Source organism: Streptomyces sp. NPDC049627 (assembly GCF_044465645.1).
Lineage (GTDB): Bacteria > Actinomycetota > Actinomycetes > Streptomycetales > Streptomycetaceae > Streptomyces.
On record NZ_JBITLW010000001.1, the window covers coordinates 773,799 to 830,703 of the forward strand.

At 70.2% G+C, this 56,905-nt stretch carries 48 protein-coding genes and 2 tRNA genes (2 of these 50 only partly in view); 27 read left to right on the plus strand and 23 right to left on the minus strand.

From position 1 onward, the window contains the following. Nucleotides 1–268, plus strand: the 3' end of a protein-coding gene (locus tag ACIBU0_RS03385; protein WP_398810906.1) for a ribonuclease J. It extends 1,418 nt beyond the left edge of the window; 268 of the gene's 1,686 nt are visible here — the last part of the coding sequence; its start codon lies beyond the left edge, outside the window; it ends in the stop codon at nucleotides 266–268. A gap of 993 nt (nucleotides 269–1,261) precedes the next feature. Here the strand turns inward: ACIBU0_RS03385 and ACIBU0_RS03390 are convergent. Then, nucleotides 1,262–1,335, minus strand: a tRNA-Pro gene (locus ACIBU0_RS03390). A gap of 165 nt (nucleotides 1,336–1,500) precedes the next feature. Here ACIBU0_RS03390 and ACIBU0_RS03395 point away from each other — a divergent pair. After that, entirely contained in the window at nucleotides 1,501–2,454 is a 954-nt protein-coding gene (locus ACIBU0_RS03395; protein ID WP_398810909.1) for an alpha/beta hydrolase, read from the plus strand. A gap of 489 nt (nucleotides 2,455–2,943) precedes the next feature. On the opposite strand, the gene ACIBU0_RS03400 is transcribed toward ACIBU0_RS03395, so the two are convergent. From ACIBU0_RS03400 to ACIBU0_RS03420, 5 genes are all read right to left on the minus strand, one after another. Next, entirely contained in the window at nucleotides 2,944–3,918 is a 975-nt protein-coding gene (locus tag ACIBU0_RS03400; RefSeq protein WP_398810912.1) for a catechol 2,3-dioxygenase, read from the minus strand. Continuing rightward, entirely contained in the window at nucleotides 3,915–5,027 is a 1,113-nt protein-coding gene (locus ACIBU0_RS03405; protein ID WP_398810915.1) for a 4-oxalomesaconate tautomerase, read from the minus strand. The genes ACIBU0_RS03400 and ACIBU0_RS03405 overlap by 4 nt, the downstream gene beginning before the upstream one ends. Then, nucleotides 5,024–5,728, minus strand: coding sequence for a 4-carboxy-4-hydroxy-2-oxoadipate aldolase/oxaloacetate decarboxylase (locus ACIBU0_RS03410; protein ID WP_398810918.1), 705 nt, complete (start codon nucleotides 5,726–5,728; stop codon nucleotides 5,024–5,026). The genes ACIBU0_RS03405 and ACIBU0_RS03410 overlap by 4 nt, the downstream gene beginning before the upstream one ends. Beyond that, nucleotides 5,725–6,474 (minus strand): PIG-L deacetylase family protein, encoded by a 750-nt coding sequence (locus ACIBU0_RS03415; protein ID WP_398810921.1) that lies wholly within the window; start codon nucleotides 6,472–6,474, stop codon nucleotides 5,725–5,727. Before ACIBU0_RS03415 ends, ACIBU0_RS03410 begins: the two co-directional genes overlap by 4 nt. Before the next feature lie 64 nt (nucleotides 6,475–6,538). After that, entirely contained in the window at nucleotides 6,539–7,189 is a 651-nt protein-coding gene (locus ACIBU0_RS03420; RefSeq protein WP_398810923.1) for a GntR family transcriptional regulator, read from the minus strand. A gap of 183 nt (nucleotides 7,190–7,372) precedes the next feature. On the opposite strand from ACIBU0_RS03420, the gene ACIBU0_RS03425 reads away from it, so the two are divergent. After that, on the plus strand, nucleotides 7,373–7,735 hold the full coding sequence (locus tag ACIBU0_RS03425) for a cupin domain-containing protein (protein WP_398810926.1): 363 nt from the start codon (nucleotides 7,373–7,375) through the stop codon (nucleotides 7,733–7,735). Here the strand turns inward: ACIBU0_RS03425 and ACIBU0_RS03430 are convergent. Beyond that, nucleotides 7,725–8,729, minus strand: coding sequence for a LacI family DNA-binding transcriptional regulator (locus ACIBU0_RS03430; protein WP_398810929.1), 1,005 nt, complete (start codon nucleotides 8,727–8,729; stop codon nucleotides 7,725–7,727). The genes ACIBU0_RS03425 and ACIBU0_RS03430 overlap by 11 nt on opposite strands. Nucleotides 8,730–8,840: 111 nt before the next feature. Here ACIBU0_RS03430 and ACIBU0_RS03435 point away from each other — a divergent pair, with 111 nt between their 5' ends. After that, entirely contained in the window at nucleotides 8,841–10,004 is a 1,164-nt protein-coding gene (locus ACIBU0_RS03435) for a Gfo/Idh/MocA family protein (RefSeq protein WP_398810932.1), read from the plus strand. Between the two features lie 9 nt (nucleotides 10,005–10,013). Here the strand turns inward: ACIBU0_RS03435 and ACIBU0_RS03440 are convergent, their stop codons facing one another. After that, a complete protein-coding gene (locus ACIBU0_RS03440) occupies nucleotides 10,014–10,625 on the minus strand; it encodes a TMEM175 family protein (protein ID WP_398810935.1) in 612 nt (203 codons plus the stop codon). Nucleotides 10,626–10,691: 66 nt separating this feature from the next. Continuing rightward, nucleotides 10,692–11,720, minus strand: a complete 1,029-nt coding sequence (locus ACIBU0_RS03445) for a LacI family DNA-binding transcriptional regulator (RefSeq protein WP_398810938.1) — start codon at nucleotides 11,718–11,720, stop codon at nucleotides 10,692–10,694. Between the two features lie 118 nt (nucleotides 11,721–11,838). Here ACIBU0_RS03445 and ACIBU0_RS03450 point away from each other — a divergent pair, with 118 nt between their 5' ends. From ACIBU0_RS03450 to ACIBU0_RS03470, 5 genes are all read left to right on the plus strand, one after another. Next, nucleotides 11,839–13,005 carry a phytanoyl-CoA dioxygenase family protein gene (locus ACIBU0_RS03450; protein ID WP_398810940.1) on the plus strand — a complete coding sequence of 389 codons (1,167 nt, stop codon included), beginning with the start codon at nucleotides 11,839–11,841 and terminating at the stop codon, nucleotides 13,003–13,005. A 16-nt stretch (nucleotides 13,006–13,021) separates the two neighbouring features. Then, on the plus strand, nucleotides 13,022–13,798 hold the full coding sequence (locus ACIBU0_RS03455) for an SDR family oxidoreductase (protein ID WP_398810943.1): 777 nt from the start codon (nucleotides 13,022–13,024) through the stop codon (nucleotides 13,796–13,798). Nucleotides 13,799–13,933: 135 nt separating this feature from the next. Then, complete coding sequence (locus ACIBU0_RS03460; RefSeq protein WP_398810946.1) at nucleotides 13,934–14,938, plus strand: Gfo/Idh/MocA family oxidoreductase; 1,005 nt, start codon at nucleotides 13,934–13,936, stop codon at nucleotides 14,936–14,938. Between the two features lie 144 nt (nucleotides 14,939–15,082). Then, nucleotides 15,083–16,360 (plus strand): protoporphyrinogen/coproporphyrinogen oxidase, encoded by a 1,278-nt coding sequence (locus ACIBU0_RS03465; protein ID WP_398810949.1) that lies wholly within the window; start codon nucleotides 15,083–15,085, stop codon nucleotides 16,358–16,360. A 46-nt stretch (nucleotides 16,361–16,406) separates the two neighbouring features. Continuing rightward, a complete protein-coding gene (locus ACIBU0_RS03470; RefSeq protein ID WP_398810952.1) occupies nucleotides 16,407–17,423 on the plus strand; it encodes a Gfo/Idh/MocA family protein in 1,017 nt (338 codons plus the stop codon). A gap of 51 nt (nucleotides 17,424–17,474) precedes the next feature. Here the strand turns inward: ACIBU0_RS03470 and ACIBU0_RS03475 are convergent, their stop codons facing one another. The 5 genes from ACIBU0_RS03475 to ACIBU0_RS03495 are packed head-to-tail and all read right to left on the minus strand — an operon-like array spanning nucleotide 17,475 to nucleotide 22,435. Further along, nucleotides 17,475–18,497: a Gfo/Idh/MocA family protein gene (locus ACIBU0_RS03475; protein WP_398810955.1), complete on the minus strand. Its 1,023-nt coding sequence runs from the start codon at nucleotides 18,495–18,497 to the stop codon at nucleotides 17,475–17,477. An 18-nt stretch (nucleotides 18,498–18,515) separates the two neighbouring features. Then, nucleotides 18,516–19,418: a sugar phosphate isomerase/epimerase family protein gene (locus ACIBU0_RS03480; RefSeq protein WP_398810958.1), complete on the minus strand. Its 903-nt coding sequence runs from the start codon at nucleotides 19,416–19,418 to the stop codon at nucleotides 18,516–18,518. Nucleotide 19,419: 1 nt separating this feature from the next. Beyond that, nucleotides 19,420–20,334 carry an ATP-binding cassette domain-containing protein gene (locus tag ACIBU0_RS03485; RefSeq protein ID WP_398810961.1) on the minus strand — a complete coding sequence of 305 codons (915 nt, stop codon included), beginning with the start codon at nucleotides 20,332–20,334 and terminating at the stop codon, nucleotides 19,420–19,422. Nucleotides 20,335–20,339: 5 nt separating this feature from the next. Further along, nucleotides 20,340–21,413 (minus strand): ABC transporter permease, encoded by a 1,074-nt coding sequence (locus ACIBU0_RS03490; RefSeq protein ID WP_398810964.1) that lies wholly within the window; start codon nucleotides 21,411–21,413, stop codon nucleotides 20,340–20,342. A gap of 5 nt (nucleotides 21,414–21,418) precedes the next feature. Continuing rightward, a complete protein-coding gene (locus ACIBU0_RS03495) occupies nucleotides 21,419–22,435 on the minus strand; it encodes a sugar ABC transporter substrate-binding protein (RefSeq protein ID WP_398810967.1) in 1,017 nt (338 codons plus the stop codon). 301 nt (nucleotides 22,436–22,736) lie between these two features. Here ACIBU0_RS03495 and iolC point away from each other — a divergent pair, with 301 nt between their 5' ends. From iolC to ACIBU0_RS03525, 6 genes are all read left to right on the plus strand, one after another. Next, a complete protein-coding gene (gene iolC / locus ACIBU0_RS03500; protein WP_398810969.1) occupies nucleotides 22,737–23,696 on the plus strand; it encodes a 5-dehydro-2-deoxygluconokinase in 960 nt (319 codons plus the stop codon). Nucleotides 23,697–23,762: 66 nt separating this feature from the next. Further along, nucleotides 23,763–24,650, plus strand: coding sequence for a deoxyribose-phosphate aldolase (locus ACIBU0_RS03505; RefSeq protein WP_398810972.1), 888 nt, complete (start codon nucleotides 23,763–23,765; stop codon nucleotides 24,648–24,650). A 26-nt stretch (nucleotides 24,651–24,676) separates the two neighbouring features. Further along, nucleotides 24,677–25,567 (plus strand): 5-deoxy-glucuronate isomerase, encoded by an 891-nt coding sequence (gene iolB / locus ACIBU0_RS03510; RefSeq protein ID WP_398810975.1) that lies wholly within the window; start codon nucleotides 24,677–24,679, stop codon nucleotides 25,565–25,567. A gap of 8 nt (nucleotides 25,568–25,575) precedes the next feature. Beyond that, nucleotides 25,576–27,453 (plus strand): 3D-(3,5/4)-trihydroxycyclohexane-1,2-dione acylhydrolase (decyclizing), encoded by a 1,878-nt coding sequence (gene iolD / locus ACIBU0_RS03515; protein WP_398810978.1) that lies wholly within the window; start codon nucleotides 25,576–25,578, stop codon nucleotides 27,451–27,453. 30 nt (nucleotides 27,454–27,483) lie between these two features. Further along, nucleotides 27,484–28,977 (plus strand): CoA-acylating methylmalonate-semialdehyde dehydrogenase, encoded by a 1,494-nt coding sequence (locus tag ACIBU0_RS03520; protein ID WP_398810981.1) that lies wholly within the window; start codon nucleotides 27,484–27,486, stop codon nucleotides 28,975–28,977. Between the two features lie 47 nt (nucleotides 28,978–29,024). Beyond that, nucleotides 29,025–29,810 carry a GntR family transcriptional regulator gene (locus tag ACIBU0_RS03525; protein WP_398810984.1) on the plus strand — a complete coding sequence of 262 codons (786 nt, stop codon included), beginning with the start codon at nucleotides 29,025–29,027 and terminating at the stop codon, nucleotides 29,808–29,810. Here ACIBU0_RS03525 and ACIBU0_RS03530 read toward each other — a convergent pair. From ACIBU0_RS03530 to ACIBU0_RS03545, 4 genes are all read right to left on the minus strand, one after another. Then, nucleotides 29,800–30,603, minus strand: coding sequence for a DUF427 domain-containing protein (locus ACIBU0_RS03530; protein WP_398810987.1), 804 nt, complete (start codon nucleotides 30,601–30,603; stop codon nucleotides 29,800–29,802). The two genes, ACIBU0_RS03525 and ACIBU0_RS03530, sit on opposite strands and share 11 nt — an antisense overlap. A gap of 62 nt (nucleotides 30,604–30,665) precedes the next feature. Beyond that, nucleotides 30,666–31,652, minus strand: coding sequence for an aldo/keto reductase (locus ACIBU0_RS03535; RefSeq protein ID WP_398810990.1), 987 nt, complete (start codon nucleotides 31,650–31,652; stop codon nucleotides 30,666–30,668). 110 nt (nucleotides 31,653–31,762) lie between these two features. Beyond that, on the minus strand, nucleotides 31,763–32,425 hold the full coding sequence (locus ACIBU0_RS03540) for an NUDIX domain-containing protein (protein ID WP_398810993.1): 663 nt from the start codon (nucleotides 32,423–32,425) through the stop codon (nucleotides 31,763–31,765). Between the two features lie 508 nt (nucleotides 32,426–32,933). Continuing rightward, a complete protein-coding gene (locus tag ACIBU0_RS03545) occupies nucleotides 32,934–33,077 on the minus strand; it encodes a hypothetical protein (RefSeq protein ID WP_398810995.1) in 144 nt (47 codons plus the stop codon). Nucleotides 33,078–33,443: 366 nt separating this feature from the next. On the opposite strand from ACIBU0_RS03545, the gene ACIBU0_RS03550 reads away from it, so the two are divergent. Both ACIBU0_RS03550 and ACIBU0_RS03555 read left to right on the plus strand, forming a co-directional pair. Beyond that, nucleotides 33,444–34,007: a hypothetical protein gene (locus ACIBU0_RS03550; protein ID WP_398810998.1), complete on the plus strand. Its 564-nt coding sequence runs from the start codon at nucleotides 33,444–33,446 to the stop codon at nucleotides 34,005–34,007. Between the two features lie 623 nt (nucleotides 34,008–34,630). Further along, a complete protein-coding gene (locus ACIBU0_RS03555) occupies nucleotides 34,631–38,377 on the plus strand; it encodes a hypothetical protein (protein WP_398811001.1) in 3,747 nt (1,248 codons plus the stop codon). Between the two features lie 79 nt (nucleotides 38,378–38,456). Here the strand turns inward: ACIBU0_RS03555 and ACIBU0_RS03560 are convergent. Next, nucleotides 38,457–38,533, minus strand: a tRNA-Pro gene (locus ACIBU0_RS03560). A 101-nt stretch (nucleotides 38,534–38,634) separates the two neighbouring features. Here ACIBU0_RS03560 and ACIBU0_RS03565 point away from each other — a divergent pair. The 3 genes from ACIBU0_RS03565 (at nucleotide 38,635) to ACIBU0_RS03575 (ending at nucleotide 40,986) form a co-directional block, all read left to right on the plus strand. After that, entirely contained in the window at nucleotides 38,635–39,156 is a 522-nt protein-coding gene (locus ACIBU0_RS03565; protein WP_398811003.1) for a DUF309 domain-containing protein, read from the plus strand. A 396-nt stretch (nucleotides 39,157–39,552) separates the two neighbouring features. Continuing rightward, complete coding sequence (gene cobF, locus ACIBU0_RS03570) at nucleotides 39,553–40,326, plus strand: precorrin-6A synthase (deacetylating) (protein ID WP_398811006.1); 774 nt, start codon at nucleotides 39,553–39,555, stop codon at nucleotides 40,324–40,326. A gap of 192 nt (nucleotides 40,327–40,518) precedes the next feature. Further along, on the plus strand, nucleotides 40,519–40,986 hold the full coding sequence (locus ACIBU0_RS03575; RefSeq protein ID WP_398811009.1) for a hypothetical protein: 468 nt from the start codon (nucleotides 40,519–40,521) through the stop codon (nucleotides 40,984–40,986). 4 nt (nucleotides 40,987–40,990) lie between these two features. On the opposite strand, the gene ACIBU0_RS03580 is transcribed toward ACIBU0_RS03575, so the two are convergent. Beyond that, on the minus strand, nucleotides 40,991–41,740 hold the full coding sequence (locus ACIBU0_RS03580; RefSeq protein ID WP_398811010.1) for a cobalt-precorrin-6A reductase: 750 nt from the start codon (nucleotides 41,738–41,740) through the stop codon (nucleotides 40,991–40,993). Nucleotides 41,741–42,071: 331 nt separating this feature from the next. Here ACIBU0_RS03580 and ACIBU0_RS03585 point away from each other — a divergent pair, with 331 nt between their 5' ends. From ACIBU0_RS03585 to ACIBU0_RS03605, 5 genes are all read left to right on the plus strand, one after another. Continuing rightward, a complete protein-coding gene (locus ACIBU0_RS03585; RefSeq protein WP_398811013.1) occupies nucleotides 42,072–43,538 on the plus strand; it encodes a hypothetical protein in 1,467 nt (488 codons plus the stop codon). A 36-nt stretch (nucleotides 43,539–43,574) separates the two neighbouring features. Then, entirely contained in the window at nucleotides 43,575–44,387 is an 813-nt protein-coding gene (locus ACIBU0_RS03590; protein WP_398811016.1) for an HAD-IIA family hydrolase, read from the plus strand. A 170-nt stretch (nucleotides 44,388–44,557) separates the two neighbouring features. Beyond that, the gene (locus ACIBU0_RS03595; protein WP_398811019.1) at nucleotides 44,558–47,041 is read left to right on the plus strand and encodes a glycosyltransferase; all 2,484 of its coding nucleotides are present in this window, start codon (nucleotides 44,558–44,560) and stop codon (nucleotides 47,039–47,041) included. Nucleotides 47,042–47,243: 202 nt separating this feature from the next. Then, entirely contained in the window at nucleotides 47,244–49,484 is a 2,241-nt protein-coding gene (locus tag ACIBU0_RS03600; RefSeq protein ID WP_398811022.1) for an ArnT family glycosyltransferase, read from the plus strand. Continuing rightward, nucleotides 49,481–50,374 (plus strand): hypothetical protein, encoded by an 894-nt coding sequence (locus tag ACIBU0_RS03605; protein ID WP_398811812.1) that lies wholly within the window; start codon nucleotides 49,481–49,483, stop codon nucleotides 50,372–50,374. The genes ACIBU0_RS03600 and ACIBU0_RS03605 overlap by 4 nt, the downstream gene beginning before the upstream one ends. A 93-nt stretch (nucleotides 50,375–50,467) precedes the next feature. Here ACIBU0_RS03605 and ACIBU0_RS03610 read toward each other — a convergent pair whose 3' ends face one another. Further along, nucleotides 50,468–52,204, minus strand: a complete 1,737-nt coding sequence (locus tag ACIBU0_RS03610; RefSeq protein ID WP_398811025.1) for a fibronectin type III domain-containing protein — start codon at nucleotides 52,202–52,204, stop codon at nucleotides 50,468–50,470. A 723-nt stretch (nucleotides 52,205–52,927) separates the two neighbouring features. On the opposite strand from ACIBU0_RS03610, the gene ACIBU0_RS03615 reads away from it, so the two are divergent. Then, nucleotides 52,928–53,935, plus strand: a complete 1,008-nt coding sequence (locus tag ACIBU0_RS03615) for a cytochrome D1 domain-containing protein (protein ID WP_398811028.1) — start codon at nucleotides 52,928–52,930, stop codon at nucleotides 53,933–53,935. Between the two features lie 366 nt (nucleotides 53,936–54,301). Here the strand turns inward: ACIBU0_RS03615 and ACIBU0_RS03620 are convergent, their stop codons facing one another. Then, nucleotides 54,302–55,075: a sulfite exporter TauE/SafE family protein gene (locus tag ACIBU0_RS03620; RefSeq protein ID WP_398811031.1), complete on the minus strand. Its 774-nt coding sequence runs from the start codon at nucleotides 55,073–55,075 to the stop codon at nucleotides 54,302–54,304. Between the two features lie 84 nt (nucleotides 55,076–55,159). Continuing rightward, nucleotides 55,160–56,347 (minus strand): thiolase family protein, encoded by a 1,188-nt coding sequence (locus ACIBU0_RS03625; protein ID WP_398811033.1) that lies wholly within the window; start codon nucleotides 56,345–56,347, stop codon nucleotides 55,160–55,162. Between the two features lie 181 nt (nucleotides 56,348–56,528). Here ACIBU0_RS03625 and ACIBU0_RS03630 point away from each other — a divergent pair, with 181 nt between their 5' ends. Further along, on the plus strand, nucleotides 56,529–56,905 hold the 5' end (the start) of the coding sequence (locus ACIBU0_RS03630; RefSeq protein WP_398811035.1) for a lysophospholipase. 433 nt of this gene lie beyond the right edge of the window; 377 of the gene's 810 nt are visible here — the first part of the coding sequence; its start codon is at nucleotides 56,529–56,531; the stop codon falls past the right edge of the window.

Here is a 56,905-nt window from a genome sequence, read left to right on the forward strand (position 1 = left end):
AGGCGTGGTCACGGTGGTGGCGATCGTCGACGCAGACACCGGCGCCCTCGCCGAGGCCCCCGACTTCCTGGCCCGCGGCTTCGTCCACGACGACGCCACCTTCGAGCCGGTCATCCCCGTCATCGAGAAGACCCTGGCCACCGCGGCCGAGGAAGGCGTCGGGGACGCGCGTCAACTCGAACAACTCGTCGCCCGCGCCGTGGCGAACTGGGCGTTCCGCACCCACCGCCGCAAGCCCCTCGTCATCCCCGTCATCATCGACGCCTGAGCCATGGCCCGGCAGCACGGCCCCCGTTCCGGCCGCGGCCCCGCCAACACCGAGGTCGGGCACGGGAGTCAGCAGCCACCCCAGAAGGCCGGGGTGGCAACGCACTCCACATGATGAGTCATCAAAATCATGTCAGGGTCGACCCAGTCCGGAGAAACCACAGGTCAGACCTCATTTCTCGGCCCACTGAACGGGCCTTCCGGGGACCCAGAGCGTCAAACGAGCGTCATGGCCGATCAGTCCCAGCCTCACGAAGTGGTCGGCCGCTCGACCACAGACATGTCGAGAGCGCACTTCGTTATGGCCACCGCAGGCGTGACACCCAATTACATTCCCCCGCCCATGACCATCGTCTTCGGAGGGCCGAGGAGTGAGGGACCAAGCCCTCCTCGTGCCCGGCGGTAAGCAACACCCGCCTGGCCGGCGCCGTCCTGGCCAAGCAGAACGACGAGTGGGTCGAGGCGAGGCCGCCGCTACATGGGGCTCGACCTGCTCGCCAAGGCCCGCCTCCACCCGAACGAGTCAGAAACCGGCCAGACCGCCCTGCCCACCGAGCTCACCGCATAGCCTCAAAACGAGATCACCCAGTGGCAGATCAGGGCGGTCGGAGAAGATTCCGACCACGTCCGTGCGGCGGCGGATCTATTCTGCGCGCCTTGGGCGACCTGACCGGCACCGCCCACTACTACATACAGGCCGCCGCGCTAACGGACGGCACACCCGCGGGGCGGTGAACCGGCGCTCGTCACGCCCTCGCAGCGGGCCCCTGCCACTCCACGAAGCGCCCCGCCGCGTGCTCGAACCGGTGAGGCAGCTCTCGCAGCCTGAACCGACACAGAAAGTGCAAAACAGGGCTGCATGGTGCACCTTGACTGAGTCAAGGTGAGCTTTGGCCGCGTTCAAGCGGACTGGTCCCCAACGGGCCCCCAAAAATGATCAAAAGGCCATTTCAGATCGTCTCTGAAATGACCCCTGACCTGCGACTTCGTAAAGTCGGGACGACAGGATTTGAACCTGCGACCCCTTGACCCCCAGTCAAGTGCGCTACCAAGCTGCGCCACGTCCCGATGCGTATCGCGCGGCGAACCGCGCGATCATGCAGGTCAACCCTACCTCATATGCACCCGCACCCACGCCCTGCCTCTTGACCAATAGTTGTCGCCACCCATAATTGCTTCCATAAGCGATTCCCTCATCGGGCAGGCCTCCGGGCCGCAACCGAACGGAGCCATATGTCCCTCCTGGCCCGGCCCACGGTGGCCGCCCTCGTCGCCAAGGCCATGCAGCGGGTGACCGTCATGGCCGACCGCCGCTCCGGCGGCCGGGGCTCCGCCGCCGCCTCGCACGCACGCCTGCCCGAATACCCCCGCAGGGTCCGCGAGTTGACGATCCCCACCTCGATCGCCCCGGCCCGGGCCACCGTGTATCTGCCTGCGGGCGCGCCTGCCGACGACGCGCCCGCTCCCCCGGTACACGTCAACTTCCACGGCGGCGGTTACGTCATGACGCTGACCGAGCTGGACGACCCGCTGTGCCGGTTCCTCGCGGCGGAGGCGGGGATCGTCGTGATCAACGTGGATTACGTCGTCGCCCCGCAGCATCCGTTCCCGGCGCCGCCCCGGCAGGCGTACGAGGTCGTGCGGTGGGTCGCGGAGCACGGCGGTGAGCAGGGCTGGGACGGTGGGCGGCTCACCGTGGGCGGGCAGAGCGCCGGGGGCGGTCTGGCGGCGGCCGTGGCGCGGCAGGCACTGGAGGAGGGCGGTCCCTCGATCGCCCTTCAGGTGCTGCACTATCCGCCGCTCGATCTGGCGACCGGGGCGCGGGAGAAGCGGGCCGCAGTGGCGAAGCCGGTGCTGCGGCCCTGGATGGCGGACGTGTTCGACACGTCGTACACGCCTGATCCAGTGCTGCGCCGCGACCGGCTGGTGTCCCCCGCGCACCCCTCGGACACGGCCGACCTGAAGGGCATCGCGCCCGCCCTGGTCGTCACGGCGGAGTACGACCTGCTGCGGGCCGAGGGTGAGCGGTACGCGGAGCGGCTGCGGGGCGTCGGCGCGCTCGTCGGCCATCACGAGGTGGCCGGGGCCGATCACGGGTACGACGGCGACGACGATGCGAAGGCGCGAGAGGTGTACGCCGTCATCGCCCGCCATGTCCGCGAGGCCACCGGGAGCCGGCCCGCCTGAGCGCACCGCACCGCGACGCGACGCGACGCCGGGCGCCTCACCTGTTCCGCAACACCGGCTCCCGCCCCCCGGGCACGCTCTCGGCGTACTCGTCGGGACACGTGGGCCGGACAGGCACGGGCACCGGCACGGCGGTCGGGTACTTGTCGGCCGAGGACCGGACGGGCTGACTTGTCGCAGCCTTCCGCATCCCGGTCCGGCCCGCGAGTCCCGCCGTCAACACGACCACGGCCACCACCGCCCACCACGGCAGACCCGCCGTGGCCATGTACCCGACAACAGCCATCACCGCGAGAAGCGCCGGCACTCTGGACCCCCTTTGTCTCCCCTGCCCCGGCAGCATCACGGAAACCCCCGCTACGCACTGGGCATATGCCGTCACAATACGTGAGACCGTCGTACGTAGCACCTCAGCTCATCAGCCGATATGTGTGATGCCGTCATCAGTCCATATGCCTGATGCCGCCCCCGATCAGCTCCCGGTTGACGTCACTGCGCGTCACCTGCCGCGAGTCCGGCAACCGGTGGCGTCCCGTGCGTGTGGAACGACTCGATGGTCTTCAGCCCCCAGGCCTGCCCCTTGGCCCGCTCCGCCTCGGTCCAGGTGATCAGCGGCCAGTCCGGGGCCAGCACCAGTCGGGTGAGCGGGTTGCACAGCTCGATGCGGTTGCCGCCGGGCTCGTAGACGTACAGGAAGAACGTCTGCTGGATGGCGTGCTTGTGCGGGCCGGTCTCGATGAACACGCCCGTGTCGATGGCGAGGTCGGCGGCGCGCAGGATCTCCTCGCGGGTGTCGGTCGCGAAGGCGATGTGGTGAAGCCGGCCGGTGGAGCCGGTCCAGTCCGAGGTGTAGACGACGTCGTACGACTTGTTCGTGTACGTCAGCCAGCGCGCCGCGATCTTCCCGCTGTCGAGCCTGATCTGCTCGGTGGGCCGCGCCCCCAGCACCCGCTCCTGGAACCGGGCGTTGGCGAGCACGTCGGCGGCGAGGAAGTTGATGTGGTCCAGGCGCCGCACTCCGACGCCCCGGTTGGGTTTGGCCTGCGGCTGGTTCTTCAGCGCGGGCCTCAGCTCCTCGGGGGCCTGGTAGTACTCGCTCTCCCAGTACAGGGCGTGCTCGTGGCCGTCGGGGTCGGTGGTGACGTACAGCTTGCCGAGGCCGGGCTCGTCCTCGGCCCATGTGCCCGAGCCGCCCGCCTCCTCGACGGCCTTGATACGGCGGTGCAGTGCCTCCTCGCCGGCGGTGCGCAGGGCGAGGCGGCCGAGGCCCGGCTGTGCGCGGGCGGTGAGGACCAGGCTGTGGTGCTCGTAGTCGTCGTAGGTCCGCAGGTAGACCGTGTCGCCGTCCTGGCCGTTGACGGTGAGGCCCAGGTAGTCGGTGAAGAAGGCGACGCTGGCGTCGAGGTCGGGGGTGAACAGCTGGGCGTGGCCGATGTGGGCGATGTCGCCGAGCGGCGGGGTCATCGGTGACCTCCATGGGGTGGCGCGGGGAAGGGGGCCGTCCCGGCGGACCGGGGGAAGACGGTGCCGTCGAAGAGCTTGCGGGCCGTACGGACCACGGCGGTGCGGTGGGCGGAGGGCAGGCCGTCGGGGCCGGTGCCGAGGGTGCTCTCGATGTCCAGGAATCCGGTGGGGTGTTCGATGCGGACCCGGTCGCCCTGGGCGGGCAGGTGCGCGAGGTCCGTGCCGACGCCGCCCCCGACACGCAGGCCGGCGGCCACACCGGCCGCGCCGAGCACGCCGATGGACGTATGGCAGCGCACGGGTATGAAGGTGCGGGTGGTGATCGCGCCGCCGTCACGGGGAGGGGCGAGCAGGGTGAGCTTGGGCACCGTGGCGTCCGACACGTCACCCAGGCCCATCAACTCGCCCGCCCGCAGGCGGATTGCGCGGAGCCGGTCGGCGAGCGCCAGGTCCTGCTCCAGGTCCTTGGGTGTCTCGTAGCCGGTGACCTTCAGCGAGGCCGCGGCGATCAGCACCGTCGGCATGCCGTTGTCCACGCAGGTCACCGGTACGCCGTCGACGGTGTCGCGGACATTGCCGGTGGGCAGCAACCTGCCCGCGCCCGGCGGGAATTCGATGACCACGGGAGCCGCCGTGCCGGGCACGCCCGAGATCCCGGCGTCGCCCGTGTAGTCGACCCGGCCGCCCGGGGTGGGAAAGGTGGCCGTGGCGAAGTCGCCGGTGTTGGCCATGCGGATCCGGACAGAGGTCCGCTCCTCGCCCGCCGGGACCAGTCCGCGCTCGACGGCGAACGGGCCGACGCCGGCGAGGATGTTGCCGCAGTTCTGACGGGCATTGACAGCGGGTCGGTCCACGGAGACTTGGAGGAAGAGGTAGTCGACGTCGGTCCTGGGGTCGGTCGACCGTGACACCACCGCCACCTTGCTGGTGAGGGGGTGTGCGCCGCCCAGTCCGTCGATCTGCCGTTCGTCGGGGCTGCCCATGATGCGCAGCAGCAGATCGTCGCGGTCGGCGGTGTCGGCGGGCAGGTCGTCGGCGAGGAAGTAGGCGCCCTTGGAGGTGCCGCCGCGCATCAGCAGGCAGCGCACCTCCTCGGGTCCGCCGGTCACCTGCCTTCCCCCGCGTACTCCTCGTAGGTCTTGTACTCGACGCCCAGGCGCTTCAGCGTCTCCCGCAACCCGTAGCGGTCCAGGCCGAGTTGGCCGTCGAGGAAGGCGGCGCGGGCGGCGGCCTCCTTGGCCTCGCGGGCCCCGGCCTTCTCGGCCGTCTCGCGGGCGCGCTCGCGCGGGACGACCACCACGCCGTCGTCGTCGGCGAGGATCACGTCGCCCGGGCGGATCACCTGGCCGTCGATCGCGACCGGCACGTTGACCGAGCCTCCGGTCGCCTTGACGGTGCCCTGCGCGGACACGGCCCGGGACCAGGCGGCGAAGCCCGTCTCCCGCAGCTCCTGGGTGTCGCGGACACCGGCGTTGATGACCAGTCCGCGCACGCCGCGTCGCCGCAGCGCGGTGGCGAACAGTTCGCCGAACATGCCGTCGGTGGACGGGGACGTGGTGGTGACGACCAGGATGTCGCCCTCGCCGCACTGCTCCACGGCGGCGTGGATCATGAGGTTGTCGCCGGGCCAGCTGAGCACGGTGACCGCAGTGCCCGCGACGCGTACGCCCTGCTGGATGGGGCGGATCTGCGGGCCCAGCAGGCCGGTTCGGCCCATGGCCTCGCTGACGGTGGCCACTCCGAAGCCGGCCAGTGCCTCGACGTCCTTCGTGTCCGCCTTCGGTGGGCCGGTGACGATCACGCCGCTCATGCCAGCTCCTTCGCGATCTGCGGGTAGGGGCGCATATAGGCCTCGGCCATGGTCTTGTGGGCCAGGCCCAGGTTCGGTCCGGCGTTGCGCTTGAGCTGGACTCCGCGGCGTACGGCGAGGTCGGTGTAGTAGTCCCACAGGTGCTGCTGGGCGCCGAGGCACTCCATGGCCCCCCGCTTGGTCTCCCAGACCTCGGTGATGTCGAGGAGCACCTCGGGCCTGAAGCCGCTCATCTCGGGCTGGTGGGGCTCGAAGTAGAAGACGGGCGGGGCACCGATGATCTCGCCGGGGCCCGGGTAGCCGATGGCCTGGGCGAGGACGCGGGCCTGGAGGGCCATGCGGTTGGCGGCCGGGTGGTCGCCGTTGTACGGGTCCTCGGTGGGGTGGGTGAGGACGACGTCCGGCTGGGTCTCGCGGTAGACCTCCACCAGCTTGTCGGTCAGCTCGGCGGTGGCGGTCAGCGGGTAGTCGCCGGCGTCGAAGAAGCGGACCTCGGCGCCGAGGGTGGCGGCGGCGCGCTCGGCCTCGCCCCGCCGTATCGCCTTGATCTCCTCCAGCTGCTTGCCCTCGCGCCAGGCCTTGGCGGACTCGCCGCGCTCGCCGAAGGTCAGGCAGGCGATGGTGACCTTCTCGCCCCGGGAGGCGGCCAGAGCGACGGCGCCGCCCGCCCGCCACACGAAGTCCCCGGCGTGCGCGGTGATGACGAGGGTGGAACGGGGAGGGGCGGGCGCATTGGCGTGGGTCATCGCTGCGATCTCCTTGGTGACAGGTTGACGCCCGCCCTGTCAGCGGCTCTGGGCCGCGCGGCCGTCAGTCGCGCAGCGCCTCGATCACGCTGGTGAGGTGGGCGCGGACGGCCGCCTCGGCCGCCTGCGGGTCCCTGGCCGTGATCGCCTCGATCATGGCCAGATGCTCGTTCAGGGAGCGCTGCGGACGCCCCGGTCGCAGCGCCAACTGGAAGCGGTGGCGCACCAGTTGGGCGTTGAGCCGCTCCAGCAGTTCTACGGCCGTCCGCTGGCCCGAGATGTCCCGGATCCGGGCGTGCAGTTCCTGGTTCAGCTCGGAGTACGTCATCGGCTCGCCGTCGGTCACGGCCTTGGTCATCGCCGCGCCCAGGTCCGCCAGTTCGGTGAGCTGCTCATCGTCGGCCACGACGGCCGCCTTCGCCGCGCACAGTGCTTCCAGGACCATGCGGCACTCGGTGATGGCGACCGCTTCCTCCAGGCCGACCACCCGCACCCGCGAGCCGCGGTTGCGGATCCGCTCGACGAGCCCCTGTGCCTCCAGATCGATGAGCGCCGCGCGGATGCTCGCCCGTGTCACACCGAACTGCTCGGCGAGTTCGTTCTCCACCAGCCGCTGCGCCGGTGCCATCTCACCGTGCAGGATCGCCTGCCGCAGCTGCGCGAGCGCATGCTGTTTGGCCTGCTCCCCGGTGCCCGGACGGGCTTCGTTCGGCATGCGCCCTCCCTGGATGAGTGCCTGTCGAACGTAAGTCTGACCCAGCAGAATTGTCAACAATTTTGTGCGCCATATTGTCTGCGCAGTGACGGCGGCAAGCGCGGCGAAGTGTCCGCCCGGCCCCGCCGACGCCCCACACTCTGTCCAGCCCGCGCACCGGCACCCGCTGGCTAGGGTCGCCGCATGACCCACAGCCCCGCGCCCGGCCAGAGCTTCGCCCTCCACATCCCCGACGTCGAGCTCGAACCCGAGCCCTTCGCCCCCGGGCAGATCGTCTCGGGGACGCCCGAGGTGAGCGGAAAGGTCGTCTGGGAGTCGGCGGACGGGCGTCAGGTCCGCGGGATCTGGCAGATCACACCGGGCGTGGTGACCGACACGGAGGCGGACGAGCTGTTCGTCGTGATCAGCGGGTCGGCGACCGTCGAGGTGGAGGGCGGGCCCACGCTGAAGGTGGGGCCGGGCGACATGGCCGTACTGCGTGAAGGCGACCGTACGACGTGGACGGTGCACGAGACGCTGCGGAAGGCGTACGCGATCAACCTGTGAGGGGTGGCGCGGTCGAACCGCGGATCTCCAAGGCGGGCGTGGCGAGTTGGACCCGGCTCGCTCCCCCGCTCCCGGTGAAGCGGTCGAGCAGACAGCGGGCCGCGCGGCGGCCGACCTCGTGGCTGGTGTTGTCGACCGTGGTGAGCCAGACGTGGCGCAGGCGGGCGATGCTCGTGTTGTCGTAGCCGACGACGGACAGGTCGCGCGGGACGCGCAGCCCCAGCTCCTCGGCCGCGGACAGCGCGCCGATCGCGGCGATGTCGTTGACGGCGAAGACGGCCGTCGGCCGCTCGGGGCGGTTGAGCAGGCGGACGGTGGCGCGGTAGCCGCCCTCCTCGGTCATGTCGCTGGGCTCGACCACCGCCTCGTCCGCGAGGCCCTGCTCCCGCATCGTCGCCTCGAAGCTGCGCCGGCGCAGCTCGCCCACCGCCCCGTACCCCGCGATGTGCGCGATGCGGCGATGTCCCAGACCGATGAGGTGCTCGGCGACCAGGCGGGCGCCCCGTTCGTCGTCGCCCGCCACGACGTCGACGCCCTCCGGCACCGGCTCACGGGCACCGGCCACCACCACCGGCATCCGCGCGGCCACCGCTTCCAGCGCGGCCGGGTCGGGCAGGGTGCCGACCACCACCAGGCCGTCGACGCGCAGGTCCAGCAGCGGGCCCGTCGGGTCCTGGCCGGCCCGGCGGTTGAGGCGGGCGTCGGCCAGCAGCATGTGCAGGCCGTTGTCGTGGAGCAGGGAGTTGAGGCCGTCCAGCATGTCCACGAACCACGGGTTGCGCAGGTCGTTCAGGAGGACGCCGACCGTGCGGGTGCGCTGCTCACTGAGGCTGCGGGCGGCGGCGTTGGGGCGGTAGCCGAGTTCCCGCACGGCGCGCAGGACGGCCTCCCGTTTCTCCGGACGCACCTGGTCGGAGCCGCGCAGCACCAGCGAGACCAGCGACTTGGAGACGCCGGCCCGGTCGGCCACGTCACGGATCGTCGGCGGTCTCATGGCATGGACCGTTCCATGACCGGGTCGGGCTTGTCAAAGGGTTGACAGCGCGCGGAAACGGCACCCAAGGTGGCCTGGACAGAAAATGGACCGGTCCAAAGAAGGGCTGTCATGGTGGAATCGCTCGGTGTCGCCGTCGTCGGATTCGGCTGGATGGGCCGGGTGCACACCCAGGCGTACGCCCGTGTCCCGCACCACTATCCGCGGCTGGCGCTGCGGCCGGAGCTCGTGGCCGTCGCCGAGGACGTACCGGGCCGGGCCGAGGAGGCCGCCGCGCAGTTCGGGTTCGCCTCCACCACCCGCGACTGGCGCGAGATCGCGGCCGACCCACGGGTGCGGGCCGTCAGCATCACCGCCCCGAACTTCCTGCACCGCGAGATCGGTGTCGCGATGGCCGAGGCCGGCAAGCACATCTGGATCGAGAAGCCGGTGGGCCTGACGGTGGCCGACGCCCAGGCCGTCGCCGACGCCGTCGCCAAGGCCGGCGTCCAGAGCACCGTCGGCTTCAACTACCGCAACGCGCCCGCCGTCGAGGCCGCCCGCGAGCTCATCGCCGCCGGCGAGATCGGCAGCGTCACGCACGTCCGCATCCGCCTCTTCAGTGACTACGCCGCGCACCCAGACGGCGCCCTGACCTGGCGGTACGAGAAGGAACGCGGCGGCAGCGGCGTCCTCGGCGACCTCGCCTCCCACGGCGCCGACCTCGCCCGTCACCTCCTCGGCGACATCGCCTCCCTGACCGCCGACACCGCCGTCTTCATCCCCGAGCGCGCCCGCCCCACCGGCGCCACCGCCGGCCACAGCCTGGCCACCGGCGGGGAGCTCGGTCCCGTGGAGAACGAGGACTACGTGAGTTGCCTGCTCCGCTTCGCCTCCGGCGCCCGAGGGGTCCTGGAGGCCTGCCGGGTCTCGGTCGGCGAGCAGAACAACTACGGCTTCGAGGTGCACGGCACCAAGGGCGCGGTCTTCTGGGACTTCCGCCGCATGAACGAGCTCGGCGTCAGCCGTGGCACGACCTATCAGGACCAGCCCGTCAGCACGGTCTACGTCGGCCCCGGCGCCGGCGAGTTCGGCGCCTTCCAGCCGGGCGCCGCGAACGCCATGGGCTACGACGACCTCAAGGTCATCGAGGCGTACCGCTTCCTGCGCTCGATCGCCGAGGGCACACCGCACGGCGCCACCCTCCAGGACGCCGTGCACAGCGCCGCCGTTCTGGAGGCGATGGTGCGGTCGGCGGAGAGCGGCGCGTGGGTGGACGTGGCCGGCGCGGCATGACGGCCCACGTCACCGCGCCCGGTCGGCCCGCCGGCCGATGGCCACTTTGACCGGAGCCAGGGCGAGCCAGAGCCACATCGCGGCGGGGCCGACGGCCAGGGCGAGCGGGATGCTGAGAGCGAACGCCAGCACTGTCACCCCGAGGTCGAGCGCGAAGAGCCGGAAGCCCTCCGGTGGCGCCGCCTCCTCGCGCAGCCAGGGGCGTCCGGCCAGGAGGAGGAGCAGTGCGAGGTGGGCGGCACCGAGGGCGGCGACCGCCGCCGCGTAGGCGGCGATCGACGTGGGCTCGCTGCCGTACTCGGCGATGAGCTTGGTGGGGAAGGGCAGGAGGGCCGCGATGCCGAGTCCCAGGACGGTCAGTGCGATCACCTGTCCGTCGATCTGCCGGACGAGGCCGACGATCCGGCGGTGCTCACGCCAGAAGGCGCCGAGCACCAGCACGGTGAGCGCGTAGGCGCCGAGGTTCGGGATCAGTTCGTGCAGGGCGTCGTGGTAGTGCGCGTCGTCGAGTCCCCGGGGCACATAGAAGTCCAGGACCAGCAGGGTGATGGCGATGGCGAACACTCCGTCGGCGAGCGCCACCAGCCGCTCGGGCCCGCCGTCCGGGTTCGATTTCCACATGCGCACGACGGTAGGGAGCCATGGGCCGTCGAGCGGGCGTACACGCCAGACGTCGGCCCCCGATCGTCACCCGATGGGCGTGGGCATGTTGTACGGCGTGACCACCTGGATCGCCGACGGCAGGGTCGGCCCCGCGGGCGGCAGCGCGCCATGGGCCCGCATGACGATGTGGCAGGCCTCGCGCAGGTCGTGGCGCAGGTCGTGGTGGAGTACGGCGGACAGGCGCTGCTCGCGCAGCAGACGGGTGTTGTCGTGGTCGAGGTCGTGGGCGACGAACACCGCGCACTGCCGGCCCAGGTCCTCGAAGGCCCGCAGGGTCGCGATGTTGCCGCCGCCGATCGAATAGACCGCGCGGATCTCCGGGTCGCGCTCCAGGGCGGCTCGCACGAGGTCGTACTGGGTGGCGTCCAGGCCCTGGCCCTCGGTCAGTTCGACCAGCGTGCGCTGGGGGTGCCGGGCGCGCATGGCGCTGCGGAAGCCCATCTCGCGCTCCTCCTCGTTGCGGAAGAAGCCGCTGCTGAGGCTGGTGAGGACATGGCCGGGGCGGTCGCCGAGCCACTGGCCCATCAGATACGCCGCGGTCGCCCCCGCGGCCCGGTTGTCGATGCCGACGTAGGCGAGGCGGGGTGTCGAGGGCAGGTCGGTCACGAGGGTCACCACGGGTATGCCCGCCTCCGCGAGCCGCGCGACGGCGGCGGTGACCTCGGGCACGTCCGGGGCCTTGAGGATCACGCCCTGCGAACCGCGCCGGGCGATCCGGTCCAGCGTCCGCGTCAGCTCCGCCACCGGACCCGTCTCCCGGAAATGGAACCGCGAGCGCACCACGGCCGGGTGCAGGCCCGGCAGCTCGGCCTCCAGGGCGGCCCGTACGGCGGTGGAGAACCGCTCCGGCGCCTGCATCACGATGTCGATCATGAAGGTACGGCCCACCAGCCGGACCTGGGTGCGCTGCCGGTCGAGGTCGGCGATGGCCTGCTGAACCTCCCGCGCGGTGCTCTCGCGCACCCCTCCCCTGCCGTTCAGGACCCGGTCGACGGTGGCCTCGCTGAGGCCTGCCTGACGTGCGATCTCCCGGATCGGGAAGGGGTGGCCCATGCGGATGCTCCCGTAACTGGTCCTGAGGGGTTTTTGATGGCTGCCTGCTGGTTGTTCGACGGGTTTGTACTGACAAGAATGACAGCGCTGAGTCGCCCCTGTCACCGAGAGGACGCCGATGTCCTACACCTCCGTACATCGCCGTGCGTGGCTGTCCGAGCAGGACTGCGATCTCGCCTCCTTCCGTGAGCTCGTCGAGCGGACCACCGACCTCGCCGACCACCCGTACGCCTCCGCCGTGGAGCGGGGCGTCCTCGTCTACGACAGCGACCGTGTGCGCCGGGCCGACGACCCGCGTGCGGTGGGCGCCGAACTGGTCCGTGCCCTCACCGACGGTCCGGGCATCGTGGTCTTCCGAAGGGCCTTTCCCGACCCGGGGATCGTCGACGGGCTCAGCGCCGTGTTCGACGCCTTGATCGCCGAGCAGCGCGCCTCGGGAGCAAGCGCCGGGGACCACTTCGCCAAGCCGGGCGCCAACGACCGGGTGTGGAACGCGCTGGAGAAGGCGGCGCTCCACGACCCCGAAGTCTTCGCCGACTATTACGCCAACGACATCCTGGCGCTCGTCTCGACCGCCTGGCTCGGCCCCGGCTACCAGGTGACCTCACAGGTGAACGTGGTCAACCCCGGCGGCGCGGCGCAGACCGTGCACCGCGACTACCACCTGGGCTTCCTGTCCGACGAGGCCGCGGCCGCCTATCCGGCCCATGTCCACGTCCTCTCCCCCGTGCTCACCCTGCAGGGCGCCGTCGCGCACTGCGACATGCCGGTGGAGTCCGGGCCGACGATGTACCTGCCGTACTCGCAGACGTACGAGCCGGGCTACCTGGCGTGGCGACGGCCCGAGTTCCAGGCCTACTTCGAGGAACACCACGTCCAGCTGCCCCTCGCCAAGGGCGACGCGGCCTTCTTCAACCCGGCCCTGTTCCACGCGGCCGGCACCAACCGGTCCGCGGACATCCGGCGCATGGCGAACCTCCTCCAGGTGTCCTCCGCGTTCGGACGGGCCATGGAGACGGTGGACCGCGAGGCGGTCGCGGGCGCGGTCTTCCCGGTGCTGCTCAAGCGGCGGAGCGAGGGCGCGGACGAGGCGTGGGCGGCGAACGTGATCGCCGCGAGCGCCGAGGGCTACCCCTTCCCCACCAATCTCGACAGCGATCCGCCGGTGGCCGGGCTGGCCCCGCCCTCGCAGGCGGACGTCGTACGCCGCGCTCTGCGCGAGGCATGGACTCCCGAGGCTCTGCGGGACGAGCTGCGGGCCGGCGCCGAGCGGCGCCAGAGCTGAAAGGACCATCGAAGACATGGGACTTCTCGACGACAAGGTCGTCCTCGTCAACGGCGGCAGCCAGGGCGTGGGCGCCGCCATCGCGCGGGCGGCCGTCCGTGAGGGCGCGGTCGTGGCCGTCACCGGGCGGCGCGCCGAACCCGGTGAGGCACTGGTGGCCGAGCTCGCCGCCGAGGGCGGCAAGGCCATGTTCGTACGGGCCGACCTGTCGGACGCCGAGCAGGCGAAGGCCTCCGTCGCCGAGGTCGTCGACGCGTACGGCCGGATCGACTGCCTGGTCAACTCCGCGGGGCTGACGTCCCGGGGCACGCTGCTCGACACCACGCCCGAGCTGTTCGACCAGCACATCGCGATCAACCTCAAGGCGCCGTTCTTCGCGATGCAGGGCGCCGTCGCGGACATGGTCGCCCGCAAGGCGCCCGGCACGATCGTCAACATCATCACGTCCTCGGCGCACGGCGGGCAGCCGTTCCTCGCGCCGTACGTCTCCGCCAAGGCCGGGCTCATCGGGCTGACCCGCAATGCCGCGCACGCGCACCGGTGGGACCGGGTCCGGATCAACGGGCTGAACATCGGGTGGACGGCGACGGAGGGGGAGGACGCGACGCAGAAGGCGTTCCACGGGGCCGGGGACGACTGGCGTGAAGAGGCCGCCGCCAAGCTGCCCATGGGCAAGCTGGGGCAACCCGATGAGATCGCCGACTTCGTGGTGTTCCTGCTGTCGGACCGGTCCGGGGTGGTGACGGGATCGGTGATCGACTGGGACCAGAACGTACTTGGAGGGCTCGACTAAGGATTTGCCGCGCTTTGTCGTCGGTCGCGTGCGGCTACGTCGTGGCTGGTCGCGCCCACGCGGCGGAGCCGCATATCGATACTGACCCGCGCCCCTGAGGGCGCTGCAGCACCCCACCTCAAGGAGCAACACCCCATGCGTATCGGAATCCTCGGCCTCGGCCGCATCGGCGCCTTCCACGCCGAGACCCTCTCCGGACTCGACGCCGTCGAGTCGCTCGTCGTCACCGACCCGTTCGCGGACGCAGCCAAGGCCGCCGCGGAGCGGTTCGGCGCCGAGGTCGTGGACTCGCCGGAGGCCCTGCTGGCGGCCGGCGTGGACGGCATCGTCGTCGCCGCGGCGACCGACGCCCACCCCGCGCTGATCCTGGCCGGTGTCGAGGCCGGCATCCCCGTCTTCTGCGAGAAGCCCGTCGCCAGGACGATGGCCGAGGGCGTCGAGGTGCTCAAGGCCGTCCAGGGCAAGGACGTGCCGATCCAGATCGGCTACAACCGCCGCTTCGACACCGGGTTTGTCAACGCCCGCGCCGCCGTGCAGAGCGGCGAGCTCGGCCAGTTGCACACGGTCCGCTCGACCACCCTGGACCCGGCGCCGCCGCCCGCCGCGTACATCGCCGCCTCCGGCGGCATCTTCCGGGACTGCTCGGTGCACGACTTCGACATCATCCGCTGGGTGACCGGCCGCGAGGTGACCGAGGTGTACGCCGTCGGCGGCAACAAGGGCGCCGACTACATCAAGGAGGCGGGCGACGCGGACACCACGGGCGCGATCCTCACCCTGGACGACGGCACGATCGCGGTGGTCTCCAACTCCCGCCACAACGCCCGGGGTTACGACGTCCGCATGGAGATCCACGGCTTCAAGGACTCCATCGCGGTCGGCCTGGAGGACAAGCTGCCGCTGCGCTCGGTCGAGCCGGGCGTGACGTTCCCGGCGGGCACCCCGCACGACTTCTTCATGGACCGCTTCACCGCGGCCTACCGCGCCGAACTCACCGCGTTCACCGAGGTCGTGGCGGGCACCCGGCCGTCCCCGTGCACGATCGAGGACGCCCTGGAGGCCGGCTGGATCGCCGACGCGTGCACCCTGTCGCTGAACGAGCACCGGCCGGTGACGATCGCCGAGGTCCGCACCGCCTGAGGCCTCTGCCGTGTCCCGGGTGCCCAGGCGCCCGGGACACCGGTGTGAACGCCGCGCCCCCGCACCCCGTTTACGGTCATGTGATCTCTCCGTACGACCATGAGAGCGACCCGACCCGACCCGACCGACCGAGGAGCGACGACCGTGCAGGAATTACCCGACACCGCGGTCCCGAGAGCCGTGGTCGTCGTCGGAGCCGGACCGAGCGGCCTGACGATCGCCCGTGAACTGGAACGGGCCGGACACCTGGTGACCGTCCTGGAGGAGCAGGACACGGTGGCCGGGAAGTGCCAGAGCGTGACGGTGGACGGTCACGCCTTCGACCTCGGCGGCCACATCTGCACCCGCCGGTACGAGCGCGTCGCCCGGTTGGTGGCCGAGCTGGACGTGGAGACGGAGCGCACCACCCGCTACCGCGTCCTCGACGTCGAGCGGCGTGTCGCGCTCCGGCAGTCCATGGCGTTCCTCCGCGACGGCGCCCTCCAGCGCTACCAGGCGCTGCGTGAAAGGGAGTTCCCGCGTATCGGCGAACCCGGCCTCGCCCACTCCGCGCGTGCGCTGGCCGCTCCGGTCGGCCGGTGGCTGGCCGAGCACGGCCTGGAGCCCATGGCGGAGTCCTTCGGCACCGGGTACACGGCGGCCGGGTACGGCTACCTCGACGACGACGTGCCCGCCCTGTACTTCGTGAAGTACGCCGAGATGACCGGGCTGTTGTCCGACGGCCGCCGCGAACTCCTCGGGCACACGGGTGACTTCACCCTCATCGGCGGGTTCGCCACGCTGTGGCGCCGGATCGCCGGCGAGCTGAAGGACGTCCGGTGCGCGGTGCGCGTGACGTCGGTCGAACGGCACCCGGGCGGCGTGCGGGTGCACACCGACTCCGGTCCGGTGGAGGCGGACGACCTCGTGCTCGCCGCGCCCCTGGACCGGGTCCTGCCCGTCCTGGACGCCACCGACGGGGAACGCGACCTCGCCGCGCGGATCCGCAGCAACGCCTACCACACCACCCTCGCCACCGCGTCCGGCCTGCCCGAGGACGCCTTCTACTTCCTCGACCGGCACACCGCGACCCGCGAGGCGACGGGCCACTGCGTCTCGTACCACCATCGCTACCCGGACAGCGAGGTGCGCACCTTCTACTCCTACGGCCGTCCCGAGGACGTCACCGCACTGCTGCGGGAGGACGTCGAGCGGCTCGGCGGGCGGCTCGACGAGGTGCATCTGCGTCGTCAGTGGGCCTTCATGCCGCACTTCGGCAGCGCCGACCTCGCCGACGGCGTGCTGGACCGGTTCGAGGCACTGCAGGGGCAGGACCGCACCTACTACGTGGGCGGGCTGCCCGCCTTCGAACTGATCGAGTGCACCGTGGCCCACGCCCAGGATCTCGCCCGCCGCCACTTCCAGGCGTGGACGGCACCCTGACGCTGCGGGACGGCCGTCCCGCCACGACCGAGGAGGAGCACCACAGATGAGCGAACCGGGCCGGGAGCCACTGCGCATCGGAATACTGGGGGCGGCACGGATCACCGAACGCGCGCTCGTCGAACCGGCCCGCGCCGGGGGTCACCGGGTGGTCGCGGTGGCCGCCCGCGAGCGCGGGCGGGCGGAGTCCTTCGCCGCGCGGCACGGGGTGGAGCGGGTGCACGACTCCTACGCCGGTCTGCTCGCCGACCCCGAGGTCGAGGTGGTCTACAACCCGCTCGCCAACGGTCTGCACGGGCCGTGGAACCTCGCCGCGCTGGCGGCGGGCAAGCACGTCCTGACGGAGAAGCCGTCGGCGAGCAACGCCGAGGAGGCCGCCGAGGTGCGGGAGGCGGTGGCGAAGGCCGGGGCGGTCTTCATGGAGGGCTTCCACTACCTCTTCCACCCGGTCACCCGGCGCCTGCACGAGCTCCTCGACAGCGGCGAACTGGGCGAGCTGCGGCGGGTGGAGACGCTGGTCGCGATCCCCGCCCCGGCCGACGCCGACCCGCGCTGGTCGCTGCCGCTCGCGGGCGGGGCGGTGATGGACCTGGGCTGCTACAGCCTGCACGCGGTGCGGATGCTCGCGCCCTGGGCGGGTGGGGCGCCGCGTCTGGTGTCCGCGCGGGGCGGGGAGCGGGCGGGCGCGCCGGGCGTCGACGAGTGGCTGGACGCCGAGCTGGCGTTCCCCGGCGGGGCGAGCGCGTCGGCGCGCTGCCACATGGCGTACGGGGAGCTGGAGATGAGCTGCCGGCTGGTCGGCTCCCGGGGCGAGGCGCTCGCACCGAACTTCGTGCTGCCGCACCTGGACGACCGCGTCGTCGTACGCACACCGGACGGCGAGCGCACCGAACACCTGGGCACGCGCTCGTCGTACACCTACCAACTGGACGCGCTCGCCGCGCGCATCCGCCGCGACGCCGCGCTCCCGCTGGACGCGGACGACGCGCTGGCGACCATGCAGCTGATCGACGAGGCCTACCGCGCGGCAGGGTTCGAGCCGCGGCCGCGTACGACGCTCTGAAGGAAGACCGGTGGGGCGCCGGGGTTCTGCCCGGCGCCCCACCGTCTTCTGTCAGTCCTGGTACAGCGCGGGCCTGGCGACGAGGTCCACCGCGACCCGGCCGCCGTCCTGCAGCGACCGTACGCCCGCCTCGCAGACCGCGGCGACCGCGTAGCCGTCCCAGACGCTCGGTCCGGTGACCTCGCCGCGCCGGGTGGCGTCGACCCAGGCCTGCACCTCACGGTCGTAGGCGTCCGCGAACCGTTCGATGTAGTCCTGGGCGATGGTGCCGCCCCAGCGGCCGGCGGCATGGGTGACCATGGCGTGGCCTTCGCCGACGCGGGCGGTGCCGCGTTCGCAGACGACCTCGGCCTGGACCTGGTAGCCGAAGCCGCAGTTGACGAAGATCTCGACGTCGACGATCGCGCCGCCGTCGGTCTCGAAGAGCACGAGCTGCGGGTCCCGGATGCCGTCCGGCGCGTTCTGGGAGGGCGTCGGGGCCAGCACGGTGACGGCCGTGATCTCGTGGCCGAGGAGCCAGCGGGTCACGTCCATCTCGTGCGTCACCGAGTCGTTGATGAGCATCTCGCTGGTCCAGCCGGGCGGGCTGGCGACGTTGCGGTGCCGGTTGTGCAGCATGAGGGGGCGGCCCAGCTGGCCCGTCTCCAGCAGGGCCTTGAGCTTCCTGTACTCGGCGTCGTAACGCCGCATGAAGCCGACCTGGACGCGGCGCCGGCCCAGCTTCCGCTCGGCCTCCACGACGCGCAGCGCGGACGCCGCGTCGGGGGTGAGGGGTTTCTCGCACAGCACGGGCAGATCGTGCTCGAAGGCTGTGAGCAGCGCCGCCTCGTGGGCGGGGCCGGGGGAAGCGATGATCACCGCGTCGACGTCGGCCGACGCCATCGCGGCGGCGGCGTCGGTGTGGGCGGTGCAGCCGTCGACGCGGGCGGCGACCGATTTGGCGCGCTCCGCGTCGACGTCCACGACGGCGGTCACCCGTGCCCCGCTGGTGACCTCCTGGATGCGGCGCACATGGTCCGCACCCATCTTTCCGGTACCGATGACTGCGACTCCGAGTGTGGCGCGCTCAGCCATGGCTGTCCTTTCGGGTCGTCAGGCGCCGCAGGACCTCAGGAACTTCCGGGTACGCACCGCGATGGGCAGCGGCTTGTCCGGCTCGCACGGATACATGTCCTGCTCGACGATCGCGAACAGGTCCACGTTCAGCTTCTGCGCGGCCTGAAGGACCGGCCCCAGCTCCGGTACGCCGGACGGGGGTTCGCACATCACGCCGCGCTGGACGGCGGGGCCGAACGGGATCTCGTTCTTCACCACGTCGGCGAGGATCTCCGGGTCCACCTGCTTGAGGTGCAGATAGCCGATGCGCTCGCCGTAGGTCTCGATCAGCTTGACGCTGTCGCCGCCGCAGTAGGCGTAGTGACCGGTGTCGAGGCAGAGGTTGACCAGCTCGGAGTCGGTCGAGTCGAGGAAGCGCTCGACATGGGCCTCGGTGTCGATGTGGGTGTCGGCGTGCGGGTGCACGACGATGTCGAGGCCGTACGCCTCCTTCACCTCATGACCGAGCCGCTCCATGCCCTTGGTCAGGTACGCCCACTGCTCGCCGGTGAGCTCCGGCGGCTCAAGGATCTCGGCGGTCTTGTCGTCCCGCCAGAAGGACGGGATGACGACCAGGTGCTTCGCCCCCATGGCCTGGGTGAGCGAGGCGACCCGGCTGACCTGCTCCCAGGTGGAGTCCCACTCGGACGGGCCGCGGTGCAGGCCGCAGAAGATCGTGCCCGCCGAGACCTTCAGGTTCCGCTTGTTCACCTCGTCGGTGAGGCGGGCCGGGTCGGTCGGCAGATAGCCGTACGGGCCCAGCTCGATCCACGAGTAGCCGGCCTCGGCGACCTCGTCCAGGAAGCGTTCCCAGGGCACCTGCACGGGGTCGTCGGGGAACCAGACGCCCCAGGAGTCCGGGGCGGAGCCGACCCGGATGCGGTCCAGCACAGGGGGCATGTCAGGACTTCCCTTCGGGCGTGCTCGCCACGGGTGCGGTCAGGTCGCCCTCTTCGGGGAGCTCCTCGACGTCCACACCGCGCACCTGACTCAACTCGTGCTTGAGTGCGGCGAGTTCGGTGCCGCCGGCCATGTGGTTGGTGAGCTCTTCGAGGCTGACCTCGTCACGGGAGGCGTTCAGCTCCATGGTGCCGAGGCGCAGGACGCTGAAGTGGTCGCCGACCATGTAGGCGTGGTGCGGGTTGTGGGTGATGAAGATGACGCCGAGGCCGCGGTCGCGGGCGGCGGCGATGTACTTCAGGACCACTCCGGACTGCTTCACGCCGAGGGCGGCGGTGGGCTCGTCCAGGATCAGCACGCGGGCACCGAAGTAGACGGCGCGGGCGATGGCCACGCACTGGCGCTGGCCGCCGGAGAGGGTCCCGATGGGCTGCTCCAGGTCGTCCAGGACGATGCCCATGTTGCGCAGCTCTTCGTCGGCCGTCTTCTTCATCTTCTCGATGTCGAGGCGGCGGATCGGCCAGGGGCCCTTGGTCATCTCGGAGCCGAGGAAGAAGTTGCGCCACACCGGCATCAGCGGCACCACGGCGAGGTCCTGGTACACCGTGGCGATGCCCTTGTCGAGCGCCTCGCGCGGAGTGGAGAACCGCACCGGTTCGCCGTCGACGAGGAACTCGCCCTCGGTGTGCTGGTGCAGACCCGAGATGATCTTGATGAGGGTGGATTTGCCCGCGCCGTTGTCGCCGAGCACGCAGGTGACCTGACTGGGGAACACCTTCAGGTCGACGCCGTGCAGGGCGCGGATGTTGCCGTAGGACTTGCCGGCGCTGCGCAGTTCGACGACCGGGCCGTCCTTCTCGGCGGCCTTGTCGACGAGGACGGCGCCGTGGGTGCCGGTTCCGTTGCTGGATGTCATGTCGGTCACCTCCGGGTCGCCGTGCGCTGCACGTACAGATTGATCAGGACGGCGCCGAGGAGCATCACGCCGAGGAACGCCTTGAACCAGTCGGGGTTCCAGCCGGCGTAGACGATGCCCTGCTGCACCATGCCGAACATGAACGCGCCGAAGACCGGGCCGATCGCCGAACCGGCACCGCCGGTCAGCAGACAGCCGCCGATCACGGCCGCGGCGATGTAGATCAGCTCCTGGCCGACGCCCTCACCGGACTGCACGGTGTTGAACGAGAACAGCTGGTGCATGCCGACGAACCAGGCACCGAACCCGACCAGCATGAACAGCGAGATCTTGGTGAAGGTGACCGGGACACCGACCGCGCGGGCGGACTGCTGGTTGCCGCCGACCGCGAAGATCCAGTTGCCGTACTTGGTGCGCAGCAGGACCCAGGTGGCGATGGCCGCGAAGACGAGCCACCACACGATGGTGATCTTCACGTTGACGCCGCCGACCTCGAAGGACGAGGCGAAGAGCGCCTTGGCCTGGTCGAAGCCGTCCATGTCGCTGATGTCGTCGGTGGCGACGTTGCCGGTGATCAGCTTGGTCACCGCGAGGTTGACGCCCTGCAGGATCAGGAAGGTGCCGAGCGTGACCAGGAAGCTCGGCAGACCGGTCTTGACCAGCATCCAGCCGTTGAACAGGCCGATGGCGAGCGACACGATCAGCGCGACGATCACGCCGACCCAGACGTTCATGCTCAGCTGGTAGGCGGTCATGCTGGCGGTCAGCGCCGAGGTGATCACCGCGACACCGGCGGAGAGGTCGAACTCGCCGCCGATCATCAGCAGGGCGACCGGCAGCGCCATGATCCCGATCGTCGACGACTGGTAGAGGATGTTGGCCATCGAGCTGCCGTCGCGCACCGGCGGCGCCGTGATCAGGAAGAAGATCAGCACCGCCACGGCGCCCAGGAAGACACCGACCTCGGGGCGGGCCAACAGCCGCAGCGCCAGGGGGCGTTCAGCCGTGCGCCCGTCCTTTTCCTTGCCGGGGCCGGGGGCCGGCGGTGTGGTCACCGCCGGCTCAGCCTGTTGGGTCATGCTCGTCACCGGGTTCCCTTCGCGGCGAACTTGTCGATCGTCTCGACGTTCGTCTTGTCGACGAAGGCAGGACCGGTCAGCACCGGCTGCTCGCCGCCGCCCATGTAGTTGCCGTTGTTCTTGTAGAGCCACAGGGAGTCGATCGCCAGGTAGCCCTGGAGGTAGGGCTGCTGGTCGACGGCGAACTCGATGTCGCCCTTGCTGATCGCCCCGGTCAGCTCCTTGTTGAGGTCGAAGGTGGCGACCTTCGCCTTGGCGCCCGCGTCACCGATCGACTGGACCGCGGTCAGCGCGAACGGGGCACCGAGGGCCACGACGTAGTCGATGCCGCTGTCCTGCTTGAGCTTGGCCGTGATCGTCGACTTCACCGACGGCATGTCGGTGCCGTTGACGTTCAGGTTCTCGACGTCGCCCTCGAAGGTCTTCTTCACGCCCGCGCAGCGCTGCTCCAGGCCGATGTTGCCCTGCTCCTGGATGACACAGACGGCCTTCTTGGCGCCGGCCTCGTTCAGCCGCTTGCCGAGCGCCTCGCCCGCCACGGTCTCGTCCTGGCCGAAGAACTCCATCAGGCCGAGCTTCTGCCACTCGCTCACACCGGAGTTGAGGCCGACCACCGGTATGCCGGCGGTCTTCGCCTTCTTCACGACGTCCTTCATCGCGTCCGGCTTGGCGAGGGTGATCGCGATGCCGTCGACCTTCTGGTCGATCGCGTTCTGGACCAGGTTGGCCTGGTTGCCCGCGTTCGGGTCGTTGGAGTAGATCAGCTTGATGTTGTCCTTGGCCGCGGCGGCCTCGGCACCCTTGCGGACGATGTCCCAGAAGGTGTCACCGGCCGACTGGTGCGTGACCAGGGCGACCGTCATGCGGGGCGTGCTTGCCTTGCCGGCGGAGGCGCCCTCCGCGCTCTCCTCAGCCTTCTTGCCCCCGGAGCTGCTGGAGCAGCCTGCGAGGGTGAGCGCTGCCGCTGCGGCCACGGCCACCACGGGGGCCAGTCTGCGGGAGCGAGAGTAAGAGCGGTCCATCTTTCCAGCACCTCACTGTGCGACGGGGTGTTGCGACGGGGGAAAGGGGATGATCACTGGGATCGATGGCCCGGGCAGCGGGAGAAGCCCGGGTCGTGTGCCGTGGAACACGGCGGTTTCGCTGGGACGGGATCCAATCGCTGGATCCGGCCGCTGTCAATACTTTGTTAAGACATCATTTCACAAGCAGGTCCGAATGTAAGTACAAAGTATTGACAGCGTCGGCCTCCACGTCCTACACCTGGGAGGCGACAGGCCCCCTGGGGGCCCCACCCCCAGCCCAGCTCTAGGAGCGTTGCGCATGGCCGAGTCAGCCAAGCCCTTCGACTTGATCACGATGGGAAGGATAGGAGTCGATCTCTACCCCCTGCAGTCTGGCCTACCTCTGACGCAGGTGGAGACGTTCGGCAAATTCCTCGGAGGCTCGGCCGCGAACGTCGCCGTGGCCGCCGCCCGGCTCGGCCGGACCACCGCTGTGATCACCCGCACCGGCGACGACCCCTTCGGCGCCTACCTGCACGAAGCCCTGAAGGACTTCGGTGTCGACGACCGCTGGGTGACGCCCGTCGCGGCGTACCCGACGCCGGTGACGTTCTGCGAGATCTTCCCGCCGGACGACTTCCCGCTGTATTTCTACCGGCAGCCTAAGGCGCCTGACCTGGAGATACACTCCGACGAGCTGGACTACTGGGCCATCCGCTCGGCCCGCGTCTTCTGGATCACCGGCACCGGCCTGAGCGAGGAGCCGAGCCGCTCCGCCACCCTCGCCGCGCTCAAGGCGCGCGACAAGGCGGGCACCACGGTCTTCGACCTCGACTGGCGGCCGATGTTCTGGCGGGACCCCGAGGAGGCCCGCCCGTACTACGCGGAGGCGCTGCGGCACGTGACCGTCGCCGTCGGCAACCTCGACGAGTGCGAGGTCGCCACCGGAGTCCGGGAACCGCGCGCCTGCGCCGAGGCACTGCTGGCGGCCGGCGTGGAGCTCGCGGTCGTCAAGCAGGGCCCCAAGGGCGTGCTGGCGGTGCACCGCGACGGCACGGAGGCCGAGGTGCCGCCGGTGCCGGTCGAGGTGGCCAACGGCCTCGGCGCGGGCGACGCCTTCGGCGGCTCTCTGGTCCACGGGCTGCTGTCCGGCTGGGATCTGGCCGAAACCATGCGGTACGCCAACGCCGCCGGCGCCCTCGTGGCGTCCCGCCTCGCCTGCTCCTCGGCGATGCCCACCGAGTCCGAGGTCCGAGACCTCCTCGCGCGGGCGTCGTAGCCGAGTCCCCCGGCCGACCGAGCCACCCATGAGCGGCTCACCGAGCCACCCTGAACGGAGCCTTCCTTGAGCATCAGCATCCCCGACCTCACCGCGGTCAGAGCCCGGCACCCCGAGGCGATCGCCGAGGCCGCCGCCCGCCGGGTGCGCCGCCCGCTGATCGGCGACAGCGGCCGCCTGATGATCGTGGCCGCCGACCATCCGGCCCGCGGCGCCCTCGGCGTCGGCGACCGGCGCCTGGCCATGGCCAACCGGGCCGATCTGCTGGAGCGTCTGTGCGTCGCGCTGTCGCGGCCCGGCGTCGACGGGGTGCTGGCCACCGCCGACATCCTGGAGGACCTGCTGCTGCTCGGCGTCCTCGACGACAAGGTTGTCATGGGCTCCATGAACCGCGGAGGCCTGGCCGGCGCGTCCTTCGAGATGGACGACCGCTTCACCGGCCACCGCGCCGAGGACATCGCCCGGCTGCGCTTCGACGCGGGCAAGCTGCTGGTGCGCATCGACTACGACGACCCGGGCTCGCTGACCACCCTGGAGTCCACGGCCCGCGCCATCGACGCCATGGCCGCGCTCCGGCTGCCGTTGTTCGTCGAGCCGTTCATCTCCCGGCGGACCGACGGCCAGGTCCGCAACGACCTGTCCGCCGAGGCCGTCACCAAGTCGATCGCCATCGCGTCGGGGCTGGGCGGCACCTCGGCGTACACCTGGCTGAAACTGCCCGTCACCCATGACCCCGACGACATGGCCGAGGTTCTTGAGACGTCCACGCTGCCCGTCGTCCTGCTCGGCGGTGAGGTCGGGGGCTCCGCCGAGGAGCAGGCGGGGGCGTACGAGCGCTGGCGCAAGGCACTCGCGCTCCCCACCGTGCAGGGCATGGTCGTCGGCCGCTCGCTGCTCTACCCGGCCGAGGGCAGCGTGGAGACGGCGGTCGACACGGCCGTCGGCCTGTTGTGACACGGATTGTGACGCGGAGGAACACGATGACGTATCACCTTCCCGCGGGAAAGGCGCTCGGCGGCCCGTACGTCGTGGACGTCACGCCCGAGAAGGCGGGCTGGGGCTACTCCAGCCTGCGGATCCTGGAGCTGCCTCCCGGCGGCTCGCACACCTTCGACACCGGCGACAGCGAGTGGATCGTGCTGTCGCTGACCGGCGGCTGCACGGTCGCGACGACCGACGACTTCGGCCACGACACGTTCCGGCTCACCGGTCGTGACAGTGTGTTCACTGGGGTCAGCGACTTCGCGTACGTGCCGCGGGACGCCCGTACGACGGTCTCGTCCACCGGCGGCGGACGGTTCGCGCTGACCGGCGCACGCTGCTCCCGGCGGCTGCCCGCCCGGTACGGGCCGGCGTCGTCGGTGCCGGTGGAGCTGCGCGGCACCGGCAACAGCAGCCGCCAGGTGAACAACTTCGGCGCGGCCGGGGTCTTCGAGTGCGACAAGCTCATCGCGGTCGAGGTCATCACACCGGGCGGCAACTGGTCGTCCTTCCCGCCGCACAAGCACGACGAGCACCGGCCCGGCGAGGAGTCGGTGCTGGAAGAGATCTACTACTTCGAGTTCGCCGACCACGACGGCATCCCCGGCCTCGGCTACCAGCGGGTCTCCCCGTCCGGCCACGGCCGGAACACCGACGTCCTGGCCGAGGTGCGCGGCGGTGACGTCGTGCTGATCCCCGACGGCTGGCACGGGCCCTCCATGGCCGTGCCGGGCCACCACATGTACTACCTCAACGTCATGGCCGGTCCGGAGGCCGAGCGCGCCTGGCTGATCTGCGACCACCCCGATCACGCCTGGGTCCGCGGCACCTGGCCGGACCAGCCCGTCGACCCCCGCCTGCCCCTCTACACCGCTCCGACGTCCCAGTGAGGTCCCCGATGAGCCAATCCACCGTCCGCCTGACCGTCGCCCAGGCGCTGGTGCGGTTCCTGTCCGCCCAGTACACCGAGCGCGACGGCGTACGGCACCGGCTGATCGCCGGCACCTGGGGCATCTTCGGCCACGGCAATGTGGCCGGCCTCGGCCAGGCCCTGCTCGAAGCGGGCGAGGACACGATGCCGTACCACCAGGGCCGCAACGAGCAGTCCATGGTGCACGCGGCCGTCGGCCACGCCCGCCAGCTCAACCGGCTCTCCGCGCAGGCGGTGACGACGTCGATCGGTCCGGGCGCCACCAACCTGGTCACCGGCGCGGCCCTGGCGACGATCAACCGCCTGCCGGTCCTGCTCCTGCCGGGCGACTACTTCGCCTCGCACGCCCCCGACCCGCTGCTGCAGCAGCTGGAGCACCCGACCGAGGCGGACGTGTCGGTCAACGACACGCTGCGCCCGGTGTCGAGGTACTTCGACCGGATCACCCGCCCCGAGGCGCTGATCCCGTCCGCGCTCAACGCCATGCGCGTGCTCGCCGACCCGGCCGAGACCGGCGCGGTGACGCTGGCCCTCCCGCAGGACGTACAGGCGGAGGCGTACGACTGGCCCGAGGAGTTCTTCGCCGAGCGCGTCTGGTACGTACGGCGCCCCGCGCCCGACCCGGTCGAGCTGGCGGCGGCCGTCGAGGCGGTCCGGGCGGCCGAGCGCCCCCTGATCGTCGCGGGCGGCGGCGTCCACCACAGCGAGGCCGAGGCGGCACTCAAGGCCTTCGTCGAGGCGACCGGCATTCCGGTCTCCTCCACCCAGGCGGGCAAGGGCTCGCTCCGCTACGACCACCCCGCCGACCTGGGCGGCATCGGCCACACCGGCACGTCGGTCAGCGACGACATCGCCCGCGCCGCCGACCTGGTGATCGGCGTCGGCACCCGGTACACGGACTTCACGACCGCCTCCGGCACCCTCTTCCAGAACCCGGACGTGCGCTTCCTGAACCTCAACATCACCGGGTTCGACGCGCACAAGCTGGCGGCGCGGACGCTGGTCTGCGATGCGCGGGCAGGACTCACGGCCTTGACGGAAGCACTGTCCGGCCACCGGGTGGCTGCCGCGTACGAAGCCGAGTACCGCGCCGGCAAGGAGCGCTGGGACGCGGTCGTCGAGGCCGCCTACCGGGCCGACGACGAGAGCGCCGTACCGACGCAGACCCAGGTCCTGGGCGCGCTGGACGCGGTCGTCGGCGACGACGACGTGGTGATCAACGCGGCCGGTTCGCTCCCGGGCGACCTGCACAAGCTGTGGCGGTCCCGCAGCCCGCGCCAGTACCACCTGGAGTACGGCTACTCCTGCATGGGCTACGAGATCCCGGCCGGCATCGGCATCCAGCAGGCCGCCCCGGACACCCCGGTGTGGTCGCTGGTCGGCGACGGCACCTACCTGATGATGCCGACGGAGATCGTCACCGCGGTCCAGGAAGGCCTGCCGGTCAACATCGTGCTGATCCAGAACCACGGCTACGCCTCCATCGGCGGGCTGTCGTCCGAGACCGGCGGCGAGCGCTTCGGCACCGACTACCGCTACCGGGCCGCCGACGGCACCTTCACCGGCGCCCCGCTCCCCGTCGACCTCGCCGCCAACGCGGCCAGCCTCGGCATGGACGTCCTGCGCGCCAAGACGGTGCGCGAGCTGCGCGAGGCGCTGGCCGCGGCCCGCGCCTCCGACCGGCCGACGTGCGTGTACGTCGAGACGGACATCACGAACCCCACCTCCCCCGGCGCCGAGGCCTGGTGGGACGTGCCCGTCGCCGAGGTCGCCTCCCGCGAGGCCGCCGTCCAGGCCCGCGAGCGCTACGACCGGAACGTCGCCGGACGCCGCCACCACCTCTGAACTCCCCCTTACGAAAGGCCCTTTCGCACCATGAAGACCATCACCCACTGGATCGACGGCAAGCCCGTCGAGGGCACCTCCGGCCGCTTCGGCGCCGTCTACAACCCGGCGACCGGCGCCCAGGAGAAGCAGGTCGCGTTCGCGACCGTCGACGAGGTGGACGCAGCCGTCGCCTCGGCCAAGGCCGCGTTCGAGAGCTGGGGCCAGTCCTCCCTGGCCAAGCGCACCGCGATCCTGTTCAAGTACCGCGAGCTCCTTGACGCCCACCGCGACGAGATCGCCGAGCTGATCACCGCCGAGCACGGCAAGGTGCACTCCGACGCGCTCGGCGAGGTCGCGCGCGGCATGGAGATCGTGGAGCTGGCCTGCGGGATCAGCGTGCAGCTGAAGGGCGAGCTGTCGACGCAGGTCTCCACCCGGGTGGACGTGGCCTCGATCCGGCAGCCGCTGGGCGTCGTCGCGGGCATCACGCCGTTCAATTTCCCGGCCATGGTGCCGATGTGGATGTTCCCGCTGGCGATCGCGTGCGGCAACACCTTCGTGCTGAAGCCGAGCGAGAAGGACCCGTCGGCGTCCTTCCGCCTCGCCGAGCTGGCCGCCGAGGCGGGCCTGCCGGAGGGCGTCCTGAACATCGTCCAGGGCGACAAGGTGGCCGTCGACCGCCTCCTCGAACACCCGGACATCGAGGCGGTCTCCTTCGTCGGATCCACCCCGATCGCGAAGTACATCCAGCTCAAGGCGGTCGAGCACGGCAAGCGCGTCCAGGCGCTCGGCGGTGCCAAGAACCACATGCTGGTCCTGCCCGACGCCGACCTGGACTTCGCCGCCGACCAGGCGATCAACGCGGCGTACGGCTCGGCGGGCGAGCGCTGCATGGCCGTGTCGGTCGTGGTCGCGGTCGGCGACACCGGTGACGACCTGGTCGCCAAGATCGCCGAGCGGGCGAAGAACCTGAAGATCGGCCCCGGCAACGACCCGGCGAGCGACATGGGTCCGCTGATCACGCGCGAGCACCGCGACAAGGTGGCGTCCTATGTGTCCTCGGCCGCCGAGCAGGGCGCGGAGGTCGTGGTCGACGGCACCGGCTACACCGTGGAGGGCCACGAGGACGGCTTCTTCATCGGCGTATCCCTCCTCGACAAGGTGCCGCTCACGGCGGACGCGTACCGGGACGAGATCTTCGGTCCCGTGCTGGCCGTGGTCCGTGCGGAGACGTACGACGAAGCCATCAAGCTGATCAACGACTCCCGCTGGGGCAACGGCACCGCGATCTTCACGCGGGACGGCGGCGCCGCCCGCCGCTTCCAGCTGGAGGTCAAGGCGGGCATGGTCGGCGTGAACGTGCCGATCCCGGTGCCGGTCGGCTACCACTCCTTCGGTGGCTGGAAGGACTCCCTCTTCGGCGATCTGCACATCTACGGCAACGACGGCATCGCCTTCTACACCCAGGGCAAGGTGATCACGACGCGCTGGCCGGACCCGGCCGACGCGGGCATCAACCTCGGTTTCCCCAGCAACTCCTGACACACGCTCAGCGAAAGATCCAGAGGCAGAACCAAAGGGAGGGACCCATGGCGAAGACCCGCGGCTCCGCACGTGCCGTATCAGCCTCCGCGCTGGACTCGCTGGACTTCGCCCTGGACCGGGGCAGTCCCGTGCCGCTGTACTACCAGCTCGCCCAGCAGCTGGAGTCGGCGATCGAGCGCGGGATCCTCGCCCCGGGCAACCTCCTGGGCAACGAGGTCGACCTGTCGGTGCGGCTGGGCCTGTCCCGGCCCACCGTCCGGCAGGCCATCCAGTCCCTCGTCGACAAGGGGCTGCTGGTCCGGCGGCGCGGGGTGGGCACCCAGGTGGTGCACAGCCAGGTGAAGCGCGGGCTGGAGCTCAGCAGTCTCTACGACGACCTGGAGGCGGCCGGGCAGGGCCCGACCACGGAGGTCGTCCGCAATGAGCGCGTCCCGGCGACCGCCGACGTCGCGGCCGCGCTCGGCCTCGCGGAGGGCGCGGAGGTCACGGTCCTGGAGCGGCTGCGCTGCACCCACGGCCAGCCGGTGGCCATCCTCTGCAACTACCTGCCCGCGAGCCTGCTCGACCTCGACACGGCCCGCCTGCAGTCGACCGGCCTGTACCGGATGATGCGCGCCGCCGGCATCACCCTGCACAGCGCCCGCCAGACCATCGGCGCCCGCTGCGCCACCGCCGAGGAGGCCGAGCGCCTCGACGAGAAGGAGGGCGCCGCGCTGCTGACCATGCAGCGCACGGCGTACGACGACACGGGGCGGCCGGTGGAGTACGGAACGCACATCTACCGGGCGTCGCGGTACGCGTTCGACTTCCAGTTGCTGGTCAGGCCTTGAGCGTTGCTGTGAACGGGGTGACGGGCCGCTCCAGGGGCTCACCGTCCACGATGAGGTCGACGGCCTCGTTGTAGAAGGCCAGCAGCCCCTTGACCGCGCCCACCGCGGGCAGCGGCTCGGCGTAGCTCCAGACGATGTTGCGCGGGACCTCGCCCTCACCGCGCCAGGTCCAGTATTGGGCCGTGCCCTTGTACGGGCACCCGGTGCGATGGTCGGTGGGCTCGAACAGGTCGAGCCGGACGTCCTCGCCGGGGATGTAGTACCGCGTCGGCAGCCCCGTCTCGAACAGCAGCACCGGGCGATGGGTGTCCGCGACGACCGTTCCGGCGAGCTCGACCTGGACGTGGCGGCTGCTGGGCATGGCGTCCACCCGTTTGTGCGGGTCGCGGGGGTGGATGAAGATCTCTTCCTCCTCCTCGTACCAATGGTCGAGGCCGGTCCCCCGGCGCCGGAACCACTCGAAGGAGATGTGTCCGGCCAGGTCGGCGGCGGGGAAGGTCCACGCCGCGCTCTCCATGAGCTCTCCGTCGACGCGAAGGTCGTAGAAGATCCGCGACCCCGTGTGCGCTCCCGTCGGCGGGTTCTCGGCCGGGCGGAGGAGGTCGGTGCGGACCTCCTCACGCGGAAACGCGTAGCACGGCACGGGCAGCTCGGGTTCCCAGACGAGGACGGGGTGCCGGCTGTCGACGACGGTTACGTCGCCCTTGCGGCCGCGCACCCAGCGCTCGCTGGGCTCCCAGAGGAGGCCTTCGGGGGTCGTACGGACGGACCGCTCGGTGGGGAACAGAGGCATGGTCCACTCTCCTTCGGCGCCTCTTCGGAGCGTACCCCCGGTGTGTTGAGTGGGCCGTGTGATCAGTGGGCCGCGTCGAGCCGGGCCCGCTGCTCCTCGGTCAGCTCCAGATCCACGGCGGCCAGGCTCTCCTCCAGCTGAGCCACGGACGACGCCCCGACCAGAGGAATGATCGGCAACGCGCCGCCCATCTGCCAGGCCAGGACGACCTGGTTGACGGTGGCACCGGTCTCCTGGGCGATCTCGCGGAGCACCTTCCGACGGGCCGGGGTGCCCGGGTGGTCGAAGTCGGCGGGCAGCCGGTCCGGGTGGGTGTAGGCGCCCTTGAGCAGCGGCGAGTAGGCGACCAGGGTCAGGCCGGGCTCGGCCCGCAGATAGCTCAGCAGATCCGGGCCGGCGTGGCCGAGGCTGCCGTAGGGGAAGAGAGGCGCCTCGGGTACGTCGAGGCGGGGCCGCAGATGGGTGTGGGCGTACTGGAGTACCTCGTAGCCGGGGAGGCCCGCAGCGGCGGCGATGGCGCGGGCCCTCTCGACGCGCCAGGTCGCGTGGTTGCTGACGCCGAGGAGACCGACGGTGCCCTCGGCGACCAGCTCGGCGAACCCCTCGACGGTCTCCGCCAGCGGGACCTTCTGATCCTCGATGTGGGCGTAGAGCAGGTCCAGCTTCCCGACGCCGAGCCGGTTACGGCTGCGCTCGGCGGACTCGCGGATCACCTTCGCCGACAGGCCCTCGGCGTTGTCGACGTAGCCGGTGCCGGGGGCCAGGGGGCGGGCGCCGAGCTTGGTCGCGAGGACGATCTCGTCGCCGATGCCGCGGCTGCGACGCCAGCGGCCGAGCAGTTCCTCGCTCTGGCCGCCCTGGCCGCCGTCGATCCAGAAGGCGTAGTTGTCGGACGTGTCGATGAAGTTCCCGCCGGCCTCGACATAGCGGTCGAGAACGGCGAAGGAGGTCGCCTCGTCGGTGCGCGAGCCGAACAGCATCGCGCCGAGCGCGAGGACGCTGACGTCGCGGCGATTCTTGGGGTCGGTGCCGATGGTGCGGTACTTCATGGATGAGTCCCTCCCGTTCGTGCGCCCGCCTTTGGGGGCACGAACGGGAGTCTTCATCTTGAAGCGCACTTCAAGGCAAGGGGTTTCGAGCGCTCACCTGGGTCACTTGGTCACTTGGCGAACGGCCCTTCCAGCGCGGCCCATTGCAGCAGCATGATGGTCTTCGCGTCGGCGATCTCACCGGTGCGGATCATCTCCAGGGCCCTGCGGAAGGGCAGTTCGAGGATCTCGATGTCCTCGCCCTCCTCGTCCAGGCCGCCGCCCTCGTGGGTGCGGGTCGAAGGCCCGTACTCGGCGGCGTAGAAGCTGACGCGCTCGGTCACGGACCCCGGGCTCATGTAGACGTCGAAGACGTGCTGGACCTCGCCGATGGTGTGCCCGGTCTCCTCCACCACCTCGCGCCGTACGGCGATCTCCGGGTGCTCGTCATCGTCGTCGAGCAGCCCGCCCGGCGTCTCGACGAGCATGCCGTCGGGGTGGCCGTTGACGTACACCGGAAAGCGGAACTGGCGGGTGAGCAGGACGGTTTCCCGGTCGGCGTCGTACAGCAGCATGGTGGCCCCGTTGCCGCGGTCGTGCGTCTCGCGCTGCTGCGTGCTCCAGGTGCCGTCGGCGTGCTGGAGGTCGAAGGTGGTGGCGCGTTCGACGTACCAGTGACTGGAGAGCAGTTTCACGTCCCGCACCTTGACGCGGGGATTGCCGGTCAGGTTCCGGCCGGCCTGGTCGAGTCCGGTGCGGCCGCGGCGGTCGGGGGTGTCGATGCCGGCGGTCATCGGGCGGTCGCCGGGTGGATGAGCGAGTTGGTCATGGGGTGCTTCTACCACCCCGGGCCGGACTGCGCCGTGCGGGCGCGGGTGACGAGTGGCCTCACATCAGGCGAAGAACAGCTGATCCCCTCAGCGGGTTGAGCCGATCCACTGCGCTCCACTCATGACGGCATCACCTCGGGGTCGGGATCCGAGCGCAACCTTCATCGTATGTCTGAAGCGCTCTCTCCGGCAGCTGCCGCTGACCGGGTCGAGGTAGGCACACAGCCGCCGCTGGAGCGGGGCGAAAGCGTGCTCCGACCGGATGGGCACCGGTGGTGCGGGCTGGGGGGCCGTGCCCAGTAGCCGTCGAACTGGGGCGGGCGGTGTGCACGGCTGCTGCATGCCGAACGCCCGATCGCCGTACGGCGTGTCCAGTACCAGCATCGCCAGGCGTAGTCCCAGTCCGAGGGGATGAGGCCGGGCAGGACTGTGACGAGCCACTCCACGACCTGCTTGAGGAACAACACCATGTTCATTGATCACCATTGGATGATCGGGCGGTGACCTGGGAGGCGAAGTGGTTCTCGACCAGGTGGTGCCGCTGCCAGTGGAGCCGGAACGGGCCGCCCGACTTGGCGTTGGCGTTGGCGTTGGCGTTGGTGAAGGCGTGCCCCACGACGTCGGTGGCGCAGTGGCTCGCCCAGCCGACGCGAGGGCCTCCACGGCCTCCGCGTCGGCGCGCTCGGAGTTCGAGTCGGCGATGAGCTCAGCCTCCCGACGTCGACGGAGCATCACCCGTGGAATGTCGTATGTACATCGGTAGTGGACCATGCCGGATCAGTAGAAAGTCGACTCCTTCACCCGGGAGTTCGGGCGGAACATCCGCTGCTTCCAGGCATTCCGAGCAAAGAGCTCCGCTTCGGCCCACCCGCTCCGGCCGATGTCGAGCGAGTCGGTGTCCGGACTGTACATATCGGGGCGTTGACGCCAGGTTTGGGGGGCAGCATGCTGCTGCAACAACAGAGCGTCAGGGGGATGGGCCATGGCAGAGCCGTTCACGTTGGCCGCGTTGGGAGCCACGGCAGCGTTGGAGGGGATCAAGTTCCTCTATGGCCAGGCCACCGAGGTACTGGACCGCTGGCGTGCCAGAAAGGATCACAGGGACGCCGTGGCCGAGGCGCCCGTCCCGGTGGACCAGGCAACGGCCGAGGTGCTCCTCTCGGGGAGGCTGGAGACTCCGACAGTCGACTTCGACATTCTGGAACGCCTCCGCGAAACCCTCAGGGAGTCTGCCGCCGCACTCGGCAACTACGCCGGCGGCCTGGACGAGCCCGACCTCCACGATGCCGAACTCTCCGCCACAGTGGACAACCTGCGTCGCGCTCTCGAAGCGGTGTACGGCCAGCGCATCACGTTCAAGGGGGAGGAACGTGCGTCCTCCGGGCCTGCGGTGATCAGCCGCATCGAGGTCGAGGACATCGCGGGCACGGTCACCGGAGTTCGCGCCCGACGCATCGCCGGCAGCAGCGTGGAGACCACGATCGCAGCCGGGAAAGTGGAAGAGCACGGCAATGTGACTGGCGTGGATGCCGACACGATCGGATGAGCTCGCCACTGTCTCCCGGCTTCGCGTCGCCCCCCGCACTACGACTGCTCCGGGCAGTGCCCTGGGCGATGCGGCGGCAGTGGCTGGAAGAGCGGATCTCGTCCGCCGTCGAAACCTTGGAAACGCAGCCCGTCGGATCCGGGGCAGTTGTCGTCGTCGGCGAACCGGGGTGCGGGAAGACGGTACTCGCCGCCCAGCTGGCGCAGGCGTGGTGCTGCCCATGCGTGATTCTGAGGACGGGCTCCACCGACAGCGCGGTTGCCGCCGATCCGAAGAACGTACTCGTCTCGCTCGGGCTGCAGTTACGGGCGCTCTTCGGACCCGAGGTCTTCGGTGGCCCGGACGTCCGGATCCGCGCCCGTGTGACGGCCGACTCCTTCGCCGCCGATGCCAAGGGGTACGGAGCGCGCATCGATACGGTGCAGCTGTCCCCGTTCAAGCGTGTCCTGATAGACGCCGAGCTCGAGGCCGGTGAGGTCGACGGGGAGGTGGCGGCCGTCCGGATCGGGCAGTTGCAGGATGCCGTGGCCACGATGTCGGAGCCCAGACTCGCACAGGAGGCTCTGGTCGACCCGTTGCGTCGTCTGGCCGAGCTTCAGCCGAACGCCCGGGTTCGGCTGGTCGTGGACGGCCTGGACGAGAATCCCTCGTTGAGCCGACTTCTGCCTCTCGGCCCGGAGGGCCCCGAGAATCTGACCTGGATCGTGACGAGTCGGCCGGGCCAACACCTGGATCGCTTCACCCCTTCCCACGGGGCGGAGGTAACACGGTTCGACCTGGACGCCGAGGACGCGCGCCGACACCGTCTCGACGACGCCGAGCGGTATGTGCACCGTCGGCTCTGCACCGAGGACGTCGCGAACGCCCTGGTGCATGCGCCTCAGATCGCCGTCCCGCCGCCGGAGTTCGCCCATCGGATCGCCCGGGCGAGCAACGGCAATTTCCTGTATCTCCACCACCTCCTCCATGGCCTGGAGGAGGCGGCACGTGATGGACGACTGCCTCCGGCACTGAGCGGGGCAGAGCTGCCGGCCAGCCTCGAAGGCATCTACCGACACCTCGTCTCCGAGCGGTTGTACGCGCACGCGGGGGCCGAATGGCGGAGTTCCTACGCCCCGGTTCTGGGCGTGCTCGCCGTCGCCAGGGCTCCGCTGCGCGTGCCCGAACTTGCCCTGGCGGCAGGGGTCGACGTGGAAACCGTCGACGACGTGCTTGGGCAGATCGAGCAGTTCACCGAGCGAGTTCCGGTCCCCGGCGACCTGGCATTCACTCTCTATCACCGCTCGTTCGGGGAGTTCCTCCTCAACCAGGACCGGTCCCGCAACCCCCGGCCCCTGCGGCCGGCCGCCATGTACCACGCACGTCTGGCGTCGTCCTTCGACGAGTTCCCCGACAACGGCTACGTTCTTCGGCACATGGCCGAGCATCTGGCCGAGGCGGGGCAGGTCGATCGTCTGGTCTCGGCGGCCACGGGCCCGTTTCTGAGGCGCCAATGGGAGATCCTCGGTGCTCCGGCGGCCTTGGGTACGCTCCGGCTCGCCCTTCGGGCGGCGGCCGACGCGGGCCGCGACGACCTGCTCGTCGCGCTCCTGGATCGTGGTAGGCACCTTGAGAACCAGCTGCGTCAGGACTGGGAATCCGGCACGTACGTCCTCAACCTGCTCGACGGACGAGCCGCGGTGGAGCAGCGTGGCAGAACGGGAGGTTTGGCACTGCCGTTCTCCCAGTTCCTGGCGATCGAAAGGCTGTTGGACCTTGAGGCGCCCGAGGCCGCGGGCACGCTGCTCCAGGACGTACTGCGGCGCCCCTGGCCCCGACGCAGAACAGAATCGGTCCGGGGGATCGGGCTCGCGGAGGGCAGCCCGTGGGACCTCACCGACGAACCTCTTGCTCACTTTCTCGCCCGCGTCGCCGAACTCGACGCCGAGACAGCCTTGGCGCTGACCACTCGCCTCTATCCCGAGTCCCCTGACCTCCCCAACACCGCCACCGCGTGGCGTGACACCTTGAGGGCTCTCATGGCCCGGAGCCCGACGGATCGGCAGTGCCGGGCAGTCACCGATGCGACCATGGCATGGCTGTCCCGGCCACGCCATGCCCAGGGGGTCGCGAGCCTGTTGGACACCCTCTGGGCAGTCATCGCCGGGGCCGCGCGGAGCGCGGAGGAAAAGTGGGTTGCCTCGACGGTGGCTACGGCGTCGGTAGCGCGGCTCCGCGCGCCGAGCCGGCTCGAGGGTTTCGCGTACGACAACGTCACGGCCGCGCTGGGTGGCATGTACACGGTCATGGAATCACTCGACCACCATATGGCGGACACCATGCGGGAAGCGGTGTCGTCCACTCTGCGTGAAGTCCCCATGCCCGAGCGCCCCGACGCGGCCGCCTACAGTGCACGAGCGGAGTCCTATGGCCGGCTGGCGTGGCTCGCCCACCGGTCGGGGCTCGGGGAGTTCGATGACATGGCCGCCGTCGCTCTGGACGTGTGCGCGCTCGACGCCTCCCTCCCCGACCGCACCGCCTCAGCCATCGCGGCGGGGCTCACATGGCTGGAAGAGACGACCCCCGAAGTGCGAAGCCGTGCCTTGGAGACTGCGCGGCGGCACGGCCTCGACGGGGCCCTCGCTCGCAGCCGTGAGGCGGCGGCACAGCCGGAGCGATCTGTGGACGTCGAGGCCTCACTGAGCGGGATCTCAGACGCGGCGGATGTCCACGCCGCGGGGAGGAGCGCACTGGCCGTGTGGCGCCAAGGGACGGCGTCGAGGGCAGAGATCGCCGAGGCACTCCGCGGCAGGCGACGACGGCCGTCACGTACGCAGGCACAGGCCGGACCGCATGCGGCCGACCTCCTCCGCGAAGCCTTCGTACGGCTGCTCCTTTCCGTCTCGGCACCATGGGCGCCGGAGCTGGCCGAGGAGCTCATGGCTCAACGGCAGGCAGACCGGCAAGTCGCCGTGCCCCCGGACCGGGACCGGATCCGGAGCATGCGCTGGTCGGCCTTGGCATCACACGGATCTGTCGCGCTGCTCCGCTCGGAGGCCCTCGCCCGGTGGGAGGAAGCCGGGCCGGACGAGGTGAACGCGAGGCTCGACTGCTGCCTGGCCGCCTGCTGCTTCGATCCGGACATCGCCGACAGGTGGTGGCAGGATCTCGCGGAAGCCCTCGACGATCTGGACCGCGGATCGGGCATTGTTCTCCTGGTCCACCGCCTGGCCACCGCCCACCCGGACCGCGTCGGTGATCTCGGCCGCAGGTGGAGCAGCCGACTGCCCAGGTTCGCATCCCATGAGTCCGTGGCTTCCTTCGAGCCGGACCTCTGTCACCTGTGGCACGGCGTACATCCACTGCTCCAGCCGCACATCGCGCGAACACTGCGACGCTTCTCCCAGGTCCTGGAGAACGAGTTCGAGCGTGTGTCCGCAGACAGAAGCGAGAACGGCTGGCGATTCGTCGGTGACCTTCTCGGCGTCGCCGGGGTCGCTGGAACGGCTCGTGCCGCGGCGACAAGGATGAGCCACGACATAGTGGGGCTGTGGCGACAGCGGTCGGACGACACCACCGCGACTCGGCACGCGGTCGGCATCCTCCGCGGTGTCGTCGGAAGGACACAGGCGGCCATGCACGCCGGACCGGCCGCCGACGCGGTCGCGACCCTTCTCGGCACGGTCGATCTACGGACGTTGAATCACGAAGACAGGGTCACCGTGGTCCGGACGGCCGGCGGACTGAAGTCCGCCGCCCCGGCGCTCTCGCGTCGCCTCTTCGAAGCGACACTGGCCGACGTGGGCGCGAGGGAGCGCAGGCGGCCCGGGCTGGAGGGCATGCTCGAGGGCCTCGTCGATGTGATCGCCCAGCCGCGGATGGCGCGCCCGGGCAGTGAGTTCGGATCGCTTGCGGAGAAGAGAGGATTCCAACTGGTCGAGAGCCTCGCTTCGTGGAGCACGGGCGCCCCGGTGGACCGCTCCGATCTGCTCGCCGTCCACAGAGGTGTCATGGGCGTCGAGAACGTCGACCGGCGCGCAGTGCTGTTCGGCGCGCTCGCCGCGGGCTGGCTTCGGCTGCGTGACTGGGAACGGGCAAGAGCCGCGGCGGCTGTGGCAGCGCCCGGCGCTCTCAGTGCCGCCGGCTATTACAGCGGGTTGGCCGAGCTCGCGCTGGGATCGGCCGAGGAACCGGCGCGCTCGGCTCGGGAGCTGGTCCTCGATGGCCTCCTGAGGCACGAGGAAATGACCGAGGACGCAGCCACCAGCATCTTTGTCGCCTGGTTCGGGCTCCGCTGCCGTGCGTCAGCCCCAGGGCGCGACGAGGCCGCGCGCATCGATCCCGATGCATTGCGCGGAATCGTACGTACGATGCTGCTACCGCCGGTCTGACAGTGCGGCCACATTCCTCCAGGAACGCGGGAAGCCGCCCTCCCATGTATGAGAGAACGGCCTCCGACCTGCAAGAAGCTGGTCGGGACGACAGGATTTGAACCTGCGACCCCTTGACCCCCAGTCAAGTGCGCTACCAAGCTGCGCCACGTCCCGATGCGCGTCGTGCGGTGAACCACGTGATCGCGCGAAGAGCACTTTACCGCACGTAGCGGGCCGCTTCGAAGAGGGCCCGGGTGAGGCGGGACAATCGACGTATGGGCATCCCATCCTCATCCTCACGACGGCCTGCCGGTGCGCGGGACCGGGACGACGAAGGGCGGGCACGCAACGCCCGGCCGCGGGACGGACTCGGGCGGCCGCTGCCGTACGGCTCAGAGGGTGTGGAGCGCCAGCCCGAGGGGGTCGTACGTACCCCCGAGCAGAGCGTCACGGAGGCGCAGGAGCTGCTCGACGCGGGGAGACCCTTCCACGCGCACGAGGTCTTCGAGGACGCCTGGAAGTCGGGGCCGGAGGAAGAGCGGACCCTGTGGCGGGGCCTCGCCCAGCTCGCGGTGGGGCTCACCCACGCGGCCCGGGGCAACGTGACGGGTGGGGCGCGGCTGCTGCGGCGCGGGGCCGGGGCGGTCGAGGAGTGGGCGTCGGCGTCGGGGCGTGCGCGGCCGTACGGAATGGATCTGTCCGGGCTCGCCGGGTGGGCCCGGGCGCTGGCGGAGGATGTGGAGCGGGGCGACGAGGTCGTGGACGCGGGGGCACGGGCGCCTCGGCTGCGGGCGTGATGCCGGACGCGGCCCGCGCCCGATAGCGGGATGCGGCTGTCTCCGACAGGCCGGATACGGCCCGGACGGGACCCGTGTCCGACAGCGGGCGCGGGCGTCTCCGACAGGCCGGAAGCGGCGGGGACGTCCCGGTGGGGGCCCATTCTGGCGTGGGGCGACATTCCGGCGGTGGGGACATCCCGGCGCCACAGCGTCAGCCGTGCCACGGCGCACGCCGCCGCACGCCCTGCCCGACAACCGTCCACGGAGCCCCCAAAGAAGACAGGTTCGCCGAGGCCGTGCGCCACTGGACATCGCCGATGCGGCCCGCCCCGACAAGGCGGCCGTGCGCGCCCGGACGTGCCCGACCTGGGACGCGGTCGCCGCACTGTCGGTGCCGTACGGCAGACTCGAGCCGTGCGAAAGATTCATGTCATCGGTATCGGCGCGGGCGACCCCGAGCAGCTGACGCTGCAGGCCGTCAGGGCGCTGCGGAGTACGGACGTGTTCTTCATCCTCGACAAGGGCGAGGTGAAGTCGGACCTCACGCAGCTGCGCCGGGACATGCTGGACGCGCACATACCGGAGGGGACCTACCGGGTCGTGGAGGCCCGGGACCCGGAGCGCGACCGGTCCGCCGGCGGTGCCGCCTACTCCCCCGCCGTCGGGGACTGGCGCAGTGCCCGCGCCGGGATCTACGAGCGGCTGATCGCCGAGGAGCTGGGCGAGGAGGAGACGGGCGCGTTCCTGGTGTGGGGTGATCCCGCGCTGTACGACAGCACGCTGGGGATCCTGGAGGAAGTCCTGGACAAGGGCGCGGTGGCCTTCGAGTACGACGTCGTGCCCGGCATCAGCAGCGTATCCGCGCTGGTCGCCCGGCACCGGACGGGACTGAACCGGGTGGCCCGGCCCGTTCAGATCACCACCGGCCGACGGCTGGCCGAGGGCTTCCCGGAGGGCGTGGACGACGTGGTCGTGATGCTCGACGCCCACCAGGCCTTCCGGCAGTACGCGGACCAGGACATCGACATCTACTGGGGCGCGTACCTGGGTACCCCCGACGAGATCCTCGCCTCCGGCCCCATCGGCGAGGCCGCACCGCGCATCGAGCGGCTGCGCGCCGAGGCGCGGGAGCGCAAGGGCTGGATCATGGACACGTATCTGCTGCGCCGGAATCCTGAGGAGCGGTAGCGATAGCGGTAGCGATAGCGGTAGCGATAGCGGTAGCGATAGCGGTAGCGATAGCGGTAGCGATAGCGGTAGGGAGATCGGCAGGCCGGCAGTCCCGGTGACCCCCGGGCGGCCGGGTCGGCCCGTCGGCGGTGAGCGGGCCTCGCTGAAAACTGGGTGCGCCGTGCGGTGGTACGCCGTGATACTCGCCGCATGTCCACCGCGCCGGTGCGTTTCCGCGATCCCCTCAGCGCACTGTACGAGTTCACCGACTCGATCCTCGTGCGCTGCCCGCGCTGCGACGAAATGGCTCGCTACGAGAGGCGGCCCGCCGTCGCCCCGGACGCACGGGGCGCCTCGCATCCGCAGCGGCGTCTGGTCTGCCGGTCCTGCGGGCTGGCTCGGACCTCATCGGGTGCCGAGGGACGTTGTGTCCGCCCGGTTCTGTATTTGCGGACCGAGACCAGGCACGGAGTGGTGTGGGCCTACAACCTCGAACACCTGGACCTGCTCAGGCGGTTCGTGGCCGCATCGCTGCGGGAACGGCCGCCCTGGTACGAGCATGGCCGGAAGATGACCTACGTCGCCCGTCTGCCCTCCTGGATCAAGTCTGCCAAGAACCGCGACGAGGTGCTGCACGCCATCGACCGCATCCGCGCCTCGGTCGTCAGGGGGCGCTGAGTCGTCAGGGGTCGACGAGGCCGAGCCGCGCCAGCACCCCCGCCACGTCCGGCACCGCGTCCACGCCTTGCGGAAGCGGGGGGCGTCGTACGACCACGACCGGGAGGGCGAGGCGGCGGGCGGCCGTGAGTTTGGCCGAGGTCGCCTCTCCGCCGCTGTCCTTGGTCACCAGGACATCGATGCGGTGCTGGTGCAGGAGTGCCGTCTCGTCGGCCACCGTGAACGGGCCGCGGGCCAGGAGAACTTCGGTGTTCGGGGGCATCGGTGGCTCGGGAGGTTCGACGGAGCGTGCGACGAAGTGCAGGTCCGTCAGGTGGGCGAAGGCCGTGAGGCCCAGGCGGCCGGTGGTCAGGAACACGCGGTGACCGAGGGTCGGCAGTAGCGTCGCGGCCTCGTCGAGCGAGGCGACCTCGTGCCAGCGGTCCTCGGGGCCCGGTCGCCATCCCGGGCGGCGCAGGACCACCGCCGGCACCCCGGTCGCCCGCGCGGCGCGGACCGCGTTCGCCGTGATCGACTCCGCGAAGGGGTGGGTGGCGTCGACGACGGTGTCGACGAGCTCGGCGCGCAACCAGTCCGCCAGGCCCTCCGCTCCGCCGAAGCCGCCGATCCGCAGGTCCCCCTCGACCGCGCCCGGCCGTGACACCCGGCCCGCGAGGGAGGTCGTCACGCGGACGCCGGGGTGTGCTGTGAGCGCGGCGGCGAGTTCGCGGGCCTCGGTGGTGCCGCCGAGGATCAGGATGTGGCGGGGGGACATGGGGCGAGCGTACGAGGTGCGTCGCGGGGAGCGGGCGGTGGGCCTGCGGGGAGCACCCGGGTCGGTGCGCTGATGACGGCCGCCGACACCTGAGGGTCCTCGCCGGAACCGCGACCGCCGCTCGAAGGCCCGAACGGCGGCGCCCGAGTTGCGGGTGCCGGTGCCCGAAGCGAGCCTGACGTTGCCCGGAACGCGCGTCCTGTTGCCGCCCCGGCCCGGCCCTGCGACCACTATGAACACAACGAATCAGACTGTGGCTCCCCGCCCCGTCCCTCCCTAGCATCGCGGCGCACGGCTCAACGACGCGCCGACGACAACGAGGAGCAGCGTCTTGGACTGGACGAGAACGCACGCACTGATCCGCAGGTCCGTTCCGCTCGCCCCACAGCGGCGTACGGCGCTGGCCGCGACGCTGGCCGGAGTTCTCGCCGTCGGCATCCTCGTCGGCGCCTCGAACGCCAAGGGGGTAAGCGAGGGACCGGCGCGCACCGAGTGCCCCGCCGATCTGGCGGGTGAGGCCGACTGCTACACCGGCCGCGACTCCAACGGCGCCTACTACGCGATGGCCGTACCCGACGACTGGAACGGCTCCCTCGTCGTGCACGCCCACGGCGGCCCCGACCTCGGCGCGGACTCCGACCCCGCCCGCAGCCTCGACGATCTCGGCCGCTGGACGGTCATGGTGAAGGAGGGCTACGCCTGGGCGGGTTCGTCGTATCGCCGGGGCGGCTACGGGACGCGGATGGCCGCCGCCGACACCGAGAGCGTGCGCCGGCTGTTCGTCGAGGAGTTCGGCACGCCGCGGCGGACGTATGTACACGGCCAGTCGTGGGGCGGGAACGTCGCCGCCAAGGTCGTGGAGACCTACGGCAGGCAGCAGGGGACGTACGACGGGGCGCTGCTCACCAACGGCGTCCTCGCCGGGGGCTCGCGCGGCTACGACTACCGCGTCGACCTGCGCGTCGTCTACCAGTACTACTGCCGCAACCACCCCCGTCCGAGCGAGCCGCAGTACCCGCTGTGGCAGGGGCTGCGCGCCGACTCGGCCATGACGACCGACGGGCTGCGCGCCCGGCTGCAGGAGTGCACCGGGTACGCGTCGGAGCCCGAGGAGCGGACCGCGCGGCAGCAGCGCAATCTCGACGACATCCTGGCGGTGACGAAGGTCCCCGAGCGCACGCTGGAGTCGCATCTGCGGTGGGCGACGTTCACCTTCCGGGACATCGTGCACCACCGTCTCGGTGGCCGGAATCCGTTCGGCAACCAGGGCGTCCGGTACTCCGGGTCGCATGACGACGAGGCGCTCAACGCCGGCGTCGAGCGGTTCGCCCCCGACCCGACGGCCGTACGCGATCTGTCCTACGACAGCGATCTCACGGGCGAGGTCCCGGTTCCGGTGCTCACCCTGCGCGCGATCGACGACCCGACGGCGTTCGTGGAGCACGAGGCGGCGTACCGGGACACGCTGCGCGGGGCCGGCCAGGAGGAGAGCCTGGTGCAGACGTTCACCCGGGAGCGCGAGCACAGTGCGATGAGCGACGCCGAGTACGCCGCCTCCATGGCGGCGCTGGACTCGTGGGCGCGCACGGGTGCACGGCCCACGGTCCGGTCGATCGCGGCCTCGTGCGCGGCGTTCGACCGGACGTACGACACCGGTTGCTTCTACGACACCCAGTACCGCCCGCCGTCGTACGCCTCGCGGGTGGAGGCGCGGCCGGGCGGGCTGCGGTGGCCGGCCCTGACGGCCGCTCAGGAGCAGGCGTGGAGCAGGATCGAGGGTGTCGGGATCGCTCCCTGAGCGGCGCCGGGCCGATCGGTGACTATCGTCCCTCGCATGGGATCCGTACGTGCCGTCCTGATTGACATCGACGGGGTCCTCACCGTCTCGTGGCAGCCGCTGCCCGGGGCGGTCGAGGCGTTGCGGGAGATCCGCGCGGCCGGTCTCGGGGTCGCGCTGGTCACGAACACGACGTCGCGGACGCGGGCGTCGATCGCCGGGGTGCTGGCGGAGGCGGGGTTCCCGGTGTCCGCCGAGGACATCCTGACCGCGCCCGCCGTCACCGCCGCGTATCTCGCCGAGCACTGTCCGGGGGCGCGGTGTGCGCTGCTGAACAGCGGGGACATCGCCGAGGATCTGGCGGGCGTCACCGTCGTGCCGGAGGACGAGGCGGGCGACGCCGCTGCGGACGTCGTGGTCCTCGGGGGTGCCGGGCCCGAGTTCGGCTACGCGGCGCTGAACCGGGCCTTCGGGCATGTGCAGCGCGGGGCGCGGCTGGTCGCCATGCACCGGAACCTGTACTGGCGTACGGATGAGGGGCTGCAGCTCGACACCGGGGCCTTCCTGGTCGGTCTGGAGAAGGCCGCGCGGGTCGAGGCGGAGATCACGGGGAAGCCGTCGGCCGCGTTCTTCGAGGCGGCACTGGCGCATGTGGGGGCGGATGCGGGGGAGGCGGTGATGGTCGGTGACGACATCGAGTCCGATGTGCTGGCGGCGCAGCGGGCCGGGGTGACGGGGGTCCTGGTCAAGACCGGGAAGTATCTGCCGGAGACGCATGAGGCGGCGAGCGGTACGCCCGATCATGTGATCGACTCGTTCGCGGATCTGCCCGCGCTGGTGCGGAAGCTGCGGAGGCCGCCTCAGCGGTAGTCCCCCACCGCCGAATTACCTTTTTGGTCACTTTTAGTTCGTTTGTTCTTGACCCGAGGGATGCCCGCTGGCCAGAATGGCCGTACATTTACAACGTAAACGTACTGGGGAGAGTGCAGCGTACGTATACGTGCACTGGGAGCTTCTTCCCAGGTCAGGAGGCCGTGCTGATGACCGGCACCGACACCCGCCCACTCGCCACCTCTCCGTGCACGGATCTGAACGGACCGCCGGGAACCACTACGCCGCAGCTCACCGTCGTCGTGCCGACGCGGAACGAGCAAGAGGTGATCCCTCTGCTGCTGCAATCCCTGGGGGACGCCTTCCTGCGGCTGCCCGTCGAGGTCCTCTTCGTCGATGACAGCGACGACGACACCCCCGCCACCGCCGCCGCTCACGCCGCACTGTGTCCCAAACGCGTTCGCATGCTGCACCGCGCGCCCGGAGAGCGGTCGGCGGGGCTGGGGGGCGCGGTAATCGCGGGGGCACGGCAGGCACGCGGCGCGTGGGTGCTGGTGATGGACGCCGACCTGCAGCACCCACCGGAAGCGGCGGCGGCAATCGCCCGGACCGCCCTGGGACACGACGCCGAGATCGTGATCGGGACCCGCCACGCCGGATCGGGCTCGAGCGGAGGCCTGAGCGGCGCCGGGCGGTCTGTGGCATCCTCCGGCAGCGCTCTTCTCGCCAAGGTCATGTTCCCGCGCTGCATGGCCACGGTCTCCGACCCGATGAGCGGGCTGTTCGCCTTCCGCAAGGACGCCGTCGACCTGGACCGGCTCAATCCGCTGGGGTTCAAGATCCTTCTTGAGATCCTCGTCCGCAACCCGTCGGCGCGAGTCGCGGAGGTGGCCTATACCTTCGCGCCGCGCGCCGCGGGCCGGTCCAAGGCATCGCTCCGCGAGGGGATCACCTACCTGCGCCATCTCGCACGGCTGCGCCTGGGACACCCCCGACGGAGCGGCGGGCGCGCCGGTGAACTCGGCCGATTCGTCGGGTTCGGGCTCGTCGGAGCGAGCGGTATCGGAGTGAACACGGCCGCCCTGTGGTTCTTCTACAGCCTCCTGAACACCCCGGCCCTGCTGGGCGCGACCCTGGCGACCCAGGTGTCCACGGCCTGGAACTTCGCCCTCATCGAAGCCCTGGTCTACCGGGGCACCGGCCACGGCACCCGTGTCGGCCGTGGCGTGCGCTTCTTCGCGCTGAACAACCTGCTGCTGCTCGGCCGCCTGCCGGTCCTGGCCTGGCTGGTGAGCATCGGACTTGGAGTCCTCACTGCCAACGTCATCACGCTCGCGCTGCTGTTCCTGCTGCGCTTCCTGTTCAGCGACCGGCTGATCTACAGGGCCGACGACCGTCCCACAGGGAAGCGTGATCCGGTGCACACGCTGGTCGATCCCGCGGCTTCGGCCACTACTCCGTCCACGGCGCACGGCGGTCATAAGCGGACGCGTTACCTGTCACACCGCTACGACATCGCCGGCCGGGTCACCATCGGATCCCAAGTACCCCTGCCCGAGCTGGAGTTCTTCCGCGCCCAGTGGCTGTCACCGGCCGACTGCGACATCGTCGTCCGGGTCAGCGGCATCGGGCGTCGCACGCCGCACCACCGGGGCGGCCTGACCGAACTCGCCCGCGAGGTCGACGGCTGCCCTGCAAGCCTGCGGTACGAGGAGCAACTGGGGCGTGTGGGTGCCAACTTCCGGGTCGATCTGGGCCAGCCGATCTCCGTGGAGGTCAGCCCTCTGCTGGGGCACTCACCGCACGTCGTCTACACGAATGTGATCGAGGCGCTGCTGCGCTTCGTCCTCGTGCCGCGCGGCTGGATGCTGTTGCACTCCGCGTGCCTCGATCTGGACGGAACCGGCGTGATGCTCTCCGCCCTGACCGACACCGGCAAGACCGCCACCGTCCTCAGGCTGCTGCGCGAGCACGGCGGGCGCTTCCTCTCCGACGACATGACCCTGGTCGACGCCGGCGGACACGCGCTGTGCTTCCCCAAGCCGCTCACCATCAGCGCCCACACCCTGCGCGCGGTCCACGCCGATGACCTGAGTGGACCGGAGTGGCTGAAGCTGATGCTGCAAAGCCGGCTGCATTCCAAGGAAGGCCGCTCCTTCGCCCTCACCCTCGCCCGTCTCAACCTGCCCATCATGGCCATCAACGCCGTCACCCAGATCCTCGTGCCACCGCCCAAGTACGCCGTCGACCGGCTCGTGCCCTGCGACCTCGGAACCGCCACCGCCGTACGGGACTTGTTCATCATCGAGCGGGGCGCCCCCCGGCTTGCCGACGTGCCCCACGACGAGGCGGTCCGGCGACTGATGGGCAACACCGAGGACGCGTACGGCTTCCCGCCCTTCCGCTACTTCGCGCCGGCCCTCTCTATCGACGGCCTCGACCACGCCCAACTGCGCGTCCGCGAACGGGAGATCCTCTCGGGGTTCCTGTCCGGAGTCCGGGTCAGAGCACTGGCCTCCGACTGTTTCAGCTGGGCTGACGAGATCCCCCGCCTGCTGGCCCGGGAAGGGGTGCACACGACCGCCGCCAGCCGCGTCGACGGTGTGGAGTGGCCACACTGGGACTGGCGGTTCGACACTCCGCTCGCCGTGCCCGGGGCCCTTCGCTCGATGCACGCCGGAGGACCGTCATGATGCGGCAGGTCCGCGCGCTGCGCACCACCCCCGCCATGCTGGTGCGGACGGGCGCCCACGGCGGTGGGCGAGATCCGTCCCACTCGGTGTGTTCGCTGCATCCCTATTTTCTGTCCCGGAGACAACCTCAGGGGAAATAATGGGCACAACTGCGACTGGATCGGAGCCCAGGCAGACGCTGCCGCCCCGTCGGGAACGGTTGTTGCGCCTCGTCGGGAGAGTCAACCTGCCGCTTCTCGGCATCGTCACCCTGGCTGCGGTCCTACGACTGGTACAGCTTCAACGAATCGGCCTGCGCGGTGACGAGGCCGTCTATGTCGGCCAGGCCGGTGTGCTGGCCGGCGCCCACGAGCTCGACCGCTACTTCATACTGATCAGTCGCGGGAACTCCAACTTCCTGCTGTACCAGGAAATACTGTCGGTCGTATTCCGGACATTCGGAGTCGGGGACGTGTCAGGGCGTGTCGTCTCCGCTGTATTCAGCACGCTGACGGTGCCGATGATCTACTGGATCGCTCTGACGTTCTTCGGTCGGCGCAGCGCGCTGTTCGCAGCGCTCATGTTCGCGCTCAGTGGCTACTCGATCTCGCTGGGCCGACTTGCTCTGTTGGACTCCACGCTTGCATTTTTCGGCACCTTGACCATTCTGTGCGCGGTCAGGCTCGTGCACACCGAGCGCCCAGGGTGGCTCTACGCAATGGCCGCCGCGGGCACCCTGACCATCCAGGCCAAGGTCACCGGCGGGCTCGCATTGGCAGTGGCGATCGTCTACGTCGCCTTCGCCAGGAACGTACGCAAACTCGCGACTCCCCGACGCCTGCTTCTCGCCGTGCTCGCTGCGGTGGTGGCCTGCGTGCCGGCTGTCATACAGATCGTTCAGCACTGGGATACCTTCAGAGACTTCCTGGGATCGAGCCTGCGGCGGAACAGCGCCGTTCCGTGGTACTACTACGAAAAGTTGTTGCTCTCCTACGAGGGCGCGGTCGTGGTGGCGTTGTGGGTGCTGGGCATCGCCCTCGCGGTTCGACGCCGGACTCGTGGCGACAAGTTGTTGCTTCTGTGGATCTTCGCGATGGCCAGCTTCTATTCGCTCTATTCGCTGAAAGCGTTCAACTATCTCGTTCCGGTGATTCCGGCGGTGTCGATCCTCGCCGGCCGTGCGCTCGGTTCGGCCTCCTACTCGCTGCGACGGCCGCAACTTCTGCGGTGGGCCCCCGCCGTCCTCGCGCTCGCGGTGATCGTGGCTGCCGTCCCGAACATCACAAAGGCGTTCGACGACAGGCCTTATCCTGGGCTGCGCGAGGCCGCCAAGTGGATCGCGTCGGAAACGCCGAGGGATGCAGGTGTGATGGTCCTGTCCCACGGCTCGGCGCAATATGTCTTCGCCTACTACGCGCACCGCGATTCCTATCCGTTCGGGCGCTTCAACCTCGCGACGATCCTGCCGGGTGGAGAGATCGTCCCAGCATCCGATCCAACGGGGGGCGCGCAGACGCCGCGGGACTGGGTGACGGAGTGGCCGGACCGGTTGATTGCGGACGGGACGGTGTCGTACCTCGTTTACTACACGCCATGGGCGGACGACCCACCAACGGAAGACCAGGTGATCCGCACGGCTTCACAGCGCCGCCTGCAGATGTTTGTCGAGCGTTATCACGGCCAGTTGGTCCACGTGGAATACCGCCATCACGAGGCGCGGACATGGATCTACCGACTGACGACCCGCCGCCCCCGGCCGGCGCTTGAACTCAAGGTCAACGGACCGATGGTGTCCGTGACCGGTAGCGGCTTCATGGTGAACTCGCCGCTTACGTTGACGTACAACGGAAAGGTTGTCGCACGCGGCCGTTCCGACCTGAACGGCGCGGTGTCCGTCACGCTGGCCATGCCGTCGCAGAGCCCTCCACGATCTTTGCTCGTCGTGACGGACTCGGCGGGCCGGTATGCGTCGATGGTGTTTCCCAAGCCGACGATCTCGTACCGGACGAAAGGTCAGCACGCGGAGGTCAGCGGCCGCGGTTTCCGGCCGAACGATCTTGTCACGGCGACCTATCACCATGCCGTCGTGGCGCGGGCGAAGGCGGACCGGTCGGGGAACGTGCTGCTGTCGTTCCCAGTCCCTCAGCACACGTACCCGAAATGGAAGCTGACGGCCGCGGACCGGACGGGCAATTATGCCGAGCGGACCCTCCCGCAGCCGACGCTACGGACGACCACCCCGGCCGGGCGAGTAAGCGTGTCCGGCGACGGCGCCACCGGCAACGGGCAGACCCTTGACACATATCCCGGACATTTGCCGAAGAGCGGCCGAGTCGACGCCAGGGGCACGCTCTCGCCGCCCGCCTTCCCGCTGCCGATTCCCTGTAGCCCGACCTGGCCACTGGTGGGGCGGGACACTGTCGGCAACTACTCCACGGTGACACGGTTGGAGGCACGGCCATGAGGCCGCACGAGGCGCCGACAATGCTCCACCGTCCGGGTGGAGACCCCAAGGTCGAAGCGCCGGTCCACCGGTTGAGCCGCCGCCGGTTGGTCGTCGCCGCAGCAGTTGTCTTCGCGACCGTCGTTGCAGTGCTCGTTGCTCTGCTCGTCCCGCAGCGGACTGGCACCCCGACCGCGCCGAGTTGGAGGAACGAGGGAGTTCCTTGCAGAAGCAACCCACTCACGCACGTCCACCACCCCACGCGGCTGACCGTCATCGCCAACTGCGCGACCGTCAGCGGGGTCGTACGGAAGGTGCAGTACCGGCCCGATGACGGCAATGTGCATCTGACGGTTGCCGTGGACAGGAAGTTTCGGCGCTACCTCCGCTCGGCAAACCAGGGCGTTCTCAACGTCGAGGTGATCCCGCCCGACGCGCGGTACGTGATCATCCCGTCGGTGGGCAAGCATGCGACGTTCTACGGCGCATGGGTCCTCGACCGCAACCAGCGGCGTGCCGCCGAACTGCATCCGGCCTGGCGGATCGTGCCCGATGGGACCCCCGTCGCACAGGCAACGCCAACGCCGGCGAGAGGTCCCGGTGAGCTTTCCGTCGCTGCGCACATGCCGACAGCCGTCACGGTCGGGGAGCAGTACCGGGTCGTCGTGCAAGCCCGAACCGCGGCGGCGGCGAAGACAACCGCGGCGAGCGAGGTCCACGTGTTTGTCGAAATCACCAATGCTGCGGGCAAAGGCGTCCGTTGGAAGGCTGCCTCGACGAACTCGCTCGGCTCCGCCAGCATGGACTTCATCGCTCTGCACGCGCCGGGTACTTTCGTGGTCCACCTTTATGCCGGCAAGGACGGGCAAACGGTCGTCCTCACGAAACCGCTCACCATCAGGCGGAGCTGACTGCGCCTGATCACCCGGACGCTTGCGGCCGCCGGTCATGGGAGCGAGCCCGATGACCGGCAGCCCGGTGGCGCCACGGGTGAGTCGGTGCCTTCAGCAGGTCACGGACGTGGTCGCCGTGCTGGTGTTGCCCGCCAGGTCACGGGCCCGCACTTCATAGCTGTAAGTGGCCGGGCAGACGGCAGTCTTGTCGCTGAACGTCAGCTTGTCGGGTGCCACCGTGGCAAGGTAGGTGCCATTGCGGTACACGTCGTACGCGGCCACGCCGATGTTGTCGCTCGCCGCCGTCCAGCGCACCACGCTTGTGGTGGTGCCCGAACGCGTGGAGGTGAGGCCACCGACCGGCGCGGGCGCGGAGCTGTCGCTCGCGAAGTTGTAGACCTGCTCGTCAAAGGTGTTGCCCAGCGAATTGGTCGGTGTGACGGTCAGCGTGGTGCCGTCCACCGAAACCTTCAGGAAGTGGAACACCTGGGAGTCAGCGGTCGGCACCGGCGCGCCGCCGCAGACCTTGCCCCGGTTGGAGGTGTAGGTCCAGCTGATGGCGTACGCGTCGGTCGCGGAGCAGGTGCTCACGGAGTGCAGCTTGGCGCCGCCACCACCGGTCACATAACTGGGAACACCGCCGGGCGGTGCCACATTCCGCTGGTAGTGGTGGGCGTGGCCGTTGAACACCAGATTCACGCCGTTGTCGTGCAGCAGTTGCTCCAGGCTGTTGGGATTGCCCGGGGTGTTCTGGAGGAACGTGTCCCCCTTCTGGGCGGAGTTGTCGGACCGTAGCGGGAAGTGGAACACGGCGACCTTGATACCGCCCGGGTGCGCTGCCAGGTCGTTCTGCAGCCACTGGTATTGGGCGGACGTCGTCGCCCAGTGGGCGGCGGCGTCGATCTGGTACATCTTGCAGCTGCTCCCGTTCCCGCAGGAGCCGCCGGTAGCGGAGCCCAGGTTGCTGTCGCTCCACGAGGCGTCGAGCATGTAGAAGCGCACGGGGCCGCTGTCGAACGCGTAATAGGTGCTCGGGTAGCTGGCCGGGGTGGTACCGAAGAACGACGGGTAGTTTTCCAGCACGTACCTTCCGCCGGAGGCGGTGGCGTTGGTGGTCTCGGGCCAGTTGGTCAGCTCCGTGCTGTTTCGGCCGTGGTTGCCGTTGGTGATGTACATCGGGAGGTGCTGCCCGGGATAGGCCCAGTACTCACGACGGAAGACCGCGCTGATGTTGGGCCCGGTCTGGTTGAGGTCGCCGTAGCTGGTCTGACTGCCGGCGGGGTAGGCGACGTCGCCGGCGGACAGGGCGAACCGGACCCCGCTGGCGCCGAGCTGCGACCACAGGTTGGCCTGGTTGACGTTGAGTGAGCCGTTGTTGACTCCACTGTTGGTCGTATCACCCCAGTCCCCCATGACGGCGAAGCTGAACGGCGTGGCCCCGCCGGCCGGCTCCAGCGTGGTGAACGTGGGAGAGGGGTTGGTACCGAGCAGGTCCACGGGCGTGGCGTCGCCGGTGAAGACCCTGTAGCAGTACTGCGTTGCGGGGGACAGTCCGGAGATGAGGACCCTGTTCTGGTACTCGGTCGTTCCGTTGACGCTGATGGGCGTCCCCAAGCCGAGCGCGGAGGCGGTGTTGGCCGTGCAATTGCCCAAAGGCCCGTACTTGACGGTGACCCTTGTCTGGGTGCTGGTTCCCCAGTTCACCCGGATCGAGGTTGTGGTCAGATCCGAGAGGTACGGCGCCCGGGTGAGCAGGGGGCTGGCGCCCGGCAGGTCCGCGAACGCGGTGTCGGGCAGTGCGAATGCCGCGGTCAGGGTGGCAAAAGCGGCGGCGAGGCTTCGACGCAAGAGACGGTGGCGGCGTCTCGTCCTGGCATCATATGGGCGCATTGGGGCTCCGCGGCGAAGAGCGAACACAAGCATGACGGATGTTCCTTTCGGCGCCCGCGCACCATGGCGGCACGGTCGCCGAGGCGGGGCGGAGGCGCCGCGGTCAACGTATGCAGCCTTTTCGGCCGAATTGGGTGGGGCGCGAGCGGATCACAGGAAGCGTTGCGCCGTCTTCACTCTGTTGGGCAAAGGCAGTCCGGCAACCGGGTGAAGCTGATTGTCTCGTGCACCGAAGCTTCCGCAGTGCGGCAAAGACAGAAACGTCTGTCCCCCTCCCGCGGCACACCAGCCCGGCAGGAGCGCACCCGAAGACGGTGCTGATGCTGACGCTGTTGACGCCGGTCTTGTTGAGGTCGCCTGAGAGCGAGCCGCGTGTGCGCATCTGATGAGTCGTTACGCATCGCGAAAAATGGGCAGACCACGGCGATGACCGATCATCCTTCACCCGATCGGTGGCCTGTAGGGCGGCAAACGCGTGAGGCTCCACGCGGCGTCGTGATCGCCTGCCACGGCGGGGCGCCGCGGCACCCGATTCTGGAGCGGCTCCTTCCGGATCCGGTGATTGGCCATGGAGGTCCCGTGCACGACGTACGCCCGAATCAGCAGTCCCAGAGCCGCTCAGCGCGGCACGATCAGGGATCGCGGTCGCGGGCCCTGGGGAGGGCGACGGGCGGCTGCGCCATGGCTGCCCTGCTCACCATGACGCTCACGGCACCTCAGGCCGGCGCGGCAGGCCAGGGCTGGCACTGCGGCCGCCATGCCTATATCGCCAACTCCGGCTCCCGCACGGTCTCGGTCGTCGACACAGCCAGGAACGCCGTCGCTCGGACCGTCTCTGTCCCCGCGGGCGTGTCGGACCTCGCCGTCAGCCCCGATGACGAGCAGGTGTACGTGACCGGCGGGGCCGGCACCCACACCGTCTCAGTGATCGACACCACCCGCAAGGCGGTGACCGAGACCATCCGCGTCGGGCAGCGCCCCGAGGGCGTCGCCGTGTCCCCGAACAACAGGCGGGTCTATGTGACGAATGCCCGCAGCAACACGGTGTCGGTCATCGACACCGCCACCAACCGGGTCAGGAAGACCATCGACGTCGGCCGCTGGCCGCAGAACGTCGCCGTCACCCCGGACGGCTCCCAGGCCTTCGTGACCAACCTGCTCTCCGGCACTGTGTCGGTGATCTCCACGGCGCGGGAGGAGGTGGTCGACACCATCAGCTTCACCACCCCGGACGCCGCCCCCTTCGACGTGGCGATCGCGCCCGACGGCCGCCGGGCCTACGTGACCCTGGGACCCGGCACCGACACCGTGGCGATGATCGATACCGGAGCACGCGACAACGAAGACGACGATGAAGACGGAGACGACGTCGTCGCCGTGACGCTGCCCGAGGGCGCGGAACAGCTCGCCGTCACCCCGGACAGCCGCCGCGTCTACGTCACCTCCGGCTTCGGTTCCGACGGGGTGTCGGTCATTGACGCGGACACCGGCACCGTGAGCCGCTACCTGGACGTCGGCACGGGCGCGGAGGGCATCGCTCTGGGTGCCGACGGGGGTCGCGCCTACGTGACCTCGGGCGCCGACGCCCGCGTGACCAAGGTGGTCGACACCGGCACCGGAGACGTCGTCGCCACCATCCCAGTCGGCTCCGGGCCCAACAACGTGGCCGTGGCCGTCCGCCGCGGCTGAGGTGAGGCCCAAGCCACCGGCTTCGCCCAACTCACCGTGGTCTGGGACTAGTTGGAGTGCTGTGAGGGGTCCGCACGGCCGTCTGTTCTTGGCGCGAACTGGCAGCAGCTGTCGGCATCAGCCGACAGCGCGCCTCGAACGCGTCCAGCAGATGAAGGAATGCCTGGAGACCTCGCGCGGCACCGTGCGTGCGCTGGACGGGGGCCCGCACCGAACCGCAGGAGCTGACCGCCCGCTGGGGCGCGGCATCGCATCTCGTCGCGCTCCTCGTCGGCTTCACGCTCTCGCCACCCCTCGTCCGGCTTCACCAGCCCGGCGGAGCGCACACCACCAGGCACATTCCTGGCGCTACGCGGCTCCTGCGGGTCAACGCAGCAACAGCTGCACCCCACCCACAACCGTCGCCGCGATCACGAGTTGCTCGAACAGCCGCTGGTTGATGCGGTTCACGGCCCACGTGCCGAGGAACGCACCGGGCACGACGAACACCACCAGTGCCGCGTCGAGCAGCAGCGAGGAGCCGTCGATCAGGCCGAGGCCGGCGCTGAAGGGCACCTTGGAGACGTTGACGATCAGGAAGAAGAAGGCCGAGGTCCCGAGGAAGCCGAGTTTTCGGAAGCCGGCCGACAGGAGGTACATCGACATCACCGGGCCGCCCGCGTTGGCGACCATCGTCGTGAAACCGCCGAGGACGCCGTACGAGCGGGCCTTGACCCCGCCGGCGCGGCTGGTCACCGACTCCGGTTCCTCCGCCTGCTCGGCCGTGCGGCGGCGCCACACCGTCACGCCCGCCATCAGCAGCAGGATCGCGCCGATCGACGTGCGGACGATCCCGTCGTCCGCCCACACCAGGAACAGGGTGCCGAGGACGACACCGGCCGCGACCGCGGGGAACAGCCGCCACAGCGTGGGCCAGTGGGCGTGCCGTCGGTAGGTGAGGACGGCGAGCACGTCCCCGGCGATCAGGATCGGCAGCAGTACGCCGGTGGAGGCGCGGGCGGGCAGTACGGCGGCGAAGATCGCGAGGCTGACCGTGTTGGCCCCGCTCACGGCGGTCTTCGAGAAGCCGACGAGCAGCGCCGCGAAGGCGAGCGCGGCGAACTCCCAGCCGGTTGTGTGCCAGAGCGTCATCGTGTCCATGCGGAGACCGATGGTATGTCCGGACAACCGGTACGGTAAGGACCGTCTCGCCAGGTGGGAGATTGCTCGCCGGACGAGAGGCTGCTAGTGCCGCTCCACCAGCACCGCGCTCCCCTGCCCCACACCGACGCACATCGTGGCCAGCCCCCGCTCGGCCCCCGTCCTGCGCATCCGGTGCAGCAGCGTGGTGAGGATCCGTGCGCCCGAGCAGCCCAGCGGATGGCCGAGGGCGATCGCGCCTCCGCTCGGGTTGACCAACTCGGGATCGATGCCGAGGGCGTCCACGCAGGCGAGGGCCTGGGCCGCGAACGCCTCGTTGAACTCGGCCTCCTGGATGTCGGCGATCGTCCAGTCGGCTCGGGCCAGGGCCTTGCGGGTGGCGGGGACCGGGCCGATACCCATCACGTCGGGGTGGACGCCGGCCGAGGCGCCGGCGACGTAGCGGCCGAGGGACTCCAGGCCCAGGGCGTTCAGGGCCTCCTCGCTGACCAGGAGCAGTCCGGCCGCACCGTCGTTCATCGGGGAGGCGTTGCCCGCGGTCACCGTGCCGTCCGCACGGAAGACCGGCTTCAGCCGGGACAGCTTCTCGTACGACGTGTCCTCGCGGACGCACTCGTCGCGGTCGACCAGCACCCCGTCCGGGCGCTCGACCGGCAGGAGTTCGTCGTCGAAGTGGCCGTTCTTGCGGGCATCGGCGGCCCGCTGGTGGCTGCGCAGGGCGAACTCGTCCTGCCGCTCGCGCGGGACGCCGTAGCGCTCGGCGACCTCCTCGGCCGTCTCGCCCATGGACAGCAGGCCGTGCAGTTCCTTCATCGCCGGGTTGACCAGGCGCCAGCCGAGCCGGGTGTCGGCGGTCTCGATGCGGTGGGGCAGCGCCTCGTCGGGGCGGGGCAGGACGAAGGGGGCGCGGCTCATGGACTCGGAGCCGCCGGCGACCACGATGTCGGCCTCGCCCGCGGCGATGGTGCGGGCGGCGATCGTGACGGCTTCGAGGCCGGAGGCGCACAGGCGGTTGACCGTGGCGCCGGGCACCGACTCGGGCAGTCCGGCCAGCAGCGCGGCCATGCGGGCGACGTTGCGGTTGTCCTCGCCGGCCTGGTTGGCGGCGCCCCAGTAGACGTCGTCGACATGCGCCGGGTCCAGTGCGGGGACGTCCGCGACGAGGCCCCGGATCACGGCGGCGGCTAGGTCGTCGGGCCGGACCGACGACAGCGCTCCGCGGAGTTTGCCGATGGGGGTGCGGCGGGCGGCCGCGAAGTGGACGGGACGCACGACAGGTCTCCTGACCGGGCAGTATGGATCGACACCAGGTTAATTAGCGGCGCTAGTTTTGGACTATAGACCGAGCCGCCACACCCTGGGAAGATCCCCGGAAGCGGCACTGCCGCAGCTCACCGCCGCAGCTCACTGACACAGTCCAGCGACGCAGTTCACCGACACAGCCGGAGGACCCATGGCCGACCCCCGCGAGCATGTCCTCGACGGAAGGCGCGGATCGATCGCCGTACACGAATGGCCGAACCCGCGGGCCCGCTGCCTCGCGCTCGTGGTCCACGGCTACGGAGAGCACGCCGGCCGGTATGCCGAGGTCGCGGAGGTCCTGGTCCGGCACGGTGCCGCCGTGTTCGGTCCCGATCACGCCGGCCATGGGAGGTCGGCGGGCGAACGTGTGCTGATCGAGGACTTCGAGGACGTGGTCGCCGATGTGCACACGGTGGCCGGCCTGGCCCGGACCGCGCATCCGGACGTACCGGTCGTCGTGATCGGACACTCCATGGGCGGCCTGATCGCGGCCCGCTACGCACAGCTCCACGGTGACGAACTCGCCGC

What these genes read in the sequence shown, in the direction of transcription:
- ACIBU0_RS03530 (WP_398810987.1), bottom strand. Translation starts at nt 30,603, where the DNA reads ATGCCTCTGTTCCCCACCGAGCGGTCCGTCCGTACGACCCCCGAAGGC.
- ACIBU0_RS03470 (WP_398810952.1), top strand. Translation starts at nt 16,407, where the DNA reads ATGAGCGAACCGGGCCGGGAGCCACTGCGCATCGGAATACTGGGGGCG.
- ACIBU0_RS03520 (WP_398810981.1), top strand. Translation starts at nt 27,484, where the DNA reads ATGAAGACCATCACCCACTGGATCGACGGCAAGCCCGTCGAGGGCACC.
- ACIBU0_RS03415 (WP_398810921.1), bottom strand. Translation starts at nt 6,474, where the DNA reads ATGACCCACGCCAATGCGCCCGCCCCTCCCCGTTCCACCCTCGTCATC.
- ACIBU0_RS03420 (WP_398810923.1), bottom strand. Translation starts at nt 7,189, where the DNA reads ATGCCGAACGAAGCCCGTCCGGGCACCGGGGAGCAGGCCAAACAGCAT.
- ACIBU0_RS03605 (WP_398811812.1), top strand. Translation starts at nt 49,481, where the DNA reads ATGAGGCCGCACGAGGCGCCGACAATGCTCCACCGTCCGGGTGGAGAC.
- ACIBU0_RS03550 (WP_398810998.1), top strand. Translation starts at nt 33,444, where the DNA reads ATGGCAGAGCCGTTCACGTTGGCCGCGTTGGGAGCCACGGCAGCGTTG.
- ACIBU0_RS03440 (WP_398810935.1), bottom strand. Translation starts at nt 10,625, where the DNA reads ATGTGGAAATCGAACCCGGACGGCGGGCCCGAGCGGCTGGTGGCGCTC.
- ACIBU0_RS03475 (WP_398810955.1), bottom strand. Translation starts at nt 18,497, where the DNA reads ATGGCTGAGCGCGCCACACTCGGAGTCGCAGTCATCGGTACCGGAAAG.
- ACIBU0_RS03595 (WP_398811019.1), top strand. Translation starts at nt 44,558, where the DNA reads ATGACCGGCACCGACACCCGCCCACTCGCCACCTCTCCGTGCACGGAT.
- ACIBU0_RS03565 (WP_398811003.1), top strand. Translation starts at nt 38,635, where the DNA reads ATGGGCATCCCATCCTCATCCTCACGACGGCCTGCCGGTGCGCGGGAC.
- ACIBU0_RS03540 (WP_398810993.1), bottom strand. Translation starts at nt 32,425, where the DNA reads ATGACCGCCGGCATCGACACCCCCGACCGCCGCGGCCGCACCGGACTC.
- ACIBU0_RS03490 (WP_398810964.1), bottom strand. Translation starts at nt 21,413, where the DNA reads ATGACCCAACAGGCTGAGCCGGCGGTGACCACACCGCCGGCCCCCGGC.
- iolB (WP_398810975.1), top strand. Translation starts at nt 24,677, where the DNA reads ATGACGTATCACCTTCCCGCGGGAAAGGCGCTCGGCGGCCCGTACGTC.
- ACIBU0_RS03590 (WP_398811016.1), top strand. Translation starts at nt 43,575, where the DNA reads ATGGGATCCGTACGTGCCGTCCTGATTGACATCGACGGGGTCCTCACC.
- ACIBU0_RS03485 (WP_398810961.1), bottom strand. Translation starts at nt 20,334, where the DNA reads ATGACATCCAGCAACGGAACCGGCACCCACGGCGCCGTCCTCGTCGAC.
- ACIBU0_RS03455 (WP_398810943.1), top strand. Translation starts at nt 13,022, where the DNA reads ATGGGACTTCTCGACGACAAGGTCGTCCTCGTCAACGGCGGCAGCCAG.
- ACIBU0_RS03430 (WP_398810929.1), bottom strand. Translation starts at nt 8,729, where the DNA reads ATGAGACCGCCGACGATCCGTGACGTGGCCGACCGGGCCGGCGTCTCC.
- ACIBU0_RS03445 (WP_398810938.1), bottom strand. Translation starts at nt 11,720, where the DNA reads ATGGGCCACCCCTTCCCGATCCGGGAGATCGCACGTCAGGCAGGCCTC.
- ACIBU0_RS03535 (WP_398810990.1), bottom strand. Translation starts at nt 31,652, where the DNA reads ATGAAGTACCGCACCATCGGCACCGACCCCAAGAATCGCCGCGACGTC.
- ACIBU0_RS03460 (WP_398810946.1), top strand. Translation starts at nt 13,934, where the DNA reads ATGCGTATCGGAATCCTCGGCCTCGGCCGCATCGGCGCCTTCCACGCC.
- ACIBU0_RS03435 (WP_398810932.1), top strand. Translation starts at nt 8,841, where the DNA reads ATGGTGGAATCGCTCGGTGTCGCCGTCGTCGGATTCGGCTGGATGGGC.
- iolC (WP_398810969.1), top strand. Translation starts at nt 22,737, where the DNA reads ATGGCCGAGTCAGCCAAGCCCTTCGACTTGATCACGATGGGAAGGATA.
- ACIBU0_RS03410 (WP_398810918.1), bottom strand. Translation starts at nt 5,728, where the DNA reads ATGAGCGGCGTGATCGTCACCGGCCCACCGAAGGCGGACACGAAGGAC.
- ACIBU0_RS03620 (WP_398811031.1), bottom strand. Translation starts at nt 55,075, where the DNA reads ATGGACACGATGACGCTCTGGCACACAACCGGCTGGGAGTTCGCCGCG.
- ACIBU0_RS03575 (WP_398811009.1), top strand. Translation starts at nt 40,519, where the DNA reads ATGTCCACCGCGCCGGTGCGTTTCCGCGATCCCCTCAGCGCACTGTAC.
- iolD (WP_398810978.1), top strand. Translation starts at nt 25,576, where the DNA reads ATGAGCCAATCCACCGTCCGCCTGACCGTCGCCCAGGCGCTGGTGCGG.
- ACIBU0_RS03425 (WP_398810926.1), top strand. Translation starts at nt 7,373, where the DNA reads ATGACCCACAGCCCCGCGCCCGGCCAGAGCTTCGCCCTCCACATCCCC.
- ACIBU0_RS03525 (WP_398810984.1), top strand. Translation starts at nt 29,025, where the DNA reads ATGGCGAAGACCCGCGGCTCCGCACGTGCCGTATCAGCCTCCGCGCTG.
- ACIBU0_RS03450 (WP_398810940.1), top strand. Translation starts at nt 11,839, where the DNA reads ATGTCCTACACCTCCGTACATCGCCGTGCGTGGCTGTCCGAGCAGGAC.
- ACIBU0_RS03400 (WP_398810912.1), bottom strand. Translation starts at nt 3,918, where the DNA reads ATGACCCCGCCGCTCGGCGACATCGCCCACATCGGCCACGCCCAGCTG.
- ACIBU0_RS03580 (WP_398811010.1), bottom strand. Translation starts at nt 41,740, where the DNA reads ATGTCCCCCCGCCACATCCTGATCCTCGGCGGCACCACCGAGGCCCGC.
- ACIBU0_RS03495 (WP_398810967.1), bottom strand. Translation starts at nt 22,435, where the DNA reads ATGGACCGCTCTTACTCTCGCTCCCGCAGACTGGCCCCCGTGGTGGCC.
- ACIBU0_RS03480 (WP_398810958.1), bottom strand. Translation starts at nt 19,418, where the DNA reads ATGCCCCCTGTGCTGGACCGCATCCGGGTCGGCTCCGCCCCGGACTCC.
- ACIBU0_RS03615 (WP_398811028.1), top strand. Translation starts at nt 52,928, where the DNA reads ATGGCTGCCCTGCTCACCATGACGCTCACGGCACCTCAGGCCGGCGCG.
- ACIBU0_RS03395 (WP_398810909.1), top strand. Translation starts at nt 1,501, where the DNA reads ATGTCCCTCCTGGCCCGGCCCACGGTGGCCGCCCTCGTCGCCAAGGCC.